The following is a 57,671-nucleotide window of genomic DNA, read 5'->3' on the forward strand; positions in this document are numbered from 1 at the left end:
GTGGTCGACGTCGAGGAGCTGTCGTCTCGTGGTGCTCAGGCCGAGTGCGGCAGGCCTCCGACCATGCCGGCGGCGACGGTCTTGTTGGTGGACTCGTCGACCAGGATGAACGAACCCGTCTCGCGGTTCTGCCGGTAGGGGTCGACGAACAGCGGCTGCGTGACACGGAGCTGGATGCGGCCGATCTCGTTGAGGCCGATCTCGGTCGCCTGCTCGTCGCGGTGCAGCGTGTTCACGTCGACGCGGTAGTTGATGTCCTTGACCATCGCGCGCGCCCAGCGGGTGGTGTGCTTGATGGCGTACTTCTTGCCCTTGACCAGCGGGGCGGTCTCGTCCATCCAGCAGATCTGGGCGTCGATGTCCTGCAGCGCGGCCGGGGTGTTGTTGGGCCGGCAGATCATGTCGCCGCGCGAGATGTCGATCTCGTCGGCCAGGCGCACCGTCACCGACATCGGCGGGTACGCCTCGTTGACCGGGCCGTCGGCGGTGTCGATGCTCTCGATCGTCGTCTCGAGCCCCGACGGCAGCACCCGCACGGTGTCGCCCGGCTTCATGACGCCGCTCGCGACCGTGCCTGCGTAGCCGCGGTAGTCGCGCGCGTCGTGGGACTGCGGGCGGATCACGTACTGAACCGGGAACCGCACGTCCGTGAGGTTACGGTCGGAGGCGACGTGCAGCCGCTCCAGGTGGTCGAGCAGCGGCGCACCCTGGAACCATGGCGTGTTCTCGCTGCGGTTCACCACGTTGTCGCCGACGAGCGCGGACACCGGGATGAACGTCAGGTCGGGCACGCGCAACCGGGAGGCGAACTCCGTGAACTCCCGGCGGATGTTCTCGAAGACCGCCTCCGAGTAGTCCACGAGGTCCATCTTGTTGACGCAGACCACGATGTGCGGGACGCCCAGCAGGGTGGCCAGGAAGGTGTGGCGGCGGCTCTGCTCGATGACGCCCTTGCGCGCGTCCACGAGGATGAGCGCGACGTCCGCCGTCGACGCCCCGGTGACCATGTTCCGCGTGTACTGGATGTGGCCCGGGGTGTCCGCGATGATGAACTTGCGCTTCGGCGTCGCGAAGTAGCGGTACGCCACGTCGATCGTGATGCCCTGCTCACGCTCGGCGCGCAGGCCGTCGGTGAGCAGCGCGAGGTCGGTGTAGTCGTTGCCGCGCTCGGTGCTGACCTTCTCCACCGACTCGAGCTGGTCCTCGAAGATCGTCTTGGAGTCGAACAGCAGGCGCCCGATGAGCGTGCTCTTGCCGTCGTCCACCGAGCCCGCCGTGGCGAAGCGCAGGAGGTCCGTGGAGCCGCTGGTCAGAGCCTCGGCCGTGGTCTCGATCGTGGTGGTCATGGCTTAGAAGTAGCCCTCTCGCTTGCGGTCCTCCATGGCGGCCTCGCTCACCTTGTCGTCGCCCCGGGTGGCGCCGCGCTCGGTGAGCCGGACGGCGGCCACCTCCTCGACGATCTCGTGGAGCGTGGAAGCGGTCGACTCGACCGCCGCAGTGAGGTTGGCGTCGCCCACCGTGCGGTAGCGCACCGACCGCACCTCGGACGTCTCGCCCTCCTTGAGCGGAGTGAACTCGTTGACGGCGAACAGCATGCCGCCACGGTCGACGACCTCCCGCTCCTCGGCGAGGTAGAGGTCCGGGATGTCGATCTCCTCGGCCGCGATGTAGGCCCAGATGTCGAGCTCGGTCCAGTTGGACAGCGGGAAGACACGGATCGACTCGCCCTGGTGGACCCGGCCGTTGTACAGGCTCCAGATCTCGGGGCGCTGGTTCTTGGGGTCCCACTGGCCGAAGTCGTCGCGGAAGGAGAAGACGCGCTCCTTGGCGCGGGCCTTCTCCTCGTCGCGGCGGCCGCCGCCGAAGAGGGCGTCGAAGCCGTTCTTCTCCGCGGCCTCCAGCAGCACGGGCGTCTGGATGCGGTTGCGGGAGCCGTTCGGCTCCTCCTGCACGAGCCCGCGGTCGATCGCGTCCTGCACTGAGGCGACGACCAGCTGGACCCCGGTGCGCTCCACCCAGCGGTCCCGGGTGTCGAGCACCGTCTGGAAGTTCAGCCCGGTGTCCACGTGCATGATCGGGAACGGGATCCGCGCGGGGGCGAACGCCTTCGCCGCGAGGTGCAGCATGACGATCGAGTCCTTGCCGCCGGAGAACAGCAGGCAGGGCCGCTGCATCTCGGCGACGACCTCGCGGATGATGTGAATGCTCTCCGCCTCGAGGCTGCGGAGCTGGCTCAGGACGTGAGACGTCACGGCTGGGCACCTTCCTTGATGTCGACCCCGACCTCCGTCAGCGCCGCACGCAGGTGCGACGCCAGGGCCGGGTGGCACACGAAGAGATCGGGGAGCCAGGGATCCTGGCGGTTGTACTCGAGCGGCGTGCCGTCCAGGCGCGTGCAGTCCAGGCCGGCGGCAACGGCGACGGCGACGGGCGCCGCCGAGTCCCACTCGTACTGGCCGCCGCCGTGCACGTAGGCGTCGACGGTGCCGTCGACCACGGAGACGACCTTCACGCCGGCGGACCCCATGGGGACCAGCTCGACGTCGCCGCGGGCGGCGAGGTCCGAGACGAACGCCGGCGGGCGGCTCCGGCTCGCGGCGATGCGCAGCGGGCGACGGCCGGCGAGGACGTCGCCGACGTCGCCGGGCGTCCCGCCGTCGCGGGTGCTGGGGACCGCGCCACGGGCGGGCAGGCCGACCGCGCCCGCGGTCAGCCCCTGACCCCGCTGCCACAGCGCGACGTGCACCGCGAAGTCGTCGCGCCAGTCGCCGGCACGCTCGCCGTCGGCCTGACGCTCGGCGAACTCGCGCGTGCCGTCCAGGGGATCGATGATCCACACGCGGTCGGCGTCCAGGCGGGACGCGTCGTCCTTCGCCTCCTCGGACAGCACCGCGTCGTCGGGACGCGCGTGGGCCAGGGCGGCGGCCAGCCACTCCTGGCTCGCCGCGTCACCGGCGTCCTTGAACGCGCGGGCCTCGAAGTCGCCACCGGCGGCATCGACGTCGGCGCGCAGGCCCCGCAGGACCGCCCCCGCGCCGTCGGCGAGCGCCACCGCGAGGTCGGCGTCGCTGAGCGTCCGGTCCGGGTAGGTCGGACTCGGCTCGGACATGCATCTCCTCGGTCTGGGGTGCGGTCGGAGGCCCGTGCAGGCCGCCGCCGAGGCTACCATTCCCCCCAGGCGTGCCACTGTGAGCTGACCAGCACGCGGTCGGCCCTGCAACGCTCCCGACCGAATTCCCGACAGAACTGGTGGTCATGGACTTCAACCTGCCCCTGATCCTCGGCGGGCTGATCGTCGGCTTCATCGTGGGCCTGACCGGCATGGGCGGCGGGGCCCTGATGACGCCGATGCTCATCTTCGTCTTCAAGGTCGACCCGCTCACCGCCGTCTCGAGCGACGTCGTGGCCAGCCTCTTCATGAAGCCCGCCGGCGCGATCGTGCACCTGCGACGCAAGACGGTGAACCTCCAGCTCGTGCTCTGGCTGTGCATCGGGTCCGTGCCGGCCGCGTTCTCGGGCGCGCTGCTCATCAAGTGGCTGCCGCTGGGCGACTCCTTCGACGAGACGCTCAAGCTGATCCTCGGGGTCGCGCTGCTCATCGCCGCCGGCGGGCTCGTGGTGCGCGCGGTGCTCGGCATGCTCCAGCGGCGCACCGCCCTCGGCGAGGGGCCGGCCGCGCCCACCAACGCCGACGTCGTCGTCCGCAAGGTCCCCACCGTGATCCTCGGCGCCGTCGCCGGGCTCATGGTCGGGCTCACCTCGGTCGGGGCCGGCTCGATCATCATCGTGGTGCTGCTCATGCTGTACCCCGCGCTGAAGGCGTCCCAGCTGGTCGGCACCGACCTGGTGCAGGCGGTGCCGCTCGTCGCGGCGGCGTCCCTGGGCCACATCCTCTACGGCGACTTCGAGCTCGGCCTCACCGTGCCCCTGCTCATCGGGGCGATCCCCGGCGCCTGGTTCGGCGCGCAGGTCTCCAGCCGTGCGCCCGGCGGCATCATCCGCCGCGCCCTGGCGATCCTGCTGCTCGCCTCCGGCCTCAAGCTGCTCGGTGCGCCCCTGGGCGTCGTCGTCGGCGCCGCCGCCGGCGCTCTCGTCGTGGGGAACATCCTGTGGGTGGTCGTGCGGGAGCGGATCAAGGCGCTGCCCCCCAAGGCGAAGCCGCTCGGCACCGTCGCCGCCCCCGCCGGCCCACCGCCCGGGGATCAGGTCGCACCACCCGACCCGACCGACGCCATCGAGACCAAGGACGGTTCCCCCCGGCCATGAGCCTGCCCGACACCACCCGCGTCCTGACCGCCGACGAGCTGGACCTGCTCGAGCTCGCCCTGGCCGGAGGGGCCGACTGGCTCCCTGCCGGCCCGCCGGCGACGCTGACCGACGCCGAGAACACCCCGTTGGCGGTCTCGGACGGCGACGGGCTGCGCCCCGTCAAGCCGTTCGCGCGCGCCGCCGGCCCGCACTGGGACCCCGCGCTGCGGCGTGGCGCCGACGACGTCCGCGCCGCGGTGGGCGACACCCCTGCCGTGGCGGTCGTCGTCGCGGAGCCCCCGACGCGCAGCGAGGTCGCGGCCCTGCCCGGCCTGACGGACGGCGCCCAGCACGTGCTGCTCCTCGTGCCCGCCGCCCGCCGCGCCCCCGCCGCCGGGGCCGTCGGCGCCCCGGGCCTCGTGCGGGTCGCGACCGGCCTCGCCGAAGGCCTCCGCGCGGAGGACGCGCGGCGTGTCGACGTCGTCGTCGTGCCGTGGCCCGCCGACGCCCCGGAGTCCCTGCGGTGGCCCGACGTCGGCGCTCGCTACGGCGCGGGGAGCACCGTCGTGCTGGCCACCCGTCGCGCCGACGACGACGCCGCGCGCGTCGCCGGCCTGGGCTCGCTGTGGTCGGACGAGGTCGCCGCCCTGTACCCCGACGCCTCCGCGCGCGAGCTGGCGCGCGCCGCCCGCACCGCCCGCCGCACCGGCGCCGTCGTCTTCTTCACCGGCCTGTCCGGGTCGGGCAAGTCGACCGTCGCCCGCGCGCTGGCGGCGGAGCTCGACGACGAGGGCCTGCACACGACCCTGCTCGACGGCGACGAGGTGCGCCACCACCTGTCCAAGGGGCTCGGCTTCGACAAGGAGTCGCGCGAGCTGAACGTGGAGCGCATCGGCTACGTCGCGTCGCTCGTCGCCTCGCACGGCGGCGTCGCCGTCGCGGCGCCCATCGCGCCCTTCGCGTCCGGCCGCGCCCGGGTGCGCGAGCACGCCGAGGCCGCGGGCACCTTCCTCCTCGTGCACGTGAGCACGCCGCTCGAGGTGTGCGAGGCGCGCGACCGCAAGGGCCTGTACGCCAAGGCGCGGCGCGGCGAGATCCCCGAGTTCACCGGCATCTCCTCGCCCTACGAGACCCCGACCGACGCCGACCTGACGATCGACACGTCGCAGGTGAGCGTCGCCGACGCGGTGGCCCAGGTGCGCCAGGCGCTCGTGGCGCGGCTCGACTCCTGAGCCGGGACTGAGCCGGGACGGACCGGCCCGCCGGGACAGGCCTCCCGAGAACGCAGCGACGCCCTGGACGGTCGGACCGTCCAGGGCGTCGTCGTACCGAGGGCCGACCTTCGCTACGAGGAAGCGGCGGTCTGCTTGTCGTCGCCCTTGCCGCTGCCGTTGCCGCGGCGGCGACGGCGCGGTCCCACGCCCCCGGCGCGGGCGGAGGTGTTCGCCTTGCGGTGCTCGTGCACGAACGCCTTGTACGCCTCGGCGACCTCCATGGTGGGGCCGTCCATGACGAGCTCCCCCTGGTGCACCCACAGCACGCGCGTGCACAGGGCCTCGATGGTGCCGATCGAGTGGCTGACCAGGAAGACCGTGCCGGCGTTGTTCCGGACCTCCTCGATCCGGGCCCGGGAGCGCGCCTTGAACGCGGCGTCGCCTGTCGCGAGGGCCTCGTCGATCATGAGGATGTCCGGCGTCGCGGCCGAGGAGATCGCGAACCGCAGGCGCGCGCCCATGCCCGAGGAGTACGTCTTCATCGGCATGTAGACGAAATCGCCGATGTCGGCGAACTCGACCACCTCGTCGAAGCGCTCCTCGACCTCCTTGGGGGTCAGGCCGAGGGCGAGACCGCCGATCATGATGTTCCGCTCGCCCGTGAGCTGCGGCATCAGGGCGGCGTTCACGCCAAGCAGCGCGGGCTCCCCCGCCGTGTACACCGAGCCGGACGCCGGCGGGATCAGGCCGGTGATCGCGCGCAGCAGCGTGCTCTTGCCCGACCCGTTGATCCCGACGATGCCGATCGCCTCGCCGTGGTACGCCACGAACGAGATGCCACGCACCGCGTGCACCTCGCTCACCGCGCCCACGTGCTGCGAGCCCGAGCTGAGCACGCGCTTGAACAACGACGGCTTCTTGACCTCGGCGTCGCGCACGTGCGCGCCCGACCGGGCCGCGGCGTTCGCGTTGCCGCCGAAGACCCGGTACACGATGTGCAGGTCGTCGACGACGAGCACCGGGTCGCCGAGGGTCGCGACCGGCGACGCGCCGACGAGGTCCTCGGGCTCGAAGTCGGCGTCGAGGTCGACGTCGAGATGAAGGTCGGACTCAGTCACGGCCGTATCGCTCCTCACCGCGCCAGAAGATGATGAAACCGACCACGAACATCACGATCGCCCAGCCCACGGCCCAGAGCCACATCGTCGGGTCGGGCGGGATGTTGGGCTCCTGGAGCAGCGCGGACCGTCCCAGGTACAGGTACACCGAGATGGGCTGGTACTGGGCGATCGGGAGCAGGACGGCCTCGACGTCGTCGGGCAGGCGCTCGATGTAGTGGGCCACGGGGAAGATGACCCCCGAGGCGTACATCGCCAGCCGCATGACGAAGCTGATGATGTTGTCCAGGTCGGGCGTGATCGCCACGGCCCGCGCCACCACGAACGCCAGCCCGGTGTTGAAGATCCACAGCAGCGCGACGATCACGGGCAGCAGCAGCCACTCCCAGGTGACGGGCACCGGCTCGTACGCGGGCAGCAGCCCGCTGAGCAGCACGATCGCGCACATCACGACCAGCGCCGGCACGAGCGTGGCCAGCAGCGACACGACCTGCGAGATCGGCAGTACCGCCCGGGGGAAGTGCATCGCCCGGATGAGGTTCGTCTTCTGGGCGATGGAACGCGCACCGCCGTGCACGGACTGCTCGACGAAGCGGAAGAGGAACGTGCCGATCACGATGAACGCGATCGTGTTCTCCACGCCGCGGTTCGCCTGCAGCAGGATGCCGAAGACCAGGATGTAGACGATCGAGTTCAGGACCGGGTTGAGGATCGCCCAGAGCTGGCCGAGGTAGTTGTTCTGGTTCTTCGCGTAGGCGCTCGCCGTGCCCAGGACCCGGATGAAGGCCCACCGCGCCAGCACGTCGCGGACGTAGGTCCCCAGGGGCGGGCGCACCCCCATCTTGCGGAGCTGGAACTGGTCGGCGAGCGCCTGGCGCTCGGACGACGTCAGGGCAGGCGTGATCGGCTCGGGCGGCGTGGGGGTGGCGCGGTGTCCGCGGTTGTCGCCGCCACCGCCCGGCGTGCGATTCGCCTCGCTGGTCTCGGTGGTCACAGTGGTGGTGATACCCGTCGTTCGGGAATGTTCGACCGCACGATCCTACAAGAGCAGGCACCCCCGCCCCGCCGCCCACCGCGCGCCGGCCCGCGTTCACCGAGCCGTCAGACTCCCGTCGTCCGCCGGACGCCACGGTGCCATCCGCCTGCCACCCGTCGGTGTGACGCTCGACGGTGTGACCGCGCTCGTCGAGTCTCCGCTGCAGCTGCTGGGCGCCATCGAGGCGCACGCCGCCGGGCACGCCGGCACCCGCACCCGGGTCCGGGCCCGCGCCGACGTCCCCACCCTGGCGGCGAGCGTCGGCGCCGTGCACACCCTCGGGCTGCCCGCCGGGTTGGACGTCGACGTGGCTCCCGCACCGCGACACCTCCCGGACGGCGTCGTGGTGGTCGGGGACCCGTTCTCCGGCGCCTTCCAGACCGCCCTCGTGCGCACGCCCCGGCCCCCGCAGCGGCTCGTGGTCGTCGACGACGGGCTCGCGACCCTCGACCTGGCCCGGCGGATGGCGACGGGCTCCGCGCTCGTGCGGATCGGCGCGCCGGCCGGACCCCTGCGGTACGGGCTGGGCAGCCTCGCCGCCCGCCGGCTGCGGCGGATCGCCGACGCCGGCCGGCTCACCCTGTGCACCACGCTGCCGCTCGACCCCGCGCTGCGCGCCCGCCTGCACGACCTCGGCGTCGAGGTGCTGGAGCACCGCTTCGAGTGGCTCCGCTCCCGGCCGCAAGCCGACGCGCCCCCCGAGCCGACCGTCGTCGTGGGCTCCGCGCTCGTCGCCGACGGGCTCCTGCACGCCGACCGCTACGCCGCGTGGGTGCGCGGCGTCGCCGCCGACGGGCCCGTGCGGTACGTTCCGCACCGCCGGCACGACCCTCTGGTGTCGGCGCTCCTCGAGCGGCTGCCCGGGATCGTCGTGGACGCGCCGGGTGCGCCCGTCGAGATCCGGCTGCGCGGCCTGCGGCCCGGCCAGCGGGTCGTCATGCTGCCGTCGACCTCCGCGATCACGCTGTCGCGCCTCCTCGCAGGCGGCGGGGTGACGGTCACCCCGCACGCCGTGCCCGACGCCTGGTGGACCGACCGCGCCACCCCCGAGCTCCGCCGGCACCTGGGCGCCACCCACGAGCTCGCCGCGCGCGCCGTGGCCGGTGCTCGCGGGCCGTCGCCGCTCGGGTTGCCGGCGCGCGGCGTCGTGCCGACCGCCGTATGACCGCCGGCACCACCGTCCTCGGCACCGGGACCCTCCGCGCCACGGCGGCGCCGCGCGTGCTCGCCGTCGCCGACTCCGACTCCTACCTCAAGTGGGCCGCGTGGACGCTCGCGCGCCTGCGGGACGACGGCGGTCAGGACGGCGGCGGCCAGGACGACCGCGGCCAGGACGACGGCGGTCAGGACGGCGGCGCCGCGCCGCGCGTGTCGGCGGTCCTCGTCCGCTCGCCCATCGCGCCCACGCCCGGGCAGGCGTCCGCCGCGGTCGCGGGCACGGGCCTGGCACCGCCGCCGGTGCTCGGCACGGCGGCGCAGCGCCGCCTGCTGCGGCGCACACGGCCCGACGTCGTGCTGGTCGCGGCGACCGGACCGGTCGCGGAGCTGGTCGCCCGGCAGGCGGCCGGCGTGCGCGCGGGCAGGCGTCCCGCGCTGGTCACCGGGCTGCCCGGCATGGCGCTGCCCGCGACGACGCACGGTACGGGCTGGCGGCGGTGGTGCGACGCGTTCGTCGTCCACGCCGCCGTCGAGGCCGGGCCGTACGCGGAGGCGTTCGCCGCCCACGGCGCGGCCCCCGAGCTGGTGCTCACACGCCTGCCCTTCCTCGACCCGGCGCCGCCCGTTCCTTCCGCCGAACACGGGGTGGGGATCGTTATCGACCCCGATAACGATCCCCACCCCGTGTTCGGCGGAAAGGCGCGGGTAGGGCGGGTGGTGCTCGCCGCCCAGGCGAAGGTGCCGGCGTCGCGCGACGACCGGGTGGCCCTGCTCGACGGTCTCGCCAAGCTGTCGCGCGGCGGGCTGGAGGTCGTGGTCAAGCTCCGCGCCCGCGCCGGGGAGCGGCAGACGCACAACGAGGAGCACCCGCTCGACGCGCTGTGGGCAGCCGAGCGCGCGCGGCTGGGGCACCCGGAGGGCGCGGTGCGCTTCGCGACGGGCCCGATGTCCGACCACCTGGTCCCCGGCACCGCGCTGCTCACGGTGAGCTCGACGGCGGCGCTCGAGTCCCTGGCGCGCGGGCTGCCGACGATCTTCCTCACCGACTTCGGGGTGGGCCCCGGGTTGCTCAACGAGCCGTTCGCCGGCTCCGGCTGCCTTCGCCGCCTGGACGAGGTCGCGGCGACGCTCCGCGCCGGCGGGCCGACGCCGGACCCCGCGTGGTGCGCGGAGCACTACCTGCAGAGCGCGCCGTCGCAGCTGCCGGCCGCCGTCGCGGCCCTGGCGGCTCGTGCCCGGGCCGGAGAGCTGCCCGGCCGGGCGGTGACGCCGTGGTCGTGGCCGCGCCACACGTACACCGTCGTCCGCTCGGCCCTGCCGGTCCGCGTGGCGCGCGCCCTCCGCCGCTGACCGCACCCCGCTCTCCTCGCCACCCTGCGCCGAACACGGGGTCGGGATCGCTTTGGAGGTCCAAAGCGATCCCCACCCCGTGTTCGGCGAGGGGCGGGGCGCGGTCAGGCGCGGTGGTCGGCGACCGCGCGGTCGGTGAGACCCCGCACGAAACCGGCGCCCCAGGCGAGGTGCATCGTGGCGATCACGACCGGCAGCACCAGCGTCTCGCGCAGCCCGAGCCGCGGACGGCGCGCCGCCGCGTGCGCGGTGGCGGCCAGGACCCCCGCCACGTAGGCCGCGGGGATCACGCCGCCGAGGACGGCGACGGCGGGCAGGGCGGCGACCGCGCCGACCACCCCGAGCACCGCCGACCCCGCGAGGCCCGCGACCAGCACCGGCGGAGCGAGGTAGCGCACGCTCGCCGTCGTCGGGTCGCGGCGGATGACCTCACGGCGCCACATGCCCGTGCGCCAGAACTGCTTCGCGACGGCGCGCAGCGTGCGCCGGGGCCGGTAGGTGACCTGCAGGGCGGGGTCGAACCAGAGCAGCCCGCCCACCCGGCGCAGCCGCAGGCAGAGCTCCCAGTCCTCGGCGCGCACCAGGGACGGGTCGTAGCCGCCGACCGCCTCGACCGCGGACCGGCGGAACGCGCCGAGGTACACGGTCTCCGCGGGCCCGGCCTCGCCGCCCACGTGGAACGTCGCCGCGCCGATCCCCGCCGGGTGGCTCATCGCCCGGGCCGCGGCGCGCTGCACCGTGGTCGAGCCGACCGGGTGCATCAGCCCGCCCACCGCGACGGCGCCGGTGCGCTCGAGCGTCGCCACGCACCGCCGCACGTAGGCCGGCGGAAGCACGGTGTGCCCGTCGACACGCAGGAGGACCTGCGCGCCGTCGGGCTCCTCCCCCGGCGGCCGCTCGCCCGACGGCGCCTCCCCCTGCCGCGGCGGCTCGCCCGACGCTGCCGCCGCGTCCGACGTCGCGCGCTCGATCGCGAGGTTGAGCCCGATCGAGCGCGACCCCGTCGGGTTGTCGACCAGCACGACGCGCGCGTCGGACGCGGCGAGCCGGGCCGCCACCTCGGCCGTGCGGTCGTCCGACGGCCCGACGGCCAGCACGAGCCGCAGCGGCCCGGCGTAGTCCTGCGCGAGCACGGAGGCCACCGCCTCCGCCAGGTACGCCTCCTCGTCGCGCACGCACGCGACGACGGCGACGCCGGGGTTCGCGCCGGGCACGGGCTCCGTCGTCGTCGTCGTCTCAGCCACCGTCTCAGCCACGTCGCGCCTCCACCGCGCCCATGCCGGCGCGCACGTCGTCTCCGGCCCGCGTGTACCGCTCCCGGGCGAGGCGTCGCAGCGCCCCGCCCGTGCGGCGGTCGAGCGCGTCGGCGACCGCGAGCAGGCGCACGGAGCGCCAGGGCGACAGCCGCGACCCGCCCGGCAGCCCGAGGGCGGTGAGCCGCTTCCGGTCGAACCAGAGCGCCAGGTCGGCCTCGTCCAGGCCGGCCAGCAGGTCCGCCGTCCCGGCGCGGAACCGCTCCAGGTGGCGTGGCTGCTGGCAGTACGCGACGGCCCGCACCAGCTGCTCGAGCCGCCGCGGGTCGCGCCACGCGCCGTCGGGGCGGCCGAGCGCGTCGACCGCCACGGCCGGCACGCGGTCGCCGTTCGCGAACGGCTCGAGCCGCTCGAGCAGCATCGCCGTCCCGACGCTCGCCGTCGGGAGGCCGAAGACCGCCGACGCGGTGGCGAGCGCCGTCGAGAAGCACGACACCACCAGCCCCGGGGGTGCGGCGTCGAACAGCTGCTCGGCGAGCACCCCGGGCGGCGCCGTGCGCAGCGTCACGCCGAGCGTGCGCGCGTGCCGGGCCAGCTCGCCCGCCCCGTGGCGATGGGCCGACGGGTGCGGCTTGAGCACCACCTCGGTGAACCCCCGCTCGGCCGCCGTGCGCACCATCGACCGGTGCAGCGCCGCCTCCTGGTCGGGCGTCACGAGGCCGGCGGGCGCGAGGTTCTGGCCGACGACCAGGCCGTAGCCGCCGGCCTGCGGCAGCCCCTCGGCGAGCACCTCGCCGTCGGCAGGGTCGGCCAGCCCCGCGACGACCTTGCGGAACGACTCGGACGGCACGACCGTCGTCGGCACGTCCCACTCCTCGAGCGACGCCGGGCGGACGCCGGGCAGCAGGTCGAGGTGCAGCAGCGCCGAGACCCGGCCCCCGACGTCGTGCGGCAGCGCGTTCCGGGCGGGCCCGTAGGCCCTCAGCCCGTCGCCGCACCCCGTGACCGCGGCGCCGGAGAAGATGGCGACGAGCGCCGACGTCGGGGCCGTCGCGACCGACTCCCCGACGATCTCCACCGGCTCGTCGCCGAGCCCCCAGCGCCCGCGCAGCAGCCGCTGCCACAGGGGCACGTCGTCGGCGCGCGGCGTCCACCTCGTCGGGTGGTGGGGCTCGACGACCTCGTTCCAGCCGACGACCCGGTCGAAGCGGTCGGCCAGCGAGGCGAACCCCGGCCCCTGCGGGAACGCCGGGTGCGCCTCCGGGACCGGCACGTCGTGCTGCACCACGAGCAGCGTGCGCTCGCGCCGCCGGAGCGCCCCCGCGTCCCACGCGGCGGCCACGGTCGCGACGCCGAAGAGCGTCGAGGCGGTGATGATCTGGACCGTCACAGGTGCACTCCCTGTCGTCGGAGGGCGTGCACGCGGTCGGGGCCGAGCGCGGCCACCTGCGCGGCCACCACGTCGTCGTCGAACCGGTCGAGCAGCGCACCGGCGCCGGCGACCATGGCCCGCCAGACGTCGTCCGGGTAGGTCGCGCGCCGCTGGACGTGGTGGTGGAGCACGACGAGCGCGTCCCGCAGCGCCTTCGGCTCGAGCTCGGCGCGACCCGCCGCGCGCAGGCCGTCGAGCACCGCGCCGTACGCGTCGAGGAACCCGAGCTGGCGGGCGTCGCCGATGTCGGTGAGGGAGCCCGCGACCTGCCGCCGGTACACGTAGCCCGGTGCGTCGACGACGGCGTACGAGCGGGCTCCGAGCAGCAGCCGCCACGCCCACTCGCGGTCCTCCGCCGTCGGCAGGGACTCGTCGAAGCGTGCGAGACCCGCGTCGACGGCCGCGCGGGACACGAACCGGCTGGAGACCTGGACGTAGTTGACCATCGTGGTGCGCGACGTCGGCAGGATCCCGGTGCGAGGGTCGAGCGGCATGTGCCGGCGGGGCTCCGGGGCGCGGACCATCGTGCGTTCCGTCCCCCGCGACTGCACCTGGTCGCACACGAGGAAGTCGACCCCGGCACCGCCGGCGCCGTCCTCGCCGTTGGCGCCGCGGGCGCCGTCCTCGCCGTTGGCGCGGTCGGCGCGGTCCTCGCCGTCGGCCGGAAGCGGGCCGGCGAGCCTCCCGGCCGCCCGCAGCATCGCCGCCAGGTGGCCCGGGAAGAACCAGTCGTCGGGGTCGAGGAACGTCACCCAGGCGCCCGAGGACCGGCGCACCCCGTGGTTGCGGGCCGCCGACACGCCGCGCGGCACCGAGTGCCGCACGACGCTCAGCCGCCGCAGGTGCGCCCCGGCCTCGGCGAGCACGTCGTCCGTGTCGTCCACGGAGCCGTCGTCGACGACCACGACCTCCAGGTCGTCGCCGAGGTCGCTCCCGCCCGGGCCTTGCCGGCCCAGGCTCCCGAGCGCGTCCGGCAGGTGCTCGGCCGCGTCCCGCGCGGGGATCACGACCGAGACCGCCGGACGCTCGTCGAGCATCGTCACGAACGCCCGCGCCGGTTCAGGCGTCGACGCGGCGCAGGCGCGACATCGGCGACAGCTCGCCGGGCATCACGCGCTTCTCGCCGTCGCCGAGCGCATCCTGCAGGATGCGGATGTCGCGCACCAGGTTGGTGAGCCCCTTCGGCTCCAGCGACGCGGCGTGGTCGGAGCCCCACATCGCCCGGTCGAGGGTGATGTGCCGCTCGACGGCGACCGCGCCGAGCGCGACGGCGGCGAGCGAGATCTGCAGGCCCGTCTCATGGCCCGAGTACCCGACCGGCACGCCGTAGCGCTCCTGCAGCGTCGCGATGGTGCGCAGGTTCGCCTCCTCGGGCGGCAGCGGGTACGTCGAGGTGGCGTGCAGGATCACGAGGCCGTCCGTGCCGAGGATCTCGACGGCGGCGTCGATCTGCTCCAGCGTGGACATGCCCGTCGACAGGATCAGCGGCTTGCCCGTGGCCGCGAGCGCCCGCAGCAGCTCGTGGTCGGTGACCGACGCCGAGGCGATCTTGTGCGTCGGCACGCCGAACTCCTCGAGGAACGCGACCGAGGGGGCGTCCCACGGCGAGGCGAACCACTGGATGCCGTTCGCCTTCGCGTACTGGTCGATCTCCGTGTACTGGTCGTGCTCGAACTCGACCCGGTACTTGTACTCGAGGTACGTCATCTCGCCCCAGGGCGTCTGCCGGATCTTGTCCCGCTGGTCCTTCGGGGTGCTGATCTCGGGCGTGCGCTTCTGGAACTTCACGGCCTGGCAGCCGGCCGCGACGGCGACGTCGACGAGCTGCTTGGCGATCTCGACGTCGCCGTTGTGGTTGATGCCGATCTCGCCGATGACGTACACGGGCTTGCCCGTGCCGACCTCGTGGTCGCCGATCTGGACGGCGCGCTCGGCGGGGAGGCCGGCGCCGGTCGTGGCGGTGGCGGTGGCGGACGTGCTGGTCATCGGGATGTCCTTTCGGGGTGCGGGACGTGCTGTCGTGGCCGTGCGCGCGCGTGCACCGAGCACGCGGTCGCAGACCTCCCGGACGGCGCCGTGGCCGCCGGGTCGGGTGAGGACGACGCGCGCGGCGGCCCTCACCTCGGGACGGGCGTCGGCGACGGCCACCGGCCAGCCGACGACGTCCAGGGCGGGAAGGTCGTTGAGGTCGTTGCCCACGTAGGCGACGCGGGCCGGGTCGAGGCGGTTCACCGCGCACCAGTCGCGCAGGGCCGCGGCCTTGTCGTCGACGCCGTGCAGGACGTCGACGCCGAGCTTGCGGGCGCGCGCCGCGACCACGGGGTTGGTCTCGGTCGACAGGATCAGCAGCGGGACGCCGGCGCGGCGCAGGCGCGCGACGCCCAGCCCGTCGCCGCGGTGCACCCGCACAGACTCGGTACCGTCCTGGGAGACGTACGCCGCGTCGTCGGTGTGCACGCCGTCGAAGTCGGTGACGACGGCGTCGACGTCGATGGCGTCGTCGACGTCGACGGCGTCGGTCGAGCTTGTCGAGGCCACGGACCGGGAATCGACGAGCTGGACCGAAGGGGAGGCCGCGACCAGCTGCTCCAGCAGCGTGCGGGCGAGCCACAGGTCGCGCGGCTCGTCGATCTCGAGCGACCACTCGGCCGCCACGGGCTGCAGGCCGACCGAGCCGAAGAACCGGGAGCCCGCCTCGCGCAGCCCGGCGGTGCGCATCGCGTAGAAGGCGCCGGTCTCGCGGAAGTGGGGCGCGCGGTCCTGGCGCCGCGGGCGGTGGTCGGTGCCGTGGCCGACGGGGATCGGTGCGTCGCCGTCGAGCCGCCACTGGAAGTCGTGCGTCGGCGCGACCGCCACGACCACGTCGTGCTCGCCGCACGCGACCCGGCGCACGGCGGCGTCCAGGTCGGCCGGGTCGACGAAGGGCGAGGTCGCCTGCAGGAGCACGGTCACGGCCGGGTCGGCGCCGTGCTCGGCACCGCCCGTCCCGTCGGTGTCGCGCAGCGCGTCCAGGACGTGCAGCACGGCGGACTCGGAGCTCGCGGTGGCGCCGGCGATGTCGGCGGGCCGCCCGACGACCCGCGCGCCGTGCGCGGCCGCCTCCCGGGCGATCTCGTCGTGGTCCGTGGAGACGACGACGGCGGTGACCGACGGCGCGGCCAGTGCGGAGCGCACCGCTCGGGCGACGAGCGTCGTTCCTCCCACCCGCTGCAGGTTCTTCAGCGGGATCCCCGCGGAACCGCCGCGGGCGGGAATCACGACGAGGGCGCCACCATCAGGGTGGATGTCGTTCATGGGGCTGACACTAAGAGCCCGACAAGTCGACCTCGGCCACCCCGCGACAACTCTGGGCGAACATCGAACTTCATGTAGGTGAACATTCTTCGACATCGGCCGCGAACGGCCCCAGGGCCATTGTCATTGCCCTTTCATGGTGGACGTCGACATTCACGGGGCGCGTCGTACCGCCGCCGACGGCCAGGCCTGATGGACCAAGCCGAGGCCGCGCCGAGCACGGTCGGCACCGCACGGAGGTTCGACGACTGTCGACGAGGAGAACGATGCGAGATATGGCGTCCGCGATATCGGGGTCGGCGCGGCGGCAGATTGCATCACAGGCGCACGGGAAAGTCGACGACACAAGGACGACAGGCGGATGACGGATGAATGACATGGTGATGAATACGCGGCAAACCTCCCGCACGGCGAGAGTCCTGCCCCTGGTCAACCCCGTGCGCGACTACGACTGGGGCTCGCCCACGCTCATCCCGGAGCTGCTCGGCCGGGTGCCCGACGGCCGCCCGGCCGCCGAGCTGTGGCTGGGGGCCCACCCGGCCGCGCCGTCGAGCATCCGCTCGGACGGGAGCAGCGCCGTCGGGAGGGCCGGCCGGTCGCTGGCCGACCTCCTGCAGGCCGAGCCGGTCGCCGTGCTCGGCCGCCGCGTGTCCGACCGGTTCGGTCCGCGCCTGCCGTTCCTGCTCAAGGTGCTCGCGGCGGAGCGCGCCCTGTCGCTGCAGGTGCACCCGCGCCCGCACCTCGCCCGGGCCGGGTACCACCGCGAGGTCCGCGCGGGCCTGCTCTCCGGGGACCCCCGGCGGTCGTTCCACGACGAGCAGCACAAGCCCGAGCTGATCGTCGCGCTCAGCACGTTCGAGGCCCTCGCCGGGTTCCGCAGCCCGCGATCCGTGCGCGCCTTGCTCGACGGCCTCGCCGGCCGGCTGGTCGACGGCGTCCGCGCGGCGCTCGACGCCAGCCCGTCGACGGCGGGCGTGCGGGCCGCCACCCGGGCGCTCGTCGCCGCGCGCACGTCACCCACCTGCGCCGACGACGTCGCCGAGGCCGTCGCGTCCGTCGCCGCGCGACACGCGGCGACGTCACCGACCGCCCGCGCCGACGCGACCGTGCTCGCGCTGGCGGCGCAGCACCCCGGCGACCCGGGGGCGCTCGTCTCGCTCCTGCTCAACCGGGTGACGCTCGAGCCGGGCGAGGCGATGTTCGTGCCCGCCGGCGAGGTGCACGCGTACCTGTCGGGCCTCGGCGTCGAGGTGATGGCGGCGTCCGACAACGTGCTGCGCGCGGGCCTGACCACCAAGCACGTCGACGCGGGCGCGCTCCTGGAGTGCGCGTCGTTCGCACCCCGCCCGCCCGGCCGGCCGGACACGACGGTCTCTGGCGACCAGAGCGTCGTGACGACCTACCGCGCCCCGGTCGCCGAGTTCGCGCTCACGTTCGCCGACGTCGTCAGCGGCGAGCCCGTGGCGCTCGCCGGCGACGGCCCGCGGATCGTGCTCGCCCTCGACGGCGAGGCACGGCTGCTCACCGGCGGCGGCGAGCTGACGCTGCGGCGCGGCGAGTCGTGCCTCGTGCCCGACGCCGCGGGGTCGCTCACGGTCGACGGCACCGCCCACCTGGTCTGCGCCTGGGTCCCGTAACCTCCGCGCCGAACACGGGGTTGGGATCGTATTGAGGCCTCAATACGATCCCAACCCCGTGTTCGACCCCGAGCCCGTGTTCACGCGGGATCGGGCTGCCCCGAGGAACGCGCGGACCTGCGTGCCGACCGTCCTCGCCCGGACGTGCCGCGCGTCGAACCGCAACAGGTCGATGCGCGGGTCGGCCGCGAAGTCGTTGTCCCGGTCCCGGTCGCGGTGGTCGGCCCGCTCGTCGCCCTCGTGCCAAGCCCGACCGTCCATCTCCGCGACCAGCAGCCGGCTGCCGGGCAGGTGCCAGACCATGTCCGCCACGCCGAGCAACCTCCCGGACGGCGCGTGGACCGGCAGCTGGAGGTCGTCCGGCGGCACACCTTCCTCGATGCAGCCCCAACGTCCGAACGACTCGAGCGCCGACTCGGCCCGAGGGTCGGCCAGGTCCCACAGCTCGTGCCGCAGCGCGACTCCTCGCCGCCCGCGCGCATGGTCGTGAGCGAGCGCCAGGCCCGCGCGGTCCAGGACCTCCAGGCGCAGGGCCGAGTCGAGCACGGCCAGCCCGTGCGCCATCGGCAGCTCCGGGACCGCCTGGGCGATCGCCCAGTCGACGCTGGCGATCTGCCGCTCGCCCGTCCGCCGGTCGCCGAACGGGACTGTCGTCATCCCGTCGTCGAACTGCCGCAGGAGCGCCCCCGGGCGGTCCACGCGGTCGGAGGCGTGCGGGAGAGCCGCCTCGGACCGCAGGTCGACGGGCAGACCTTCCACCCCGTGCAGCGCGAGAGCGTTGGTCCCGACCGCCGTCGCCGCCGGTCCGAACGCGAGCATCCCGACCCATGCCTTGCGGCGGCGGCGATGCTCGAGGACGACGTCCGCGCTCGAGAGCGCACGGTGCGCGGTGCGCAGGGCACGGACGGAGCGCGATGCCTCGGCGTCGTCGGACCGCGAGAGGGGCGGCAGGGCACCCACCGGGACGTCGGCCACGGTCCGTTCGCGGAGCGGGACGACGATGGTGTCGACGACGCCCCTCGTGACCGCCATCCAACGACCCGCCCGGACGAGCCGACTCCGTCTGGCGCTGCCGACCCCGTGCCGGTCGCACTGCTCGGCGGACAGCAGCCCTTCCTGTGCCGCGGCGACGGCGAGCAGGAGCGCGGGGATATCGGCGAAGGTGCGCATCGCACCATCGCAGCGCGGCACCGGCGCCCGCGGGTCGGCCGCGACCGGGTCTGTGGACGCCACCCCCCTGTGGAGGGGGTCCCGCCATGCCGAGCACGGGGTTGGGATCGTATTGAGGCCTCAATACGATCCCAACCCCGTGCTCGGCGCGGAGGCGCTACAGCTTGTTGTCCGCCATGGAGAGGGCGGCGCCGATGGCCATGTGCATGTCGAGGTACTGGTATGTGCCCAGCCGCCCGCCGAAGTGCACGTCGGCCTCGCCGCCCATGAGGTCGCGGTAACGCTTGAGACGCTCGCGGTCGTCGGCGGTGTTCACCGGGTAGTACGGCTCGTCGGCACGCTCGGCGAACCGCGAGTACTCGCGCACCACGACGGTCTTGTCCGTCGGGTAGTCGCGCTCCGGGTGGAAGTGCCGGAACTCGTGGATGCGCGTGTACGGCACGTCGGGGTCCGCGTAGTTCATCACCGGGGTGCCCTGGAAGTCGCCGATCGGCAGGACCTCCTGCTCGAAGTCGAGCGTGCGCCAGCTCAGCTCGCCCTCGGCGTAGTCGAAGTACCGGTCGACGGGTCCCGTGTACACGACGGGCACCTGCCCGACGACGGACTTCTTGCTCACGGGCTGCGTCTCGTCGAAGAAGTCCGTGCCGAGCCGCACCTCGATGTTCGGGTGGTCGGCCATCCGCTCGAGCCAGGCCGTGTAGCCGTCGGTCGGCAGGCCCTCGTGCGTGTCGTTGAAGTACCGGTTGTCGTACGTGTACCGCACGGGCAGCCGGGAGATGATCGACGCCGGCAGCTCGCGCGGGTCGGTCTGCCACTGCTTGGCGGTGTAGCCCTGGATGAACGCCTCGTACAGCGGTCGCCCGATGAGGGAGACGCCCTGCTCGTCGAGGTTCTCCGGCCGCTTGCCCCCGAGCTCGGCCGCCTGCTCGCGCACCAGCGCCCGGGCGGCGTCCGGCCCGTGCGCCGAGCGGAAGAACTGGTTGATCGTGCCGAGGTTGATCGGCATCGGGAAGACCTCGCCCCGGTGCGTGGTGTACACGCGGTGGACGTAGGACGTGAACGTCGTGAACCGGTTCGCGTACTCCCACACCCGCTCGTTGGAGGTGTGGAACAGGTGCGCGCCGTAGCGGTGCACCTCGATGCCGGTGGACGGCTCGTCCTCGCTGTACGCGTTGCCGCCGAGGTGGTCGCGCCGGTCGATCATGAGCACCTTGCGGCCACGGCCGGCCATCTGCTCGGCGACGGTCAGGCCGAAGAATCCGGTGCCGACGACGACGAGGTCGGTCATGGGAGAAGCCTCCAGGTTTCGGAGTGGGTCGAGGCCGACGGGGTCAGGTCAGTCGGGGATGTAGCCGCCGCGCAGCCGGGTGTACGCACGGTAGCCGACCTTGCGCACCCGCTCGGGCACCACCCGGTACCCGGCCCGCACCACGACGTTGCGCACCAGCTGCGGGGCGGTGAGGAACCCCTCGGAGTGCAGGGTGCGCTGCAGCGCGAGCTCGGAGGCCAGCAGCCGGCGCCCGCCGCGGCGTGCGTAGGCGCCCGCGCCGACCCGGTACAGCACGAGCGGCTCGGTGACGTTCTGCGCGCTCGCGCCCGCGGCGAGCATGCGGGCGAAGAGCAGGTAGTCCTCCATGAGGTCCAGGTGCTCGTACCCGCCCGCGGCGGCGACGGCGGAGCGCCGGTACACGACCGACGGGTGGTTGAACGGGTCGCGGAACCGGGCGGCCGCCGCGATCTCGTCCCCCGTCGGCGGCACGCGCACCATGCCCGGCTCGGCCTCGTCGTCCTCGAACTCCTGGATCGCGGAGCCCACGATGTCGTGGCCGCCGGCGACCAGCGGGACCTGCACGGCGAAGCGCTCGGGCCGGGAGACGTCGTCCGCGTCGGCCCGCGCGACGATCTCGTGCTTGCAGGCCTCGAGGCCCGCCTCGAGCGCGCGCGCCAGCCCGACGTTGCGCTCGAGCGGCACCAGCGTGACCGGCACCTGCGTGAGCTCGTGCAGCCGGGACAGCACGGCCGCGACGTCGGCGCCCACGGGGCCGTCCCGGACGACGACCACCTCGTCGGGACGCAGCGTCTGGTCGCGCGTGACCGACAGGAGGCCGCGCTCCAGGTGCGCGGCGTCGTCGCCCGCGTACACCGGCAGCAGCACGGAGAAGCGGTGGTCGTCGAGGACGCCGCCCGCGACGCCCGACGGCGCCGCCGCGGCGGCCCGGCTGACGGGCGGCGGGGTGGGCGCGCTCGTGCCGGCCTCGAGCCGCGCGACGCTCAGCGCGGCCGGCCCGACGCCGGCGAGCACCTCGGTGTCGGCCCGCGGGCGGTGCACCAGGCCGTGCCAGAGACCGCGCGAGCCCGCCTTCGCGAGCGTGCCGCGGTCGGACGAGCGCGCGACCGTCCGCGCCCACCGGCGCAGCGTCGACCCGCCGTAGAGCAGCCGCTCGGACGCGCTCAGCGCCGACGAGCGGGTGAACGTCCAGACCTTGTTGCGCACCTCGTAGTAGAAGCGCGGCCCCGGGTCGGAGTCGGTGCCCACGAGGCGCGCGGTGCGGTGCTCGACGACGCTGCCCGGCACGTACAGGCCGACGCCGCGGCGCAGCAGCCGCGTCGAGTACTCGAAGTCGTCGTTCCAGATGAAGTAGTCCGCCACCGGCAGCCCGAGCCGGCGCACGACCACCGCGTCGACCAGCATCGAGACGAACGACATGGACCGCACCGGCATCGCGCCGGCGGCCTTCGCGCGCCGCAGCGCGTCGGGCGACGCGCCCGGGCGGCTGCGGGGCGTGTTCATCGGATGGTCGGTGCCGTCGGTCCACACGACGCGGCTCGCCATCGCCGCGACGTCGCCGTCGTAGGCGTCGCGCGCCCCGAGGAGGTTGCCGAGGGCGGTGGGCGTGGGCACGGTGTCGTCGTCCATGAGCCAGACCAGGTCGGCGCCCAGGTCGGCGACGGCGGCCGCCAGGCCGACCGTGAACCCGCCGGCCCCGCCGGTGTTCCGCTTGAGCGCCACCACCTCTGGCGCGCTGGGGTGCTCGCGCGCCACAGTGAGCGCGTCGTCCGTCGAGGCGTTGTCGACCACCACGACGCGGTCGACCGGCCGCGTCTGGGCCGCGAGCGCGTCGAGCGCCGCACCGAGCAGCGCGGCCCGGTTGTACGACACGACGACGGCGACGACGGTGGGAGTGGACATCCCGCACATCTTAGTGGTGCGCGAGGCGTGCCCCCCGCACGCGTCGTGCCACCCCTCCCCCGACCCTGCGGACGTCGGACACGAGCGCCAGGCCCCGGGCGCGCACGCTCGCGCGCAGCACCTCCCGCGCGCTCGGCCTCGCCGCCTCGAGCGCGGAGACCTGCCGGCGCAGCTGGGCCGCCTCCTCGCGCGCACGACGGTCCCGCTCGACGACGGCCCGGTCCGCGGCCGCCGCGCGCCGCGCGGCGGTCTCGGCGTCGGTCGCGGTGGACGCCGCGCCGACCGCCGCCCGGACGTTCCGGTCCGCGAGGTGTGCCAGGCGCTCGCCGACGCCCGCGGACGCGCGCACCACCCGGGGGTCGAGCGCCCGGCGCACCGCGTCGTCGAGGGTGTCCGCCGTCGTGCCGTAGGGCATGTGCGGGTCCCAGGTCCGGGCGTAGGTGTCGAGCTTGCGCTTCGCGAAGCTCACGCGCGGCACGTCGTAGGCGGCGGCGACGATCCGGCCGTGCAGCGATCCGCCCACCCACAGCCGGGCCCGGCGGATCTCGTCGACGAGCTCCCAGGGCCGGCGGGAGGTGTCGAGCACCGCGATGTCCCGCTGCGGGTCGTGGGCACGCACCAGCTCGACGATGCGCGCGTAGTCGGCGAGCGAGTCGTGGTTGGGCGCGAGCCCGGCCGCGAAGAGCCGGACCGGGAAGGGCGCGAGCGCCTCGGAGGCCGCGAGGGCGTCGGCGAACCGTTCGACGCCCTCCTTCGCGAGCATGCGCGTCGCGGCCTGGACGAGCGCGAACCCGCTGCCCTCCTCGCCGTCGGGCCGGGGGTGGGTCAGGCGGACGGTGTGCACCACGTCGGGCACCAGCGTGTGCGCGATGCCGTGCCGGGCGAGGAGGTCGCTGGAGAGCCGGTCGCGCACCGAGACGGACGTCGCCTCGCGCACGATCCGCAGGATCTTCTCCCGGTCGCCGGCGTCCCGGCCGGAGATCCCCGCGAGCCCGATCGAGTTGAGCACGGCGGGCGTCGTGGCGTTCCGCGGAAAGGCCGACATCCGCGGGAGGTACGGGGACTCGATCTCGGTACCGCCGATCAGCTCGCGCCGCAGCCGCGCCTGCTCCTGGGCGTCCGCGGCCCGGTACCGACGCCAGGTCGCCGACGGGGCCGACATCCAGAGCGCCGTGTCGACGCGGGTGCCGCCGACCTCGCCCCCGACGGTCCAGACCTGGTCGAACCGCTCCGCCTCCAGGCGCGGCACGAAGCCGTCGACGCGGCGGTCGAGCAGGTCCGTCATGTCCGCCGCGACGGGGGCGGTCGCCACGACGTCGAGGCCGGCGTCGGCGAGGTACTTCTCGGTGACCAGCAGGAACAGCAGGTCACCGAAGTTGTCGCGCTCGTAGGCGCCGACGACGAGCGCGCGCCCGGCGCGGGAGGCGGTCACAGGATCTCCGATCGACATAACCGATGACTTTAGTCGGAAATAGCCGCGCGCGAGAACCCGTCCGACCAGCGGGACCCGTCAGCCCTCGAACGTCCGGCGCCAGGTCTCCGGAGCGGACAGGCCGGGGGCGGCACGGCGCCAGGCCGCCGACAGCGACCGCCACCGCACGGCCACCCGCAGGTGCGCCACGAGCGTGGCCGCCGCCAGGCGCCAGAACGTGGCCGGCTCGCGCCGCAGCCAGGTGCCCGACGTCTCGTCGCCGGCCAGCACCAGCACGGAGCCGTGCCGCGGCACCTCCCACCAGGTGGCCTGACCCCGCTCGAGCGCGACGGAGGGCCGGCGCCGGTCCGCAGCCGGGACCGGGCGCAGGGTACGCAGGACGCTGCGCGCCGCAAACGCCGCCTGGGCGGCCTTCCCCTCGGGCTTGGGGCTCGCCGCGCCGGGCCGGCGGCGCGCGAGCGCGGCGTCGAAGGCCGCGTCGCCGGGCGCGTGCTTCACCGTCTCGGGGTGGGCGGCACCCACCGCCCGCGCGTCGGCGACCGTGCTCCCGAGCTCGGCGTGCAGCCGGCCGGGGCCTGCCAGCACCTCGCGCAGCGCGCGCACGTGCAGGTCCACCGGGTAGTAGCGCATGCCCAGCAGCAGCTTGAGGTCGGTGGCGAGCAGGTCGCGCAGCAGCGCCCCGCCCCGCGGGCGCCGGGCGTGCAGCAGCGCCGAGACCACCCGGTTGCGGGTGTGCAGCAGCGCCTGCCACTCCACGGTGTCGTCCTTGTCGACCCAGGCGACGTGCCACAGCGCGGCGCCCGGCAGCGAGACCGTCGGGAAGCCGGCCTCGCCCGCGCGCAGGCAGAACTCGGCGTCGTCCCACTTGAGGAAGAGCGGCATCGACAGCCCGACGGCGCGCAGCGCGGCGACCGGGACCAGGCACATCCACCAGCCGTTGAACTGCCCGTCGGCGCGGGCGTGCAGCCACGGGGTGTCCCGCAGCGGGCCGGTCGCCAGGTCGTGCCGCTCGTGCTCGCGCTCGGGCGAGCCCCACATGAAGTGCCGCTGGTCCACGACCTCGCTGAACGCGTGCAGCACCGAGGGCTCGTTGTAGTCGAGCATGTGGCCGCCCACGACGACGGGGTCGGTCACGGTGCGGTGGAACCGCACGGCGCGGAGCAGCGCCTCGGGGTCGACGGCGACGTCGTCGTCCATGAGCAGCACGGCGTCGCAGCCCGGGCGGTCCAGGGTCTCCAGCATCCCGCGCGAGAAGCCGCCGGAACCGCCGAGGTTCCCCTGGTCGATGACCGTCAGCTGGGGCCCGAGCTCGGCCGCCACCCGGTCGAAGCCCGGCCGGTCGGCCACCTTGTCGCTGCCCTGGTCGACGACGAAGACCGTCTCGACGACCTCGCGCAGCGCGGGGGCGGCCGCGATCGCCTCCAGCGTCGCGAGGCAGTAGTCGGGCTTGTTCACGGTGGTGATCGCCAGGCACACCCGGCCGTCGCGGCGCGGGGCGGCGTCGACGAGCCAGCGGGCGCCGTGCACGACGACGTCGTCCTGCGCGTCGACCTCGAACCACAGCCAGCCGCCGTCGGCCCCGCCCGTGACGTCGACCTCGATCGCCGTCCGGGCTGCGGCGTCCGCCCGCCCCACCTCGCGGGCCGCGCCCGCCGCGTCGCTGCGCAGCACCCGGACGGTGCCGGCGCCGGCGAGCTCGAGCTCGAGCCGGACGGCCGTCGCGCCGGTCCACCGCACCCAGTAGGACGCCGGGAACGCCGCGAAGTAGGTCGCGAAGCCCTGCGACGAGTCCGCGGGGACGAGCAGCGAGCCGTCCGGGCGGACGACCGCGCGGTCGTCCTTGCCGTCGCGTCCTTCGAGGTAGAGCGGGCGGCGGTCCGGGGCGCTGGGCAGGGACAGCACGTGGGCGACGTGCATGGGGGCCTTCCGTCGGCTGGTCATCGAGAGCGTGCCTACCCTAACGTTCAGGGCGCCGCCTCCCCGGCCCGCGGCCGCCAGGTCCCGGCCGCGGCGGCCGCGTGGCCGCCGATCGCGGTCCCGTAGACTCCGACCTGCTCCCGCCACCGACGAAGGGCCGTTCCTGCGATGAGCTCCGTGACCGCCTCCCGTCTGGGACTGCGTGTCCGCGTCCCCGCCGAGCAGCCCGCGGAGACGGTCGACGTGCTCTTCGACGGGCACCGCGTGTGGTCCACGAAGCTGCCCGGGCACACCCGGTCGCCGTTCGGCCGCCGCCTCTGGTGGCCCGAGGCCCTGCGCCCGTACCTCCGCGGCCGCACGACGCTCACCGTCCGCCGCTCCGCCGACGACGAGGTGCTGGCCAGTGGCGACGTCCGGTTCGGGGGCGCGGACGGCGACGCCCGGGTCAGCGTGACCGACACCCAGGGCCGGTGGCTGGCCATGAACAAGTGGAACCGGCTCGGCCCGGTCCTGGACGGCTCCGAGAACGGCGTCCGCGACCGCCTGCTCACCAACGGCCGCAAGCTCGCCGACCTCATGGAGTCGTGGGGCTACCCCATCTACATGGTGGGCGGCAGCCTGCTCGGCGCGATGCGCAACGGCGGGATGCTCCCGCACGACGACGACATCGACTTCGCGTTCCTCTCGGACGCCCGCACCGACCTCGAGGCGGGCCAGGTCAGCTACGAGCTCCAGCGGAAGCTGGCGGCCGAGGGTTACACCGCCATCTGCCTGAGCCTGGCGCAGCTGCAGGTGACGTTCTTCACCGACGACGGCGAGACCGACCACTACATCGACATCTTCACCGGCTACCACACCGAGGACGGGCTCTACAACCAGCCGTTCGCCCTCCGCGGCGAGCTCCCGCGCGAGACCCTGGTACCGGTGTCGACCATGCGCATCGACGGCGTGGACCTGCCCGCCCCGGCGCAGCCGGAGGCCTGGCTCGAGTTCGCCTACGGCCCGTCGTGGCGCATCCCCGACCCGTCGTTCGTCTTCGTCTCGCCCCGCTCGACGCGGCGGCGTTTCGACAACCACTTCGGCGTCTTCAACCGGCAGCGCGTCTACTGGGAGAAGCACTACGAGAAGTACTCGACGCGGCCGGACGGCCCCGCGGGCGGCGAGCGGCAGGTGGACCAGTTCCTGTCCCTCCTGCCGGAGGGCGCGTTCGTCGTCGACCTCGGGAGCGGCGACGGGCGCCTCACCGAGCGCATCGCCGCCGGGGGGCACGAGGTCCTGGGGCTCGACTACAGCTACGAAGCGCTGCGGCTCGCGAACCAGACGCGACCGGACGGCGTCGAGTACCGGTACTGCAACTTCAACGACCGGCACGCGCTGCTCCGGCTGACCCTGGACCTCGTCGCCCAGGGCCGTCAGCCGTACTTCTTCGCCCACCACCTGCTGCACGAGATGCCGGAGCTCGGCCGCGCGGACCTGTTCCAGACCCTGCTGTACGGGGGTCTCGACGAGCAGACCTTCTGCTTCGCCACGGTGTGCACCGACCGGCCGCTGCGCGACCCGCAGGACCCGGAGACGTGGGCCCTCTCCGCGGCCAAGCTCCGGTCCGAGTCGCGCCGTTTCAAGCTCGGCCTGCACACCATCGAGTCCAGCGACCAGCCGACGTCGGTCGGCGACCGACGGGCCCTCACGACGCTGATCTGGCGCTGACCCAGGCGCCGACCCCACCCCCACAGGAGCCGTTGCACCATGAAGTCCTACGTCGCCCGCATCGCCCGCCGCGTCGCACCCCGCACGGTGCGCAACCTCGAGGCGCTGAGCGACCTCACGGCCGACCACGGCGAGGGCCCGCTGCGCTTCGTCGCCTACGAGCGTGAGCTGCAGGACCTGCGCCGCGAGGTGGACGCGCTGCGCCGCGACCACCGCCGGGTCGCGGAGCTCTACGACGTCGTCTTCGAGCGGGCCCGCCAGGACGCCGCCGCCGCCGGGGTGGCCCCCGTCCCCGACCGTTCCGTGACCGACCGCGCCGTCGCCGACCTCGAGGAGCGCCTGGCCGCGGAACGGGAGCAGGGGAAGGCCTCCGGCGCGTGACCGAGCCGCAGGGCGCCTCCGCCGACGCGCCCGCGCGCCCGTCGGCAGCCGCGGGTCTGAAGGTCTCCGTCGTCGTCCCGGCCTACCAGCCCGGCGACGGCATCCGTCGGGTCGTCGACTCGCTCGCTGCCCAGACCATGCCGCAGGACGAGTTCGAGGTCGTCATCGTCGACGACGGCTCCCCCGACGACACGTGGGACCGGCTGCAGCGCATCCGCGACGAGCGGCCCAACGTCCGGATCGAGCGGATCGAGAACTCGGGCTGGCCGAGCCGGCCCCGTAACGTCGGCCTCGGGCTGGCGCGTGGCGAGTACGTGCTGTTCATGGATCACGACGACGAGATCTTCCCGGACGGCCTGCGCGCGTCGTACGAGTACGCGACGGCGCACCACGCGGACGTGCTCAGCCCCAAGGAGCTCAAGACCTCCGACCCGCACTGGGGGCTCGGCAACTTTACGGCGAACATCCCCAACGCCCTGCCGCGCCGCGGCATCAACGCGCTGCTGCCGATGATGCCGCACAAGCTCTACCGGCGGGACTTCCTCCTCGAGCACGGCATCCGCTTCCCCGAGGGCCGCCGGATGTACTGGGAGGACGTCTACTTCAACGTCGCGTGCTTCAAGCACGCGGAGGTCGTGTCGATCCTGTCCGACACCCCTGTCTACCTCTGGCACGCCACGGACCAGAACAACTCCGCCACGTACGGTCCGTGGGAGGACGAGTTCTGGGACAAGCTCGGCGCCCTCTTCGACTTCATCGACCGGACCCTCGACACCGACGACGTCGCCGAGGCCCGCAGGACCCAGCTGCTGCACCAGTACCGGCTGCGCGTCATCTCCCGGATCGACGGCTGGCTGCGGTCGGGGACGCACCCGGACCGGGTCGACCACGTCGTGGACCGCGCGCTGGCGATCGTCGAGAAGTACGTCCCCGAGGAGTGGGACGCCGACCTTCCCGCCCAGGTGCGGCCCCAGGCGTGGCTGCTGCGCCGCCGCCGCGTCGACCTGTTGCGCGAGCTCCAGCAGATCGACGCGTCCGTGACCGGCACCTCCACGGTGGACGCGATCTGGTGGGAGAAGGGCGCGCTGCGCATCCGCGCGACCGCGCGATGGACCGGCGCGGACGGCAGGCCGGTGCGGTTCAAGGTGGCGCGCGGCGGGCGCCTGCACCGGGTGCTCCCCGCGTCGCTCGACATCCTGCCCCGCCCGCTGCGCGACGTCACCGACGACGTCCGCCGCGCGTCGTCCCACCTGACGCTTCGGGACGACGACTCGAAGACCACCTGGAACCTCAGGTCCCGCTCGGAGCTCCGCCTCGAACGGCTGGGCCGGCCCGAGTCCGACCAGGAACCGCCGGACGGGTCCGTCGTGAGCGTCGCCGTCTCGACGGTCACCCAGTTCTCCCCCGCCTCCGCCGCGCAGGGCGAGCCCGTGGCCGACGCCGTGTGGGTCGTCCACGCCAAGAACCGCCTGCTCGGCGAGCTCTCCCACGTCCCGGTCCGGTCGACGGCGGCCGCCAGGCCGGCCGTGGTGGGTGGGCGCGCCGTCGTGGCGTCCCGCTCCGAGGACGACGCGCTGACGATCGACGTCGGACAGGCGCGCCACGCCCTTCTCGACCACCTCCGGCCCGACTGGTCGCGCGGCACCGTCACCGCGTCGGGGCCCGCGCCCTGGCGCCACCACGCCGTCCACGTGCCCGTGCACGACCTCTACGTCGACGCGCCCGCCCGGCTCGAGGGCGTCGCGGCCGTCGCGCCGCACTCGGCGGCCGAGCGCGTCCCGGCGGTCGGGCGCCTCGCCCGCCCGCTGGGCGGGGCGCTTCCCGAGCGCGGGGTGGCGACGCTCGACGCCGCGCCGTCCGGCAGCTGGCTGACCGCGACGTTCCGCGCCCCGGGGGCGCGCTGGCAGCTCCGCCCGCGCCTGGCCGGCGGTCCGCGGACCACGAGCGGGTGGGACGTCCCCGCGGCGCGCCCGGCCGACGTCACCGTGGTGATCCCGGCGTACAACGTGTCGCGCTACGTCGAGGAGTCCGTGCGCTCGGTCTTCGCGCAGACCCTCACCGCGGAGCGCATCGAGATCGTCGTCGTCGACGACGGGTCGACCGACGACACCCTCGAGGTCCTGGGAGGGCTGGCGACCCAGCACCCCCGCATGCAGGTGATCACGCAGGAGAACTCCGGCTCGGCGTCGCGGCCCCGCAACGTCGCGCTGGACCACGCCACCGGGACGTACGTCTTCTGCCTCGACGCGGACGACCTGCTGACCCCGCACGCCCTCGAACGGCTCGTCGGCGCCGCCGAGTCCACGGGGAGCGACGTCGTGCTCGGCAGGATGCGGGGCCTGGGCGGCCGGGGCGCGCCGACGATCACGTTCCGTCGGACGGTGCTGGACGCCGACCTGGTCGAGGACCACCTCTTCCACGCCATGACCCCGCACAAGCTGTTCCGCCGCACCCACCTCGAGCAGCACGGCCTGCGGTTCCCCGAGGACATCAGCATCGGCGAGGACGTGCTCTTCGTCGCCGCCGCGGAGCTCACCGCCCGCAGGATCGCGATCCTCGCGGACGACGACTACTACGTCTGGCGGCTGCGCGACGACGCCGACCAGCACCTGTCCAGGTCCGGAGCCGGGTTCGAGATCATCTTCGAGAAGGCCTCCCGCCTCGTGGACCTCATCGAGGAGCACGTCGAGGCGGGCCCCCGCCGGGACGCCCTCATGCGCCGGGCGATCCGGTACGTCTACCACGGGCTGCTCCGCAACCTGTACTTCGAGGAGGACACCGCGGTCCGGGCCGAGCAGACCGACCGCATCCGGGACCGGTTCACGCACCTCTGGAACGACGGGCTGCGCTCCCACCTGGCGGCGCACCTGCAGCTCCCGCTGTGGCTGCTCTTCGCGGGCGGCCGGGACGACGACCTGATGGCGGTCGTGCGGCACTCCCGCGGCGACGTCCGGCGCTTGCGCTACGTCGCGAAGCGCGGCGAGGTCGTGGTGGCGCTCCCCCGCGCCCTCGCCTCCCGGATCCCGCTGGAGTGGCGCCGCGCGACGGAGGCGCCGACGCCGGCGAGCACCCTCGTCGACGTCCGGAAGGGCCCGTCAGGGCTCACGCTCCGCGTGGAGGTGGCCGGAACCGTGGCCGGCAACGCCGTGGTCACGCCGCCGGAGACCATCGTCGCCGAGCTGGAGCCGCACGCGGCGGACGGCCCCCGCATCCCGCTCGCGGCCGAGCTCGTCGAGCGTCCCGTTCGCGGGCCCGCGACCTTCTCGATCGCCCTCGATCCCGCGGCCGTCCCGGGCCGGGGGGCGTGGAACCTCGCCGTCACGCCGGTGTGGGGCACGACGCGCGGCGCGTCCGACGTGGTCGGGCGGCAGATCGGGGAGGAGCTCGCCGTCCACGACCTCGCCGTCGACCTCGGCCCCGCGACCCGGGTGAGCCGCGACCCGGGCGGGGTGCTCGTCGTCCGCAGGTCGCGCTGACGCGCTGCGGCGGGGCCCTGCGACGACCGCCGGCCCCGCCCGCGGCGGACGTCAGCCCCGGCGGAACACCCGTCCGGCCCGCTGGGCCGCCCGGCGGCCGACCTCGGCCGCGAGCTCGGTGGCGCGGAACTTCTCGAGGATCCGCTCGTCGTTGCGCCCCGCCTTCCGGTTGCCGCGGAGCACGGCCCGGGCCTCGGCGAGCGCAGCGGAGGTCTTGGCGAGCTTCTGGTCCTTGAGGAGCCCCGCCTCGATCGCCCCCATGACCGCTTCCTTGGCGACGTCGAGCGGCACCTCGTCGACGGCGAAGACCGGGTCCTCGCTGCTCGGGGCCGGCGCTCGCAGCGCGTCGAGGTCGCCGACCACCCGGATGCCGCTGTCCTCGATCTGGTCGACGTAGCGGTTCCCGCGCTCGGTCGCCTTCGCCGCCGCCCACGTGGGGAGCTCGAACGACGTGTCGTGCTCGCCCGGCAGGCGCGCGGCCATCAGGTGGCCGGCGATGCCGCGGCGCATCCAGTGCTCGTACGTGGGCCAGGGCAGCTCGCGGCGCCGGAACTCGGCGTTGACGGCGCGCAGCAGCTCCGCCTCCTCGACGGACATCCCGCGGTTCGACGAGTAGCCGTCCTGCTCCGCGGTGGCCAGGAAGCCCTGCGGGAGACCGAGGAGGTCCTCGAACGCGTCCGTCAGGAGGTTCGGCGTCGCCTTGTCGATGACGATGGCCGTCACGTTCTCGGGCCCGACGGCGTCCGCCCAGCGGGAGATCACGAGGCCCTGGTCGTTGCGGGTGTGGAAGGTCTTCGTCACCTTGCGGTTCGGCGGGTCGGCCAGCACCGCCTCGAGCCACCGGTCGTAGCCGACGGTGTCGCCCATCTTCATGTACTGCTGCCAGGAGGAGGCCAGGATGGACCCGTAGTGGCGCAGCGTCACGACCACGTGGACCCGGTCGCCGAGGGCCTCGCGGAACCGGTCGGCCGTCTCGACGGAGCTCTCGGACGCGAACTCGTGCCCGAGCCAGATCCGGTTCTCGGTGTCGGCGTCCACCTCGGCCATGAGGCGTTCCCAGTTCTCGAGGGTGGGCTTGTCCCCCCAGCCCCAGCCCCGGCCCATGAACGAGGAGACCTCGCGGCGGTGGTTGAAGGTGGTGCCGGGATAGTGCACGCCGTGCTCGAGCAGCTGGGGCCGCAGCGCCGCGGCCGCGTTCTGCAGGTGCGTGGTCCCCGTCTTCGGCAGACCGATGTGGAAGAGGCGTGCGCGCTCAGGCAGCAGCAACGGTGTCTGGCGCGGTTCGTTCGGAGTCATCGATCATCCAGGAGTCACGTCGAGGGCGGGTGCCGGCACACTCTACCGCCGGGCCCGAACGCCCCTTCCCGCGCGGCGTGGGTGTCGCCCGGCGAATTCGCCGTGTGGGACCATGTCCCGGCTCGTCAACCGTCAACGCAGGGAGGACCTGTGGCGAACCGCCTCACGACCCGGGGTGGCTGGGCGCTGCTCACCAGCCGGATCCAGGCCCTGCGCGCGCCCGCGCGCGGCGCGGTCCTGCGCGCGCCCGCGCGCGACGTCTCCGAGCACCCGGCGGAGCCGCTCGCCGTCGAGTCGGTGCTCACGGGCGTCGCCGTCGACGGCGACGTCGCCGAGCTGGCGGGCCGGGTGAGCACACGGGCGGGCACCGACACGCTGCACGGCGTCCGCGCCTGGCTGCGCCTGCGCGACACCCAGCAGGCGGTCGAGGTCCCGGTGCGGCTGCGAGGCACGCGCTCGACCGACGCCGGCCGGTCCCTCGCCTTCACGGTGGCCGTCGACCCCCGGTCGCTCCCCGCCCGCGGCAGCTGGGACCTCGAGATCGCGCCGGTGTGGGAGCACGGATCGGCACCCGCCACGGGGTTCGGGGCCGCTCGCCCCGGGCGCGTCGACGCCGACGGCCAGGTCCTCGCGTCGGGCGACGTCCTGGACTTCACCGCCCCCGGCGGGCACGCCTCGCTCGCCCGCGGCGTGCGGGAGGTCCCGCGCGTCACCGCCGAGCGGCTCCAGGAGGACGACGACGGCCGGCCCGAGGTGGTGCTGTGCGTGCCCGCCGACGACGACCTGCGGGTGTACGCCGACGTGACGCCCGCCGGCAGCAGGGACGCACGCCAGCGCCTGCCGTGGCGGCGGCTGGACGACGGCACCGTCGCGGTCCGCCTCCCGGTCCCCCACCGCGCCGGCGCGCTGCGGTCACGGCTGGTGGTGGTCGCCGACGGGATCCGCGTGCGTCCGCGCCTCGACGGCCTCGACGGCCTCGACGGGACCGAAGGCCTCGAAGGCCAGGGCGACGACGACGCGACCGTGCGGCTCGAGGGCGACACCCTGACCGTGACCAGGTACGCCGACGCCGCGCGCGGGGTGCCCGCATGAAGCCGATACGCCTGTGGTGGTGGCGGTGGCAGTACCCGAAGGAGCTGAACTTCGGGGACGAGGTGACCGCGCCGCTCCTCGAGCGCATCACGGGGCGGCCCGTGCAGCACAGCGAACCGGGCCGGGCCGACCTCGTCGGGGCGGGCTCCGTGCTGGTCGGCCTGCTGAAGGGGAACCCTCCCTCGTTCCCGGCCGTCTGGGGTTCGGGCTTCATGCGCCCCTACCCCGGCGAGCTCCGCGACGACCTGCGCGTGCACGCGGTCCGCGGGCGGCTCAGCGCCGGGCACTTCCCCGACGAGTCCCGGGAGCGGATCGCGCTCGGCGACCCGGGCCTCCTCGCCCACCTGCTCGTCGACGGTCCCGTGCGCAAGCGGTACGCCGTCGGCGTCGTGCCGCACTACAAGGACAAGGCCGACCCCGCCGTCCGCGCGATGCGCGGGCTGTCGGACCGCGTCCGGTTCATCGACGTGGCGTGGACCCCCGAGGAGGTCGCGCGGGAGATCGCCGCGTGCGAGGTCGTCGTCTCGTCGTCCCTGCACGGGATGATCTTCGCCGACGCGCTCGGCGTGCCCAACGCCCACCTGCGGCTCAGCGAGAGCGTCGGGGGCGCCAAGCACGGGCTGTACAAGTACCAGGACTACTTCTCCGCCTTCGACGACCGCCGGCACGACCCGTGGTCCGCCGACGACGTCGCCGGGCTCTCCGCCGACGGGCTCGTCGCCCGCGTCCAGGAGCGTTTCCAGCCCCCCGGCGGGCTGGACGCGCTGCAGCAGGGGCTGCTGCGCAGCATCCCGGTCTGACGGATCGACGACGTCCGGGGATACTCGACGGGCGCGATGCCTGCGGCCCGAAGGATGAGGAAGCATGACCATGAACGCTGAGCGCAGGGACGAGCCCGGCCGGCGCGACCAGGCACGGACCGACCTCGACGGCCTGGTCTGGGTCGACGGCGTGCTGCACCTGCGTGCCACGACCCGCCGGCTCGACGAGCACGGCGCCGAACGCACGGTCCTGCGGTCCGACGTCGACGACGACGCCGAGGGCACGACGTGCCGCCTCCTGGTGCGCGAGCGCACGGCGGGCACGATGCGCCGCCTGGACACCAGCAGCACCGCCGAGCTCGTCCCGCTGCCCGGCGACGACCGTCGCGTCACCGTGCGCGTGCGGTCCGAGGCGCGGTTCGACCCGCGGGCGGACGCCCCCGGGACCGGGCCCACGACCGGACCGGGCACCTGGGACGTCCTCGCCGAGCCCCTCGGGCCGGGGAGCGAGCACCCGATCGAGGTCCGCGGCGACCAGCCCGCGCGGCCCGCGCTCGTCGACGGCGTGCCGTACGTCGCCTCCCGCGACGAGGACGGCACCCTGAGGCTCGAGGTCGCGCAGGTGCGCCCCCTCGTCGACGCCGCGCGCCCGCGCGCGGCGGCGGCCCGGGTCGGCACCGCGGCGGACGACGCCGGGCGACGGACCGTCCGGATCTCCGTGCCGCTGGACGGGATCCGGGTCTTCCCCACGGACGCCGGTCACGCCGTCGCGGACGGCGGCGCCGAGCTGGTCGCGCCGGACGGCTCCCGCGCCCGCCGGGCGCTGCGCACCCTGCGCCGCCGTGACAGGGCGTCGACCGCTCCCGGGGCGTTCGAGGTCGTGACGGAGGGCGAGGCCGTCACGCTGCAGGCCACGGTGGCGGCGACGCCCGGCCTGTGGCAGGTGGTGCTGGCACCGGGCGGGACCCGCACCCCGGTCCCGCTGCTGGTGCGGGTCGGCCGTGGCGGGGCCGCGAGGGTCGTCGCCCCGCCTCGCGCCGCGCGCCAGGCCGCCGCCGCCGACCTGGCGGCAGCACCCCGGGTCTCCGTCGTCGTGCCCGTGTACAACGGCGCGAACACCGTCGAGGAGGCGGTCCGGTCGGTGTTCGACCAGACGCTGCCGGCCGAGCAGGTCGAGATCGTCACGGTGGACGACGGCTCGACCGACGACTCGCTGGCCGTCCTCCGCCGGCTGGAGAAGCAGCACCCGCGGATGCGGGTCGTCACCCAGGCGCGCAGCGGGACGGCCGCCGCACCCCGGAACGCCGGCATCGAGGCGTCGACCGGCAGGCACCTCTTCTTCCTCGACGCCGACGACGTGCTCGCCCCGGCCGCGCTCGAGAAGATGGCCGACGCCGCGGACGCGCTCGAGGCCGACGTGGTGCTCGGGAAGATGGAGGGCTTCGCCGGTCGCACCAACGTGCCACGACGGGTGTTCAAGAAGACCTCCGTGGACGCGGACCTGGTCGCGAACCACATGATGGGCGCGCTCGGCCCCACGAAGCTGTTCCGCGCGGCGCACGTGTCGGGTCAGGGGCTCCGGTTCCCGGCGGGCCTGCTCCACGGCGAGGACCAGCCCTTCGTGGCCGAGGCGGAGCTCTCCGCCCGCCGCGTCGTCATCCTCACCGACGCCGTGTACTACCGGGTGCGGGGCCACGAGGCACGGCGCGGGCGACGGAGCGGCTCGGTGATCGACGTCAGGCTGCGCAAGACCCGCCTCCTGACGGGGGTGGTCGAGCGCTACACCGAGCCCGGAGACCGCCGCGACGAGCTGCTGCGGCGGTCGTTCGGCGACCGCGCGCTCGAAGGCGCGTTCCGGCGGGCCTACCTCGCGCTGGACGCCGAGGCGCGGGCGGACCTGGTCGACCGCGTGGCCGACGAGTTCGGGCACCTGTGGACGCCCGGTCTGCGCGCCCGGGTGGAGCCGCACACCCGCCCGGTCTACGACCTCGTGTTCCGCCGGGACCCCGTGACCCTCGCGGCGCTCGTCGAGCACGCGGGGGGCGACCCGCGTCACCTGCTCGTCGTCGCGCGTCGCGACGGGTTCTTCGTCGACGCTCCCGCGAGCGTCGAGGACGCCCTCGGCCGCGAGGCGCTCCGCGCGGACCCGCCGGAGGTCGCGCACCTGCTCACCGGGCTCACCGTGTCCGGCGACCGCGTCACCGCGCGCGGCCAGGTGCACCCGCTGACCGCCGCCCCGCTCCCCACGGGCGTCCACGCCGAGTGGCGCCTGCGCCGGGCCTCCCCGCCGACCGGCACGGAGTCGGTCGAGGCGCGCACGGCCGTGCGGGGCACCACCCCCGTGGACGCGCGCCAGGACGCCGTGACCTTCGAGATCGGCACCGACGTCGACGAGCTCCCCGGCAGCGGCGTCTGGGACCTGTGGATCACCCCGCTCTGGGACGACCGCCCGGGCACGCCCGTGCGCTTCGGGGCCGTCCGCGACCGGTCCGTGGACAAGGACGCCGTCGCTCTCGAGGCCTCGGGGGCCGTCCTGTTCGGAGCCGCCAGGTCCGGCAACCTCTCGATCGACCGCGACGGCTCGGGCCATCCGGCACCGGACGCGCGGATGACCGCCCTGCGGCTCGACCCGGACGGCCGGCCGGAGGCCGTCCTGCACGTCGCGTCGGACGCGCCGCCGCGGGTGTACGCCTACGTCGCGACCGCCGAGGGCCGCGACGCCCGCCACCGGCTCCCCTGGAGCCGCGTCGACGACGAGCACGTCGCCGCGCGGCTGCCGGTGCCGTTCACGGCGAGCACGCTCCCCCTGACCCTCGCCGTCTCGCAACACGGGGTCCTGGCCGCCGTCGTGGGCGAGGGCCCGGCGCGTGCAGGCTCCGACGAGCTCCGTGCCGAGGCAGTCCCGGGCGAGCCCGCGCGACCCGGCGCGCGGGCGGCCGCGGTCGTCCGCGTCACGCGGACGTCGAGCGCCCGCGCCCCTGAGGTCCCGGCCGCCGGGCCGACACCCGGGGGCGCCACCCACGAGCCCGTCCGGCTGTGGTGGTGGCGCTGGCGGCACCCGACCGAGCTGAACTTCGGCGACGAGGTGACGGCGCCGCTGGTCGAGCGCCTCACGGGCCGACGGGTCGTCTGGACGCCGCTGGACCGGGCCGAGATCGTGGGCGCGGGGTCGGTGCTCCAGATGGCGCTGCGCGAGCGCGGCGAGGACATGCCGGCCGTCTGGGGTGCCGGCATGATCCGGCCCTTCAAGGGCGAGGCCCCGGCCGGCTTCGTGCCGCGCGCCGTGCGCGGCCGCCTGAGCCTGGAGGGCCTGTCACCCGAGGCGCAGGCGGGCGCCGCGCTCGGCGACCCGGGTCTCCTCGCGGACCGCCTGGTCGACGGGCCCGTGGGCAAGCGCTACGCCCTCGGCGTGATCCCGCACTACCGGGACGTCGAGGATCCCACGATGCGCGCGATCGCCGCCCTTCCGGGGGTGCGACGCATCGACGTCGCCTGGACCCCGGAGGAGGTCGCCCGCGAGATCGCCGCCTGCGAGGTCGTCGTGTCCTCCTCCATGCACGGCCTGATCTTCGCCGACGCGCTGGGCGTGCCCAACGCCCGGCTCAAGGTCAGCGACAAGCTCGTCGGCGGCGACCACAAGTTCCGCGACTACTGCTCCGCCTTCGGCCCCGACCGGTACCAGCCCCCGCTGACTCCGGACGACGTGCGCGACCTCGACCTGCCGCGGCTCGTCGAGCTCGTCACCGGGCGGTTCCGTCCCCCGACCGGGATCGACGACCTTAAGCGCGGCCTCGTCGCGTCGTTGCCGGTGTGAGTCGACGACGATGCTGGATCTGCGACGAGGCCCCCGGCGACATGCCTGCTGACGTAGAGTTTTCCGGGTTCTCGACCTGCCCACACCGGGCCGGGCCGATGAGGAGGAGGCACCCACGATGACGGACCCGACGCGCGCGGCCGGTCCCGCCGAAGGCGGCACGCAGGACTGGGACCAGTTCGGGCCCGAGTACGACCAGCCGCCGTTCGACGGCACCCCGCGCACCTACGTGATCGCGTCGCTGCAGCGGTCCGGCAGCCACATGCTGGGTCACCTGCTGCACGGCACCGACCAGCTCGGGAGCCCGCTGGAGTACCTCCACCCGCGCCACCTCGCCAAGTGGCAGCACCTGCTCGGCGAGCCCGACCCGGCCGCGACCCTGCGCGCCGTGATGGCCCGCCGGACCTCGCCCAGCGGCTGGTTCGGCGTGAAGGTGCACTGGCGGCACCTCGCCGGGGTGCACGAGGACGCCGCGATCATGGACGCCCTGGACCCGAAGGACTGGGTCCGGATCACGCGCGACGACAAGGTCGCGCAGGCGGTGTCGTTCGTGATCGCCAGGCAGACGAAGTCGTGGATCAGCTTCCAGGAGGTGAGGCACGAACCCATGTACGACTTCGAGGGGATCGCGAAGGGCGTGCGCACCTTCGAGAAGCAGGAGGCCGCCTGGGACGCCTGGTTCGCCGAGCGCGGCATCACGCCGCACGTCGTGGTGTACGAGGAGATGCTCGCCGACCCGGCACGGACCGTCACCGACGTCTGCGCGCGCCTCGGCGTGCCCGCGCCCGCGACCCTGCCCGACCCGGGCACCACCCGCCAGGCCACCGCGACCAACGCCGAGTGGCGCGCGCGCTACCTCGAGGAGTCCGGTGGGTACTGAGCGCAGGGCCCGAGCCGGCCGCCGCTACCGGGCGCGGGCGCACGTGGACGGCCTGGTCTGGGTCGACGGCGTGCTGCACGTGCGTGCCACGACCCGCTGGCTCGACGAGCAGGGCGGGGAGCGCACGTTCCGCCGGGTGGGCGACGACCTGCGGGGGGTGCTCCCCGGGGGCTTCCCCGACGTGCCGCAGAGCGTGGTGGACCTGACGCGCGAGCTCGAGCGCGCCACGTCCACCCTGACGGTGCGCAGGCGCGGGTCGCGCAGGTTCCGGAAGCTGCCCACCTCCACCACGGCCGGGCTCGTCCCGGTCCCCGGCAGCGACGACCTCGTGACCGCACGGCTGCACGTCGAGGGCACGCTCGACCCGAGCGGCGGGAACCAGGGCGTGCCGCTCGGCCGCGGCGTGTGGGACGTGCGCGCCAAGACCGACGCCCTGGGCGTCACCCACCACCTCCCCGTCGGCACCGACGCCGCGGCTCGGCCCGCGATCGCCGGGCGCCGGCACCTCGTCGCGTACCGCAACCGGAGCGGGACGCTGAGCGTCGACTCCAGCAGCACGCTGCGGACCGTGGTGAACGACTCGCGCCCGCGCACGTCCGCCGCCACGACGCGCACCAGCGCCGACGACCGCGGACGCAGCCGGGTCACCCTCTCGATCCCCCTGGACGGCATCCGCGTCTCGCCGGTCGCCGACGGCCGGCGCGCGCCCTTCCTGGGCACCGCCGAGCTCGTCGCCCCCGTCGGGTCCGTGGCCCGGCGCGCCCTGCTCAAGGTCCGCCGGAGGCTCGGCGCCTCGAGCGCACCGGGCGAGGCGCGCCTCACCGTCACGGGACAGGACGTGCTGCTCACTGCCACGGCGTCGGCCACCCCCGGGCTCTGGCAGCTCGTCCTCTCCCTCGGGGGCGGGCGGGTCGCCGCCCCGTTCCTGGTCCGGATCGCCCGGGACGGCGCCGCGACGCTGATCCCCGTCGCCGACCGCGACGATGCGCAGGACGCGGCCGCCCCGCCCCGGGTCTCGGTCGTCGTCCCCGTCTACAACGCGGCCCGGTTCGTCGAGGAAGCGGTGCGGTCGGTCTTCGACCAGACCCTGCCCGCCGAGCAGGTCGAGATCATCGCGGTCGACGACGGCTCGACGGACGACTCGCCGGGCGTCCTGCGCCGCCTGGCCCAGGAGCACCCGCGGATGCAGGTCCTGACCCAGCCGAACTCCGGCTCGGCCGCGGCCCCCCGCAACGCGGGCATCAGGGCCGCGACCGGGACGTACCTGTTCTTCCTCGACGCCGACGACCTGCTCACGCCCCACGCCCTCGAGAACCTCGTCGACGCGGCGGACGCGGTCGACGCCGACGTCGCGCTCGGCCGGATGAAGGGGGTCGGCGGTCGCGGGGTGGCGAAGTCGATGTTCGCGCGCTCGACGCTCGACGCGGGGATGGTCCGTACGAACCTCATCCGCGCCCTCGGGCCGACCAAGCTCTTCCGTCGCGAGCACGTGCTCGGTCTGGACGAATGGTTCCGCACCGGGCTCCGCAACGGCGAGGACATCGCGTTCGTCGCGGAGGCGGAGCTCGCCGCGCGCCGCATCGTCGTCCTGGCCGACGCGGACTACTACGTCGTGCGAGGCCACGACGGCGTCCACATGTCGCGGACGACCGAGACCTTCGACGAGAAGTTCGCCAAGGCGTGGAGCGTCGCCGAGGTCGTCGAGCGGTACACCGAACCCGGCGCCGACCGCGACTCCCTGCTCGTCCGGCCGTTCGGCGGCCCCGCCGTCGAGGGGCTCTTCCGGGCGCGGTTCCTCGCCCTGTCCGACACGGATCGCCGCGCGCTCGTCGACCGGGTCGCGGACCGCTTCGGGCACCTGTGGACCCCGGGGCTGCGGGCGAACGTCCCGGCGCAGGCGGCCCCGCTCCTCGAGCTGGTCTTCCGACGGCAGGCGGACCTGGTGTCCGAGCTCGTCGAGCACGCCGGCGGCAACGTCCGCGACCTGGGCCACGTCCTGGGGGCCGAGGGCTTCGTCCTGGACGTCCCTCCGGCGGTCGCGGCGGCCCTCGGCCACGAGCTGCTCGACGCGGCACCCGAGCGGACCGAGACGTTCCTGACGAGCCTCCGGCCCGACGGCGGCAGCGCGGTCGCCGCGGGCTGGCTGCGGGCCGTCGGAGAGTTCCCCGTCCCGGACGGCGTGCGCGTCCGTTGGAGCCTGCGCGACGGGGAGCGGTCGGTCGAGGTCCACCTCCACGAGACGACGGCCCGCCCGTCGCCCCATGGGCCCGCCGCGGGGTTCCAGCTCGTCATCGACCCGCGTACGCTGCCCGCCGCCGGCGTGTGGGACCTCAGCGTCGCCCCGGTCTGGGGCGACGTCGTCGGCCCCTGGGCCCGCTTCGGCGGGGCCCGCCCCGCCGGCGTCTCCCCGGACGCGCTCCGGCTCGGCCCCACCGACCTCCTCTACGGGACGACGGCGCACGGCAACCTCTCGCTCGACCACGGCCGCTCCACCGAGGTCCCGCAGTCCCGCGTCGTCGGCGTGCGCCTGGACCCGGACGGACGTCCGGAGGTCCTGCTGTCGGTGCCCGACGAGGACCCGTCGCTGCGTGTCTACGCCGAGGTCACCCCGGCCGGGAGCCGCGCGGCACGGCACCTCCTGCCCCACACTGCGATCGACGCGACCACCGTCGCGGCCCGCCTGCCGGTGCCCGCCGAGGTCGGGGAGGTCCTGCTCGCCCTCACCGTCGCGCACCGTGGCGTGCTGTCCGCGCCGCGGCTCGACACCACACCGCCCGACACCACACCGCTCGCCGCCTCGCCCGAGCTGGCGGTCGACCGCGTCGACGCCCGCGTCCGCGTGGCCCGCACGACCCCCGTCCGGGAGGCCTCGGAATGACCCCGATCCGGCTGTGGTGGTGGCGCTGGCGCTTCCCCGCCGACCTCAACTTCGGCGACGAGCTGACCGCGCCGCTCCTCGAGCGGCTGTCCGGCCGGCCGGTCGCCTGGACCCCGCTCGAGTCCGCCGAGGTGGTCGGGGCCGGCTCCGTGCTCCAGAAGTTCCTGCGCGCCCGCCCCACGGACATGCCCCAGGTCTGGGGCGCCGGCGTCATCGCCCCGCACCGGGACCCGGTCCCGGCGGACTTCGTCCCGCGGGCGGTGCGCGGGCGGCTGACCCTCGAGCACCTGGACCCGTCGGTGCGCGACGGCGTCGCGCTGGGAGACCCCGGCATCCTCGCGGACCGCCTGGTCGACGGGCCCGTGGCCAAGCGCTACGCCCTCGGCGTCGTCCCGCACTACAAGGACGCCGACGACCCCACGATGCGCGCGATCGCCGCCCTTCCGGGGGTGCGACGCATCAACATCGCCTGGTCCCCGGAGGAGGTCGCCCGCGAGATCGCCGCCTGCGAGGTCGTCGTGTCCTCCTCCATGCACGGCCTGATCTTCGCCGACGCGCTCGGCGTGCCCAACGCCCGGCTCAAGGTCAGCGACAAGCTCGTCGGCGGCGACTTCAAGTTCCGCGACTACTGCTCCGCCTTCGGCCCCGACCGCTACCAGCCGCCGCTGACCCCGGACGACGTGCGCGACCTCGACGTCCCGCAGCTCGTCGACCTCGTCACCGGACGGTTCCGTCCCCCGACCGGGATCGACGACCTCAAGCGCGGTCTCGTCGGGGCCCTGCCGGTGTGACATAGTCTCGGCTGTCCCCGGTGACCGTCCACCCGACGGGCGACCCCGCAGGCATCGAGATGGAGAGATTCATGAGTGTCCCGCACGAGTCCGACCGCCCTGGAGACGTGCGCGTCAGCATCGTGATCCCGACCTACTGCTCGGGCCCGCGGCTCGACGAGACGCTGGCGTCCGTCGACGCCCAGACCCTCCCGGCCGAGCAGATCGAGGTCGTCCTCGTCGACGACGGGTCGCCCGACGGCACCCCGGGGCGGCTCGAGGAGCTCGCCAGGACCCGGCCGCGGACGCGGGCGCTGCACCTCGAGCACTCCGGCTGGCCGAGCCGCCCGCGCAACGTCGGGCTCGAGGCGGCCCGCGGCGACTACGTCGTCTTCATGGACCACGACGACGAGCTGTACCCGCGCGGCCTCGAGGCGGCCGTGGCGATGGCGGACCGCACGGGCGCCGACGTCGTCACCGGCAAGGAGACGCGCACCGACCAGGCGAAGTGGGCTCTCGAGGTCTTCACCGCCAACGTCGACGACGCCGGGCTCCGCGACGACGACGTGCATGCCCTCCGGCCGACCAACCCCCACAAGCTCTTCCGCCGCAGCTTCCTGCTCGAGCACGACGTCCGGTTCCCGGAGGGCCGGCGGGTGATGTGGGAGGACGTCTTCTTCTCGATCGACCTCGCGGCCGCGGGCCCCCGCACGGCCATCCTGGCCGACGTGCCGTTCTACCACTGGGTGCGGCACGGCCAGACCGCCTCGTCCACCTACCAGGACGACTTCTCGGAGTGGTGGCGCTGGCTCGACGCCATCTTCGAGGCCGTCGACGAGCGGCTGGAGCGCGGTAGCCGGGACCACGACCTGATGCAGTGGCACCAGTACCGCAACCGCATGCTGCCCGGGCTGGGCGCCCGGCTGCTCGACCTGCCGGACGCCGAGCGGGCTCCGATCCTCGAGCGCGCCGCGGGGATGTTCCGTCGGGTCGACCCGGCCGTCGACGCCCGGCTGCCCCGGCACCTCGCCGCGCGCGCCGCGCTGGCTCGTGCCGGCGAGTGGGACCTGCTGCGCGACCTCCTCGCCGTCGACGCGGGAATCGTGGGCAAGGCCGCGGCCTCGGACGTGCGCTGGGACGCCGAGGGACGGCTCGTCGTCGCCTTCACGACCACCTGGACGGCCGAGGGCGACACCCTGGCGCTCCGGCGCGACGGCGACCGGATCCTGCGGGTGCTGCCCGACCACCTGGCCGACCGGCTCGACGCAGACCTGCTCGACGTGACCGACGACGTCGCGGCCGCCACGACGACCGTGGCCGTGCGGTCGCGCGACGACGGCGTCACCTGGGAGGTGCCCACCGAGCAGCGGGTCGAGGTGTCCGGCGACGACGACGTGGTCGTCCGGCTGCACGGGACGGCGCGGATCGACCGCGCCACGGCGGCCCTGGGCCACCCGCTGGACGGGCAGGTCTGGGACCTGTCGGCCCGGGCGGAGCTCTTCGGGGTGCTCAACCACCGGGCGCTGCACAGCGCGGCACCGGCCCGGGTCGCGCTCGTCGACGGGGAGGCACGGGTCGCGTACAAGAACGACTCCCGGGCGCTGTCGCTGGACCTCGGGCAGACCAAGCGGACGGTCCTCGGCTCGGCGAAGGTCCGGCCCGCGGCGGCCACGACCCAGCACAACCGGCGTGGCCCCGACGCCTACCGGCTCCCGCTCCACCACGTCGCCGTCGCCGGGAGCACCCGGATCACCGGCGGGGTCACCCTGCAGCCGGTCGAGCAGCAGCCGGCCACGATCGTGGCCGACGGCGACGGGGCACGCATCGAGGGCACGCTCGACGCGCAGCCCGGGGACTACCGGATCATCGGCAGCTTCGGCGGCCGGGACGTCGCGCTCGACGCGATCGTCACGGTCGAGCGCGGCGGGCGCCTGACGTTCCGCGCGCCCTGACCCGCTCCCGAGACCACGGCGGCGCCGTCGCGGGCCCGGGGCCCGCGGCGGCCCCGCTCGGTCGTCCCTCCCTGCGGGAGGAGCGCGTCACTCCCAGTCGGCCTGGGCCATGATCTGGTCGGCGATGACCAGGTCGGTGCGCGTGGTGATCTTGATGTTGTAGTCCTCGCCCTTGACGATCTTCACGCGGTGACCGGTGAACTCGGCCACCAGGTCGGCGTCGTCGGAGATGCGGTGGTAGCTCGACGCGATGGCCTTCTCGTACGCGACCTCGAGCAGGTCGCGGCGGAAGACCTGCGGCGTCTGGCCGAGCCAGCTGTGCGAGCGGTCGAGCGAGCCGGTGACGAACTCGTCGTCGTCGACCGTCTTGAGCTGGACCACGGTGGGCATGCCGAGCATCGCCGCCCCGTGCTCCACGCCGGCGGCGAGCGCCCGGTCGATGAGCTCGGAGTTGACGAACGGGCGCACGCCGTCGTGCACCATCACGATGTCGCCGTTGGTCGCCGCCAGACCCAGCTGGGCGGAGATGAACCGCTCCTCGCCGCCGTCGACGAGGGTGACGGGCAGGCCCGCCTTCTCGACCAGGATCTCGTGGTAGACGTCGCGGTTCTCGGGGCTGATCGTCACGATGATCTCGTCGATCGACGGGTGCACGAACTCGCGGACCGTCTTCTCGAGGATCGTGACGCCGTTGATCTTGACCAGCAGCTTGTTGCCGCCGAACCGGACGCCACGACCGGCGCACGTCACGATGGCCGAGACCTTGTGGGACTGATACATCGGGTGGATCTCCTTGCAGGGTGAGGTGGAGAGGCGGCCGGGCGCGGCCGGTCAGGCGACGGCGCCGGACCGGACGTCGGTGACGAAGGAACGCACGGCGTCGAGCTCCTCGTCCGCGGTCATCAGGTAGCCGTCCGGACCGCCGTAGAGGGACGCGTGCTCGGTGCGCATGTCCCGCGTGTACATGCGGGACATCGGGTTCTCCGGGACGTCCTTCAGCTGGCCGCGGATGTCGCGGCCGAAGACCTCGCGGGCGATCGCCTCGCTCGTGAGCGCGGGCGTGGACACGTTGAGCGCCCCGAGCCCGTGGTCGAGGGCCACCTGCGCGTCGGCCCACAGCCGCCGCAGGTCGTAGTACTGGAACCGGCCCTCGGGTCGGATGTGCTCGACCCGGTAGTCGTTCATCAGGTCGTACACGATGCCCTTCTTGATGCCCCGGCCGTAGAGCTGGGGCAGCCGGAGGGGCAGCAGGTCGAACAGGTCGCCGAGCCGGCGCTCGAGGTGCAGCCGGTTGGCGCCGTAGGGCGTGAGCCCGTCCTCCGACAGCGGCGTGGACTCGTCCGGCGACGTGTCGCCGGGGTAGACGCACACCGTGGACACGAGGACCAGCTTGCCCGCGCGGACGGTCGACAGCCGGTCGACGTACGCGTCGATCTCGGCACGGTCGGCCGCCCCGTCGGAGTTGATCCGGTGCGAGTCGGCGCGCGCCGCGGCGCTCACCACCAGGTCGTACTCCTGGCCGGAGATCTGCTCGATGTTCGACGTGTTGTACAGGTCGTCGAACAGGTGCGAGGCCGCCAGGTTCGACCCGACGAATCCGGTGTGCCCGATCAGCGCAGTCCTCACGCCGCTCCTTCCGTGCGTCGCTCGCCCGGTGCGAGGTCCGGACCATCGTAGGGGACGTCGCGGCGGCGGCCGAAGCGCCGGCGGAGGGCGTCGTGGGCGCGCGCCGTCGGGCACCGGGAGGTGGCGCCAGGCGTCGGCGCCGGGCGTCGGCGCCGGGCGTCACCGCCGGGCGAGCGCGATCGCGCTGATCCGGACCTCCTTGCCGTCCAGGGTGCGCAGCCGCACCTCGCCGTCCACCCCCCGGGGAAGCGTGACCGCGAAGGTCTTCCTGGGCTGGAACGTCCGCGACGCCAGGTCGAACGACCCGACCGCACGGTCGTTGACCCGGACCTGCACCCGGCCGAAGCCGGGCCCGGTGGACGCGACGACCCGCACGGACCGGACCTCCTTCGCCCCGCTGAGCCGGATCGCGGCGTGCTTGCTCCTCGTCCAGTAGGCGACGCCGCCGTAGTACCGGTCGCTCGAGTGCTTCTTCCAGCTGTTGGAGCGCGCCCACTGGCTCGCGGGGACGGGCCTCGACGACCGGGAGATCCGCTCGATCGGCCCCCGCAGCTCGCTCCCGGAGATCGCCCGCACCGCCACCTGGCGGGTCCAGCCGATGCTCGTCGGGATCGTGATCGAGCGCCTCGTCGTCGAGGTGTGCACCCGCCAGTAGCGGCTGTCGGGCATGTCCTGCTTCCAGCCCGCGTACCGGGTGAGCACCTGGTACCGGCTCGCGCCGGTGACCTTGCTCCAGGTGTAGGTCACCGACTTCTTCCACTGCGCCGGGACCTGCCCCGCCGGGCTGGACCCGTTCGGTCGGCCGACCGCCGGCCGGACCGTGCCGTAATGGTCCTTGGCCCGCGCGACCTTCGCCTGGACCGCGTCGCGCAGCGCCGGCAGGTAGGCGGCGAGATGCCGACCGGGACACGTCGTGTGGTTCGTCGTGCGATGCATCGTGATCGTCGGGACGCGGACGTTCGTCCCCGGCCTCGCCCGCGTCGTCGACCCGGCGCTGTCACCGGTCGGGAGCGTGACGTGCCCCTGGGGCGCGAGGCCGTACTGGTACGCCTTCCACGCGATCACGCGCATGAGGCTGTGCTTCAGCGCCGACGTCGGGCGGGCGGACTCGAAGTCGCCCATCGCCGACACCCCGATGGTGCCGGTGTTGTACCCGCCGGCGTGCGCGCCGATCGGGTTGTCGTGCACCGCGCCCGAGCGCCCCTGGAAGACGCGTCCGAAGCGGTCGACGAGGAACTGGTAGCCGATGTCGGGCCAGCCGCGCGACTTCGTGTGGTACGCGTAGATGCCGCGCACGATCGCCGCCGACTGCGACCTGGAGTACGCGTTCGTGCCCGCCGTGTGGTGCACGTAGATCGCGTCGAGCTCCCCGGAGACCGTCGGCCACGAGCCGAGCAGGGACTCGTCGGCGCCCCACTCGGACCGGGTCACGATGCTCGGCCGGATCTCCCGGCCCGTCGCCGCGCTCGCGGACGAGGCGGGGGCGGGGTCGGCGCCCACCCGGGCGTCGGCGGCGGAGGTTCCCGGGTCCACGACGTCGACCTTCAGCCCCGAGGGTGGGGCGCCGTCGGCGGTGCGGACGCGTACCTGGACGCCGTCGGCACCGGTGGAGGTGACCGGCTCCGTGCCGGTCCGACCGTCCTCGGTGACCATGCCGTCGAGGCCGAGCGCGCGCCAGTCCCCCCACCCGCCCTCCTCGCGGAGCCGCACGGCGACCTCGGTGACCTCCGAACCCCTGTCGGCCGCCCACGTCACTCCCGCGACGAGGAAGTCCTGGGTCGCGGTCTGCGGGCTGAGCGCCGCGAGGCTGCCCGCGCCGTCGTCGTCCCCCGCGCCCGACCCGCGGCCCTGCACCGCGGCGTGCTCGGGACGCTCGGCGCCCTCCGCCGCCGCGAGCGCGCCGGACTGGGCCCTCGCGGCCCGGTCCACCCCCCGCACCGGCACCGACTCGACGTCGGGCGGCACCGCGTGCGCCTCCGCCACGGGCAGCGTCACCGTCGGCAGGATCACCCCGCCGAGCGCGAGCGCGACGACCACGATCCCGGCCCCACCGATCCGTCCCCAGCGACTCATGGTTACCGACCGTAGGGCGCCCCGGGGCCCCCGGCACCTCGGGAAGAGGCCGGAGCAACCATCATGCGGACGAGCCGCGGCCCGTGCCCTCGGCCCCGCCCGGCCCGAGATCACCCCCGCTACCCCATGGCGCTCGGCGGCCTCGGGGCGCACAGTGGTCGAAGGGGACGGTACGGGGAGGATCCACCATGCACGCGACCTGGGCCCGTCGGCTGCTGGCCGGCGCCACGAGCACGCTCCTCGTCGCGGCGGGGCTGACGGCCGGCGCCGGGGCGGCGCAGGGGTCCGCGCCGGACCGCTCTTCCACCGCCACGCCTTCCACCGCCACGGCCCTGGCCGCCGTCCCCGACTCCTTCCGGATCGCGGGCAGCGGGTTCGGGCACGGGGTCGGGATGCCGCAGTACGGCGCCTACGAGCTGTCCCGGCGCGGCGCGAACGGGAGCGACGTCCTGCGGTACTACTACACGGGCGCGCAGGTGCTCCGGATGACGACGCCCGCGACGGTCTCGGTGCAGCTCTACGGCCCGGACCCGTACGCGTTCGCCGGCTACGGCGACTCGAGCGACACGACCTACGTGCACGTGACCGGCGGTTCGTGGCGGCTGCGCACGGAGCAGGGCGACACGGTCGCGAGCGGTTCGGGCAACACGCGGTTCAAGGTGACGACGGCCGGCGAGACCGCCGACGGCCGCGTGCGGGTGCGCGTCGACGGCAAGCTCTTCGAGCGTGACCTGCTCCGGCTGCACTGGTCGGGCACCCGGTACTACGACGCGGGCGGACCCGACGCCCTGGTCGACATCGACGGCTCCCACGGGACGTACCGGCACGGGCGCCTCACCCTGACGGAGCGCGAGGACATCCCGAACGTCGTCAACGACCTGCTGCTCAACACCGAGTACCTGTACGGGCTGGCCGAGATGCCGTCGTCCTGGGGGTTGAACGGCGGCGCCGGGGCCCTTCGGGCGCAGGCGATGGCGGCGCGCTCGTACGCGCTGCTCAAGACGCAGGCGCGGAACCCCGCCTGCGACTGCCACCTCGTCGACGACGTGCGGGACCAGCACTTCACCGGCTGGGACAAGGAGAACGAGGGCACCGGCGGCCGCTACGGGGCGGTGTGGAAGGCGGCGGTGAACAGGACTGTCGACTCCTCCACCAGCGCCCTGGGCCTGGCCTACGACGGCGAGCCCGTCGCGGCGCACTACTACTCCTCGAGCGGCGGCCGCACCGCGGACTCCGAGGACGTGTGGGCGTCGGTCGTCCCGTACGAGCGGTCGGTCTCGGACCCCTACAGCAAGGTCGCGCCGGGCAACTCCTACGCCTCGTGGACCCGCACGATCACGCAGGCACAGGCCGCCGACCTCTTCGACCTGCCGGTCGTCGTGTCGATCGCGGTGACGTCCCGCTGGACGAGCGGCCAGGCGCGCACCCTGGTGGCGACGAACCGCCGCGGCACGACGTCGACGATCACCGGCAAGGCGGACCAGATCCGCGCGGTGCTCGGGGCCCGCACGACGGCCGGGTCGCTGCCGGCGTCGTGGATCACGTCGATCCGCCCGTCCTGACGCGCCTGCCGCACCTGCCGCCAGGCGCCGCCGCTCAGCGGGCGGCGGCGTCGAGCGCCAGCGCGTCCTCGAGGTAGGGCTGCAGCGAGCGGGCGTACGTGTCGGTGACGTGGTTGTCGTCCCGGTAGACCATGACGTTCCCGACGACCGCCGGGCAGCTCCGCGCGCCGCAGTAGCGGTCCTCGAGATCGACCACGTCGACGCCGCCCGCCAGGGCGGCCGCCTCGGCGAGCAGCCCGTGCCGGGCGAGCGCGTCCCGGCGCGGGACGGCGCACTCGGCGGGGTCGTCCGGGTGGTCGGCCACGCACTCGACGACGTCCTTGCGGGGGCGGGGCGCGTCCTCGACGGCGACGACGCGGACGCCCGCGCCGACGAGCGGGCGCCAGGCGTCGGCGAAGCCCTCGGCCGCTCCGTCGGGGTCCTCGAAGTGCGAGCCGGTGTAGTACGACGTCACGACGACGTCGGGCGCCTCGGCGAGCAGGGCGTCGAGCGTCGCGCGGTTGGCCGCCACGCAGCTGTCCCCGGACGGGATGTCGCGCGGCTCGAGCGAGAACGGGCAGGAGTTGTGCAGGTAGGTCACGACGCGCCAGCCTCGCTCCTTCGCGATGGCGGTGAGCGGGGTGCCGAGCATCCGCACGTGCGAGTCGCCCACCAGCGCCAGGGTCCGGTCGGCGTCCGGGTCCCCGAACTCGCAGGACGGCGTGCCAGGCACCTCGGGCCCGACGGAGCACCGCGTGAAGACCGGCGAGAGCTCGGTGCGCAGCGAGGCGAGGCTGGGCACGATCACGGGGTCCTCGGTGACGAAGGCGGGTGCCGTCCCGTCCCGCACGGCGTCCGCCCCGAAGCCCGACCCCGGCTCCACCTGCACGGCGGCCGCGGCGGCCCGCCACGCCCGGTCGTAGGCGTCGGACCGCAGCGCGGGCACCAGGGCGACGACGCCGGTGACGGCCATGGCCACCGCGGCGGCCGTCAGCACCTTCCACGGCGCCGCACGCGCCCAGCGCGCGGCGCGGAGGGGCTGCTCCACCCAGCGGTAGCTCGCGGCGGCGGCGAGGAGCATCATCGCGACGAGCCCGACCGCCTCGAGCGCCGACGGCGGGCGGCCCTTCCAGGCGAGGAAGCAGACCACCACCGGGAAGTGCCACAGGTACAGGGAGTAGGAGGAGTTGCCGAGCCACTGGACCCAGCGCCGGTCGACCAGCCAGGTGAGCGAGCCCGGCCCGGCGGTGCGCCCGGCCGCGATGACGGCGGCGGTGCCGAGGACCGGCGCGAGAGCCGCCGTGCCGGGGAAGGCGGTCTCGTCGGTGAGGAGCCAGGCGCTCCCCACGACGGCGGCCAGGCCGCCGAGCGCCAGCACGCTGCGCGCTCCCACGAAGCGGCTGCGGTCCCGGTGGACGACCGCGAGGACCCCGCCGAGGCCCAGCTCCCACAGCCGCGTCGTGGTCGTGAAGTAGGCGGCGGGGTCGCGCGCGCTGGCGAACGCGCTCCAGACGAACGACGCGAGCACGACCGCGCAGAACACGACCAGGACGAGGGTCACCGGGGTTCCGGCGCTCCTCGCGTGCACGGGGGCGCGCCACCGCACGCGCATCGCCCCGACGAGCAGCAGCGGCCACACCAGGTAGAACTGCTCCTCGACCGCGAGCGACCAGAAGTGCTGGAACGGCGTGGCCACGTTCTCCGCCGCCAGGTAGTCGACCGAGTCTGCGGCCAGCACCCAGTTCTGCACGTAGAACACGGACGCCACGCCCTGCCGGGTCAGCTCGCGCCACCCGGTCACGGGGACGAGGGCCGTGGCGGTGACCGCGGTGACGGCGATCACGAGCAGCGCCGCGGGAAGGATCCGCCGCGCCCGGTTCGCCCAGAACCGGGCCAGCGCCAGCCGGCCCGTCGAGCGGGCCTCGCGGAGCATGTGGCCCGTGATGAGGAACCCGGAGATCACGAAGAAGACGTCGACGCCGACGTACCCGCCCGGCAGCAGGTCGGGGCGCAGGTGGTAGGCCACGACCAGGCTGACGGCCAGCGCGCGCAGCGCCTGCACCTCGGGGAGGAAGGTCCGGCCGCCCCGCGCCTCGCGGGGCGCCGGGGCCGTCGGGGAGGTCGGGGTCGGGGTGGTCGTCGGCAGCGTGCCGATGGCGGTGCTCATCGCGGGTGCCCTGTCGTCACGGGAGGCGGGACGCCAGGCAGCGTAGCCACGCCAAGGCCCCGTTCCCGGGCCCGGGAACCGAATTCCGACTACTTCAGGTGAGATTGCACCGAGAGTTCATGCCGGGGCCACCGCGCGGGCGGCGGGCGTTCACCGGCCGGGCCGGCGCGGGCGGGGGAACGAGCAGGTCAGAGGGGGCGGGCGTCGTCGGCCAGCAGCACGGGCACGCCGTCGCGCACGGGGTAGGCCAGCGGCTTGTCGGGGTCGGTCGAGTGCAGCTCGGGCTCGCCGCGGGGCCCGACGCCGTCGACCAGCTCCGCTCCCGTGACCGGGCAGCGCAGGATGCCGCGCACCCAGGAGTCGATGCCGGGGGCCGGGACGTCGCCCGTGCCGTCGCCGTCGCTCATACCGTCTCCCCCCGCCGCACGAGCGACAGGACGTCGTCGCGCACCTTCACCATGATGTCCTCGTCGGCCGCCTCGACGTTGAGCCGCAGCAGCGGCTCCGTGTTCGACGCACGCAGGTTGAACCACCACTGCGGGTGCGCGTCGTCCCAGTGCGCGACCGTCAGGCCGTCGAGCTCGTCGACGACGGCGTCGGGGTACGCCGCGGCATATGCCTCGCGCACGCGGGCGGTCGCCGCCGCGGCGTCGGGGACGGTCGAGTTGAGCTCGCCCGACGCGACGTACGGCTCGTACATCTCCGCCAGCACGGACAGCGGGTGCGGCTGGCCGCCGAGCGCGGCCAGCACGTGCAGCGCGGCCAGCATCCCGGTGTCGGCGAAGAAGAAGTCGCGGAAGTAGTAGTGGGCGCTGTGCTCGCCGCCGAACACGGCGTCGTGCTGCGCCATCTGTGCCTTGATGAACGAGTGCCCCACGCGCGTGCGCACCGTCGTCGCACCGGCCGCCGTCAGCAGGTCCGGCACCGCGCGGGAGGTGATGAGGTTGTGGATCACCGTGGGCGCACGGCCCGCCTCGAGCTCCTTGGCCACCTCGCGCAGCCCGACGAGGGCCGTGACCGCCGACGGCGAGACCGGGTCGCCGTGCTCGTCGACGACGAAGCAGCGGTCGGCGTCGCCGTCGAACGCGAGCCCCAGGTCGGCGTCGTGCTCCACGACGGCGGCCCGCAGGTCCTCGAGGTTCTTCGGCTCCAGCGGGTTGGCCTCGTGGTTCGGGAACGTGCCGTCGAGCTCGAAGTACAGCGGCACGACGTCCAGCGGCAGGGCCGGCAGCCCGGCGCCCGTGCCCAGCACGGCGGGGACCGTGTGCCCTGCCATGCCGTTGCCGGCGTCGACGACCACCTTGAGCGGGCGGATGCCCGCCAGGTCGACGAGCCCCCGCAGGAACGCCGCGTACTCGGCGAGCATGTCCACATCGCTGGTTGAGCCCGTCGAAACCGTGGTCTCGTCAGGCTCGACCGGCGTGGTGGGCTCGACCGGCGTGGTGGGCTCGACCGGCGTGGTGGGCTCGACCGGCGGCCCGTCGAGGATGCGCTGGGCGAGGTCGCGCACCTCGGCCAGGCCGGTGTCCTGGCCGACCGGGCGGGCCCCGGCCCGGCAGAGCTTGATGCCGTTGTACGCGGCGGGGTTGTGCGAGGCGGTGAACATCGCCCCGGGAGCGTCGAGCACCCCCGACGCGTGGTACAGGCCGTCCGTCGAGCACAGGCCGATCTCCACGACGTCGACCCCCGCGGCCGTGACCCCGGCCGTGAACGCCTCGACGAGCTCCGGCCCGGAGTCGCGCATGTCGTGCCCGACCACCACGCGGCGCGCTCCCTCGGGCAGCGCGACGACCCGGGCGAACGCCGCCCCGATCGCCCGCGCGACGTCGCCCGAGAGCTGATCGGGCACGGTGCCGCGCACGTCGTAGGCCTTGATGATGGTCGTCAGGTCGATCGTCACGGCCCGAGCCTACGTGCCCGGGCGGCTCCCGGACGGGGGCGCGGCCGGATCACCCGGGCGATACGCCGGGCCGTCCGCCTCGGCGGCCCGCGCCCGTGAAAGGATCGTGGCGTGGCCGAGCTGTACGCGCTGGAGAACACGGTCCAGCACTACGACTGGGGTTCGACGACGCGGTTGCACGAGCTCCTCGGCACCCTCCCCGACGGCGTCCCCGCCGCGGAGCTGTGGCTGGGCGCCCACCCGAGCGCGCCCAGCAGGGTGGCCCGGACGTCGAACGGCGCGCCGCCCGGCACCACGACGACCTCGACCACTCTGCTCGAGCTGGTCCGCCGCGACCCCCACGCCATGCTGGGGCGCCGGGTCGCGGACGAGTACGGGCCTCGTCTGCCCTACCTGCTCAAGGTGCTCGCGGCGGACCGGGCCCTGTCGCTGCAGGTGCATCCGCGCCCGCACGCGGCCCGCGCCGGGTTCAACCGGGAGAACCGCCTCGGCCTGCCGCCCGGCGACCCGCGCCGCTCGTTCCACGACGACCAGCACAAGCCCGAGATGGTCGTCGCGCTCACCGAGTTCGACGGCCTGGCCGGGTTCCGCACCCCCCGCACGGTGCTCGACCTCCTCGACGGGCTGGACGGCGCGCTCGTCGGCGTCGTCCGGGACGCGCTGCGGGCCGACCGGTCCGCCCGGGGTGTGCGCGAGGCCTTCACCCGCCTCGTGGCCGCGCGGCACGACCCGGCGGGCCACGCCGCGATCGAGGCCGCCGTCGCCTCGGTGCGGTCGCGGCTCGAGGCCGGCTCGCCGTCGGCCCGGGCCGACGCCACCGTCGTGCGCCTCGCCCGAGAGCACCCCGGCGACCCCGGCGCGATCGCGTCCCTGATGCTCAACCGCGTCACGCTCGACCCTGGGCAGGCGCTGTTCCTGCCGGCGGGCGAGGTGCACGCCTACCTGTCGGGGCTGGGCGTCGAGGTCATGGCGTCGTCGGACAACGTGCTGCGGGCCGGCCTGACCACCAAGCGGGTCGACGAGGACGCACTCATCGAGTGCGCGTCGTTCGCGCCCCGGCCACCCGGGGTGCCCGACGTGCGGACCTCCGGCGGGCGCGGCCAGGTGAGCACCTACCGCGTCCCCGTGGGCGAGTTCGCCCTCACCACGGCCGACGTCGACCCGAGCGAGGACCTCGACCTACCGGCGTCGGGGCCGCGCACAGTGCTGTGCCTCGGCGGCGACGTCGCGCTCTCGGCGACGGGCCGCGACGAGCCCGCGCCCCTGGCGCGCGGCGCGTCGGTCTTCGTCCCGCACGACGCCGGAGCGCTGCGGGTCTCGGGCGCCGGGCACGTGGTGTGCGCCTGGGTGCCCTGACAGCCCGGCGGACGAGGCGGCGCCGTCCTGAGCTCGTCGAAGGGCCGAGGCCTCAGTCGCCCTCGGCCCGCAGCACGCGCAGGTGCCCGCGACGCGCGGTCTCCGTGACCGACGACGGCTCCCCGGCGGGCGCCTGCCGGGCCCGCCCCGCCTCCCGGACCGCCTCCGCGAGCGCGGACAGGTCGTCGGGCGTGGGGCCGGCCTCCTCGAACGCGGGCATGAGCCGGACGACCTCCCAGCCCCGCGGGGCGGTGAGGCGCTCGGCGTGGTCGGCGCACAGGTCGTAGCTGTGCGGCTCGGCGTGCTGCGCGAGCGGACCCAGCACGGCCGTGGAGTCCGCGTACACGTAGGTGAGGGTCGCGACCGCGGCATGCGTGCATGCCGTCCGCGAGCACTGCCTGACCGATCTCACGCAGGGAGGATACGCCGAGCGGGACCTCGCCCGCGGAGGCTCGCCGGGCCTAGTCTCGTGCAGTGGAGAAACACAGCGCACCCGCCGTCCGACGCCGTGACCGGCGCGGCCGCGGCATCCGCGGCCCCCTGCTGCCGCCCGGGGCGCCCGCGCACCGCACTCGCGCGCAGGTCTTCGACGACCTCGTGCTCGACGTCGTCGAGCTGCTCGAGCGGCGGTGGTCGGCCCAGCTGTCCGGCACCGAGTTCGCGGTCGAGGAGGTGCCGCCGTCCGACCCCGCGCCGTGGGAGTCCGACGGGGTGCCGCTCGGGCGGTGTTTCCCGGCCGAGTCCGGCCAGCCCGCACGCGTCGTGGTCTACCGGCGCCCGGTCGAGCTGCGCGCCGCCGACGACGCCGACCGCGCCGACCTGGTGCGCGACGTCGTCGTCGAGCAGGTGGCGCACCTGCTGGCCCGCGCCCCCGAGGAGATCGACCCGCAGTACGACGGCGGGTAGCACCCGCGCGCCGGTCAGCCGGCCGCGTCCACCGACCGCACGGCCACGTCCCCGGCCGCGGTGAGCGCCGGCGTCGGGGCGAGCACGGCGACGAGGGTGCCGGTCGTCGCCGTCCCGTCGTCTGCGGAGAGGACCGCCGACCAGACGACGCCGACCCCACCGGCGCCTTCCGTGGAGCCCTCCGTGTCGGCCCGGTCGACGCGCACGGCGACGGGCGCCGACCCGTCTCCCGTGAGCTCCGAGGCGGGGACGGTCACCGTGCTCCCGGCGGGCACCGTCAGGTCCGTGGCGCCCACCTCGGCGCCCGCGGCGTCGTAGGAGCGCACGGTCACGGCGGCCTCGCCGGCCGGGTCGACCTCGGGGTCCCGGGTGCCGGGCACGCCCGCGAGCGTCACCTGCGCCTGCACCTCCGGCGGCAGGGCGAGCGTCCCGAGCGGCGCGCCGGGGGCGCCGCCGGACCCCGCGGACTGGGCGCGGGACCACGCCACGTCGTACGGCGTGCCGCCCACCACCGAGTCGTCGGGCTGCCGGCCCGCGCGGTCGAAGCGCGCGCCGCCCACGACCGGGGCGTCGGCGTCGACCACCACGGTGTAGGCGCCCGCCGGCAGACCGCCCAGCGGCAGGTCCGTCACGACCCCCGCGTCGAGCTCGACCTCGTCCGCGCCGCGCAGCGCGACCTCGCCGGACGGCCCGTACACGCTGACCCGCGCCGTCGTCGTGCCGGACTCGTCGGTGCCGGGCGCGAGCAGCCGCAGCCGCGGCGCGTGCGGGTCGTCGAGCGTCTCGCCGTGGCTCACCACGCCGCCGACGGCGAGCGACGCGCGCGGCGACGCGCCCGCCGTCACGAGGTCGGTCCCCGCGGGCACCAGCCCGTCGATCGCCTGCCGCTGCAGCGACGCGGCGACCCGCGCGCCCGTGGAGCCGACGTGCACCACGAGCCGGTCCTGCTCCGGCGCGACCGACTCCAGGCGCGTGGCGACCTGCTCGTGCGCCGCCACGGTGAACGTCCCGCCGCCACCGAGGGCGACCGGGCCGCTCGGCCCGTACACGTCGAGCGTCACCGTCGCGGGCCGCTCGGTCGGGTTCTGCACCGTGAGCGTCGTCGTCGTGCCGACGGTGGTGCGCCCGCCGACGAGCCAGAGCGACGTGCCCGGCGACGCGCACGAGCCCGCGGCCAGCCCGCGCAGGTCGCCCTGCGTGGTGACGGAGGCGAGCGACCCGGCCGCGCGGAACTCTTCCTCGGGCACGGGGGTCGCGCGCAGCACGCGGACGCCGTCGACGGCGCCCTGCTGCGCGACGGCGCCCGGGTCGCCGGCCAGCGGAGCCGCGTCGCCCGCGCCGAGGTCCGTCGTCCGGGGAGCGAGGTCGCCCTCCGAACCGACGCCGTCCGAGCCGGTGCCGCCCGCCGCCCCGCCCAGCACGACGGCGCCGAGGCCGCTGCGGGTCGGCACGGGCGTGGCGGAGAACTGCGAGTCGCCGACGTCGGCCCCGTCCGGTAGCTTCACGGGCGCGGGGCACACGAGCGCCTCCTCGGCCGGCTGCACCGCCACCGAGCGGGTCCCCGCGGCGACCGCGCGCTCCTCGGCGCCCGTCCATGCCTGCGCCCACTGGTCGCCCAGCGTCGCGACGAGCCCGAGCGCGGCGAC

General features: G+C 74.7%; 41 protein-coding genes and 1 pseudogene (1 of these 42 running past the window's edge). 18 read left to right on the plus strand and 24 right to left on the minus strand.

Features of this window, described 5'->3' with window-relative positions; all coding sequences use genetic code 11:
- Positions 1-35: 35 nt before the first annotated feature.
- From cysN to ABD254_RS01590, 3 genes are read right to left on the minus strand one after another with little or no spacing between them, the layout of a single operon-like run.
- Complete coding sequence (gene cysN, locus ABD254_RS01580; protein ID WP_344244962.1) at positions 36-1,346, minus strand: sulfate adenylyltransferase subunit CysN; 1,311 nt, start codon at positions 1,344-1,346, stop codon at positions 36-38.
- Between the two features lie 3 nt (positions 1,347-1,349).
- On the minus strand, positions 1,350-2,252 hold the full coding sequence (gene cysD / locus ABD254_RS01585) for a sulfate adenylyltransferase subunit CysD (RefSeq protein WP_344244963.1): 903 nt from the start codon (positions 2,250-2,252) through the stop codon (positions 1,350-1,352).
- Positions 2,249-3,109 carry a 3'(2'),5'-bisphosphate nucleotidase CysQ gene (locus ABD254_RS01590; RefSeq protein WP_344244965.1) on the minus strand — a complete coding sequence of 287 codons (861 nt, stop codon included), beginning with the start codon at positions 3,107-3,109 and terminating at the stop codon, positions 2,249-2,251. The genes cysD and ABD254_RS01590 overlap by 4 nt, the downstream gene beginning before the upstream one ends.
- Positions 3,110-3,255: 146 nt before the next feature.
- Here ABD254_RS01590 and ABD254_RS01595 point away from each other — a divergent pair, with 146 nt between their 5' ends.
- Positions 3,256-4,266, plus strand: a complete 1,011-nt coding sequence (locus ABD254_RS01595) for a sulfite exporter TauE/SafE family protein (RefSeq protein WP_344244967.1) — start codon at positions 3,256-3,258, stop codon at positions 4,264-4,266.
- Positions 4,263-5,480: an adenylyl-sulfate kinase gene (gene cysC, locus ABD254_RS01600; RefSeq protein WP_344244969.1), complete on the plus strand. Its 1,218-nt coding sequence runs from the start codon at positions 4,263-4,265 to the stop codon at positions 5,478-5,480. The genes ABD254_RS01595 and cysC overlap by 4 nt, the downstream gene beginning before the upstream one ends.
- A 113-nt stretch (positions 5,481-5,593) precedes the next feature.
- Here the strand turns inward: cysC and ABD254_RS01605 are convergent, their stop codons facing one another.
- Together ABD254_RS01605 and ABD254_RS01610 are read right to left on the minus strand one after the other, a co-directional pair.
- A complete protein-coding gene (locus ABD254_RS01605) occupies positions 5,594-6,580 on the minus strand; it encodes an ABC transporter ATP-binding protein (RefSeq protein WP_344244971.1) in 987 nt (328 codons plus the stop codon).
- Positions 6,573-7,574 (minus strand): ABC transporter permease, encoded by a 1,002-nt coding sequence (locus ABD254_RS01610; RefSeq protein WP_344244973.1) that lies wholly within the window; start codon positions 7,572-7,574, stop codon positions 6,573-6,575. The genes ABD254_RS01605 and ABD254_RS01610 overlap by 8 nt, the downstream gene beginning before the upstream one ends.
- A 178-nt stretch (positions 7,575-7,752) precedes the next feature.
- Between ABD254_RS01610 and ABD254_RS01615 the strand changes: the two genes are divergently transcribed.
- Together ABD254_RS01615 and ABD254_RS01620 are read left to right on the plus strand one after the other, a co-directional pair.
- A complete protein-coding gene (locus ABD254_RS01615) occupies positions 7,753-8,781 on the plus strand; it encodes a hypothetical protein (protein ID WP_344244975.1) in 1,029 nt (342 codons plus the stop codon).
- The gene (locus tag ABD254_RS01620) at positions 8,778-10,124 is read left to right on the plus strand and encodes a DUF6716 putative glycosyltransferase (RefSeq protein ID WP_344244977.1); all 1,347 of its coding nucleotides are present in this window, start codon (positions 8,778-8,780) and stop codon (positions 10,122-10,124) included. Before ABD254_RS01615 ends, ABD254_RS01620 begins: the two co-directional genes overlap by 4 nt.
- Positions 10,125-10,228: 104 nt before the next feature.
- On the opposite strand, the gene ABD254_RS01625 is transcribed toward ABD254_RS01620, so the two are convergent.
- The 5 genes and pseudogenes from ABD254_RS01625 to ABD254_RS01645 form a co-directional block, all read right to left on the minus strand.
- Positions 10,229-11,380, minus strand: coding sequence for a glycosyltransferase family 2 protein (locus ABD254_RS01625; protein ID WP_344244979.1), 1,152 nt, complete (start codon positions 11,378-11,380; stop codon positions 10,229-10,231).
- Positions 11,373-12,767, minus strand: coding sequence for a polysialyltransferase family glycosyltransferase (locus tag ABD254_RS01630; protein WP_344244981.1), 1,395 nt, complete (start codon positions 12,765-12,767; stop codon positions 11,373-11,375). The genes ABD254_RS01625 and ABD254_RS01630 overlap by 8 nt, the downstream gene beginning before the upstream one ends.
- Positions 12,764-13,846: a glycosyltransferase family 2 protein gene (locus ABD254_RS01635; protein WP_344245244.1), complete on the minus strand. Its 1,083-nt coding sequence runs from the start codon at positions 13,844-13,846 to the stop codon at positions 12,764-12,766. Before ABD254_RS01635 ends, ABD254_RS01630 begins: the two co-directional genes overlap by 4 nt.
- Before the next feature lie 22 nt (positions 13,847-13,868).
- Positions 13,869-14,795, minus strand: a complete 927-nt coding sequence (locus ABD254_RS01640) for an N-acetylneuraminate synthase family protein (RefSeq protein ID WP_344245246.1) — start codon at positions 14,793-14,795, stop codon at positions 13,869-13,871.
- A gap of 48 nt (positions 14,796-14,843) precedes the next feature.
- Positions 14,844-16,103 (minus strand): annotated as a pseudogene (locus tag ABD254_RS01645) (cytidylyltransferase domain-containing protein); the annotation flags it as partial.
- Positions 16,104-16,486: 383 nt separating this feature from the next.
- Between ABD254_RS01645 and manA (ABD254_RS01650) the strand changes: the two are divergent.
- Complete coding sequence (gene manA, locus ABD254_RS01650) at positions 16,487-17,740, plus strand: mannose-6-phosphate isomerase, class I (protein ID WP_344244983.1); 1,254 nt, start codon at positions 16,487-16,489, stop codon at positions 17,738-17,740.
- Between the two features lie 39 nt (positions 17,741-17,779).
- Here the strand turns inward: manA (ABD254_RS01650) and ABD254_RS01655 are convergent, their stop codons facing one another.
- The 5 genes from ABD254_RS01655 to ABD254_RS01675 form a co-directional block, all read right to left on the minus strand.
- Complete coding sequence (locus ABD254_RS01655; protein ID WP_344244985.1) at positions 17,780-18,910, minus strand: hypothetical protein; 1,131 nt, start codon at positions 18,908-18,910, stop codon at positions 17,780-17,782.
- Positions 18,911-19,067: 157 nt separating this feature from the next.
- Positions 19,068-20,198 carry a UDP-galactopyranose mutase gene (gene glf / locus ABD254_RS01660; RefSeq protein WP_344244987.1) on the minus strand — a complete coding sequence of 377 codons (1,131 nt, stop codon included), beginning with the start codon at positions 20,196-20,198 and terminating at the stop codon, positions 19,068-19,070.
- A gap of 48 nt (positions 20,199-20,246) precedes the next feature.
- A complete protein-coding gene (locus ABD254_RS01665; protein WP_344244989.1) occupies positions 20,247-22,100 on the minus strand; it encodes a glycosyltransferase in 1,854 nt (617 codons plus the stop codon).
- Positions 22,101-22,110: 10 nt separating this feature from the next.
- Positions 22,111-23,532, minus strand: coding sequence for a polysaccharide pyruvyl transferase family protein (locus ABD254_RS01670; protein ID WP_344244991.1), 1,422 nt, complete (start codon positions 23,530-23,532; stop codon positions 22,111-22,113).
- Between the two features lie 78 nt (positions 23,533-23,610).
- Positions 23,611-25,473, minus strand: coding sequence for a glycosyltransferase (locus ABD254_RS01675; protein WP_344244993.1), 1,863 nt, complete (start codon positions 25,471-25,473; stop codon positions 23,611-23,613).
- Positions 25,474-25,626: 153 nt separating this feature from the next.
- Here ABD254_RS01675 and ABD254_RS01680 point away from each other — a divergent pair, with 153 nt between their 5' ends.
- The 3 genes from ABD254_RS01680 to ABD254_RS01690 are packed head-to-tail and all read left to right on the plus strand — an operon-like array spanning position 25,627 to position 31,013.
- Positions 25,627-27,156 carry a LicD family protein gene (locus ABD254_RS01680; protein ID WP_344244995.1) on the plus strand — a complete coding sequence of 510 codons (1,530 nt, stop codon included), beginning with the start codon at positions 25,627-25,629 and terminating at the stop codon, positions 27,154-27,156.
- A 39-nt stretch (positions 27,157-27,195) separates the two neighbouring features.
- Complete coding sequence (locus ABD254_RS01685) at positions 27,196-27,537, plus strand: hypothetical protein (protein WP_344244997.1); 342 nt, start codon at positions 27,196-27,198, stop codon at positions 27,535-27,537.
- Positions 27,534-31,013, plus strand: coding sequence for a glycosyltransferase (locus tag ABD254_RS01690; protein ID WP_344244999.1), 3,480 nt, complete (start codon positions 27,534-27,536; stop codon positions 31,011-31,013). The genes ABD254_RS01685 and ABD254_RS01690 overlap by 4 nt, the downstream gene beginning before the upstream one ends.
- A 51-nt stretch (positions 31,014-31,064) precedes the next feature.
- Here ABD254_RS01690 and ABD254_RS01695 read toward each other — a convergent pair whose 3' ends face one another.
- A complete protein-coding gene (locus ABD254_RS01695) occupies positions 31,065-32,309 on the minus strand; it encodes a sulfotransferase family protein (protein WP_344245001.1) in 1,245 nt (414 codons plus the stop codon).
- A gap of 150 nt (positions 32,310-32,459) precedes the next feature.
- On the opposite strand from ABD254_RS01695, the gene ABD254_RS01700 reads away from it, so the two are divergent.
- The 7 genes from ABD254_RS01700 (at position 32,460) to ABD254_RS01730 (ending at position 44,456) form a co-directional block, all read left to right on the plus strand.
- The gene (locus ABD254_RS01700; protein WP_344245003.1) at positions 32,460-33,401 is read left to right on the plus strand and encodes a hypothetical protein; all 942 of its coding nucleotides are present in this window, start codon (positions 32,460-32,462) and stop codon (positions 33,399-33,401) included.
- Positions 33,398-34,201, plus strand: coding sequence for a polysaccharide pyruvyl transferase family protein (locus tag ABD254_RS01705; RefSeq protein WP_344245005.1), 804 nt, complete (start codon positions 33,398-33,400; stop codon positions 34,199-34,201). Before ABD254_RS01700 ends, ABD254_RS01705 begins: the two co-directional genes overlap by 4 nt.
- A 64-nt stretch (positions 34,202-34,265) precedes the next feature.
- Positions 34,266-37,976, plus strand: coding sequence for a glycosyltransferase (locus tag ABD254_RS01710; protein ID WP_344245007.1), 3,711 nt, complete (start codon positions 34,266-34,268; stop codon positions 37,974-37,976).
- Positions 37,977-38,094: 118 nt separating this feature from the next.
- Entirely contained in the window at positions 38,095-38,856 is a 762-nt protein-coding gene (locus tag ABD254_RS01715) for a Stf0 family sulfotransferase (RefSeq protein WP_344245009.1), read from the plus strand.
- A complete protein-coding gene (locus tag ABD254_RS01720) occupies positions 38,846-41,734 on the plus strand; it encodes a glycosyltransferase (RefSeq protein ID WP_344245011.1) in 2,889 nt (962 codons plus the stop codon). The genes ABD254_RS01715 and ABD254_RS01720 overlap by 11 nt, the downstream gene beginning before the upstream one ends.
- The gene (locus ABD254_RS01725; protein ID WP_344245012.1) at positions 41,731-42,525 is read left to right on the plus strand and encodes a polysaccharide pyruvyl transferase family protein; all 795 of its coding nucleotides are present in this window, start codon (positions 41,731-41,733) and stop codon (positions 42,523-42,525) included. The genes ABD254_RS01720 and ABD254_RS01725 overlap by 4 nt, the downstream gene beginning before the upstream one ends.
- Before the next feature lie 71 nt (positions 42,526-42,596).
- The gene (locus ABD254_RS01730) at positions 42,597-44,456 is read left to right on the plus strand and encodes a glycosyltransferase (RefSeq protein ID WP_344245014.1); all 1,860 of its coding nucleotides are present in this window, start codon (positions 42,597-42,599) and stop codon (positions 44,454-44,456) included.
- A gap of 87 nt (positions 44,457-44,543) precedes the next feature.
- Here the strand turns inward: ABD254_RS01730 and ABD254_RS01735 are convergent, their stop codons facing one another.
- The 3 genes from ABD254_RS01735 to ABD254_RS01745 all read right to left on the minus strand — a co-directional run bounded on the left by ABD254_RS01735 (position 44,544) and on the right by ABD254_RS01745 (position 48,155).
- Positions 44,544-45,236: an IspD/TarI family cytidylyltransferase gene (locus ABD254_RS01735; RefSeq protein ID WP_344245016.1), complete on the minus strand. Its 693-nt coding sequence runs from the start codon at positions 45,234-45,236 to the stop codon at positions 44,544-44,546.
- A gap of 51 nt (positions 45,237-45,287) precedes the next feature.
- Positions 45,288-46,082 carry an NAD-dependent epimerase/dehydratase family protein gene (locus ABD254_RS01740; protein ID WP_344245018.1) on the minus strand — a complete coding sequence of 265 codons (795 nt, stop codon included), beginning with the start codon at positions 46,080-46,082 and terminating at the stop codon, positions 45,288-45,290.
- 159 nt (positions 46,083-46,241) lie between these two features.
- Positions 46,242-48,155: a peptidoglycan recognition protein family protein gene (locus tag ABD254_RS01745; RefSeq protein ID WP_344245020.1), complete on the minus strand. Its 1,914-nt coding sequence runs from the start codon at positions 48,153-48,155 to the stop codon at positions 46,242-46,244.
- A 188-nt stretch (positions 48,156-48,343) separates the two neighbouring features.
- Between ABD254_RS01745 and ABD254_RS01750 the strand changes: the two genes are divergently transcribed.
- Positions 48,344-49,717: a SpoIID/LytB domain-containing protein gene (locus ABD254_RS01750; RefSeq protein WP_344245022.1), complete on the plus strand. Its 1,374-nt coding sequence runs from the start codon at positions 48,344-48,346 to the stop codon at positions 49,715-49,717.
- 34 nt (positions 49,718-49,751) lie between these two features.
- Here ABD254_RS01750 and ABD254_RS01755 read toward each other — a convergent pair whose 3' ends face one another.
- From ABD254_RS01755 to ABD254_RS01765, 3 genes are all read right to left on the minus strand, one after another.
- Positions 49,752-51,863, minus strand: coding sequence for an acyltransferase family protein (locus ABD254_RS01755; RefSeq protein ID WP_344245024.1), 2,112 nt, complete (start codon positions 51,861-51,863; stop codon positions 49,752-49,754).
- A gap of 188 nt (positions 51,864-52,051) precedes the next feature.
- The gene (locus tag ABD254_RS01760; RefSeq protein ID WP_344245026.1) at positions 52,052-52,270 is read right to left on the minus strand and encodes a Trm112 family protein; all 219 of its coding nucleotides are present in this window, start codon (positions 52,268-52,270) and stop codon (positions 52,052-52,054) included.
- Positions 52,267-53,763 (minus strand): phosphomannomutase/phosphoglucomutase, encoded by a 1,497-nt coding sequence (locus ABD254_RS01765; protein WP_344245028.1) that lies wholly within the window; start codon positions 53,761-53,763, stop codon positions 52,267-52,269. The genes ABD254_RS01760 and ABD254_RS01765 overlap by 4 nt, the downstream gene beginning before the upstream one ends.
- A 111-nt stretch (positions 53,764-53,874) precedes the next feature.
- Between ABD254_RS01765 and manA (ABD254_RS01770) the strand changes: the two genes are divergently transcribed.
- Complete coding sequence (gene manA / locus ABD254_RS01770) at positions 53,875-55,119, plus strand: mannose-6-phosphate isomerase, class I (RefSeq protein ID WP_344245030.1); 1,245 nt, start codon at positions 53,875-53,877, stop codon at positions 55,117-55,119.
- 52 nt (positions 55,120-55,171) lie between these two features.
- Here the strand turns inward: manA (ABD254_RS01770) and ABD254_RS01775 are convergent, their stop codons facing one another.
- Complete coding sequence (locus tag ABD254_RS01775) at positions 55,172-55,531, minus strand: DUF3499 domain-containing protein (protein ID WP_344245032.1); 360 nt, start codon at positions 55,529-55,531, stop codon at positions 55,172-55,174.
- 62 nt (positions 55,532-55,593) lie between these two features.
- Between ABD254_RS01775 and ABD254_RS01780 the strand changes: the two genes are divergently transcribed.
- Entirely contained in the window at positions 55,594-56,025 is a 432-nt protein-coding gene (locus tag ABD254_RS01780) for a metallopeptidase family protein (protein WP_344245034.1), read from the plus strand.
- Positions 56,026-56,039: 14 nt separating this feature from the next.
- Here ABD254_RS01780 and ABD254_RS01785 read toward each other — a convergent pair whose 3' ends face one another.
- Positions 56,040-57,671, minus strand: partial view of a DUF5719 family protein gene (locus tag ABD254_RS01785; protein WP_344245036.1) — the 3' portion only. Its footprint extends 84 nt past the window's final position; only the last 1,632 of its 1,716 coding nucleotides appear in the window; its start codon lies off the right edge, out of view; its stop codon occupies positions 56,040-56,042.

The organism is Isoptericola hypogeus (genome assembly GCF_039531145.1).
GTDB lineage: Bacteria > Actinomycetota > Actinomycetes > Actinomycetales > Cellulomonadaceae > Isoptericola > Isoptericola hypogeus.

Excerpts from the sequence above, each read along its gene's own strand:
- cysN (WP_344244962.1), bottom strand. The coding sequence starts at position 1,346 with ATGACCACCACGATCGAGACCACGGCCGAGGCTCTGACCAGCGGCTCC.
- ABD254_RS01590 (WP_344244965.1), bottom strand. The coding sequence starts at position 3,109 with ATGTCCGAGCCGAGTCCGACCTACCCGGACCGGACGCTCAGCGACGCC.
- ABD254_RS01595 (WP_344244967.1), top strand. The coding sequence starts at position 3,256 with ATGGACTTCAACCTGCCCCTGATCCTCGGCGGGCTGATCGTCGGCTTC.
- cysC (WP_344244969.1), top strand. The coding sequence starts at position 4,263 with ATGAGCCTGCCCGACACCACCCGCGTCCTGACCGCCGACGAGCTGGAC.
- ABD254_RS01620 (WP_344244977.1), top strand. The coding sequence starts at position 8,778 with ATGACCGCCGGCACCACCGTCCTCGGCACCGGGACCCTCCGCGCCACG.
- ABD254_RS01635 (WP_344245244.1), bottom strand. The coding sequence starts at position 13,846 with ATGCTCGACGAGCGTCCGGCGGTCTCGGTCGTGATCCCCGCGCGGGAC.
- ABD254_RS01640 (WP_344245246.1), bottom strand. The coding sequence starts at position 14,795 with ATGACCAGCACGTCCGCCACCGCCACCGCCACGACCGGCGCCGGCCTC.
- manA (WP_344244983.1), top strand. The coding sequence starts at position 16,487 with ATGAATACGCGGCAAACCTCCCGCACGGCGAGAGTCCTGCCCCTGGTC.
- ABD254_RS01655 (WP_344244985.1), bottom strand. The coding sequence starts at position 18,910 with ATGCGCACCTTCGCCGATATCCCCGCGCTCCTGCTCGCCGTCGCCGCG.
- glf (WP_344244987.1), bottom strand. The coding sequence starts at position 20,198 with ATGACCGACCTCGTCGTCGTCGGCACCGGATTCTTCGGCCTGACCGTC.
- ABD254_RS01665 (WP_344244989.1), bottom strand. The coding sequence starts at position 22,100 with ATGTCCACTCCCACCGTCGTCGCCGTCGTCGTGTCGTACAACCGGGCC.
- ABD254_RS01675 (WP_344244993.1), bottom strand. The coding sequence starts at position 25,473 with ATGACCAGCCGACGGAAGGCCCCCATGCACGTCGCCCACGTGCTGTCC.
- ABD254_RS01685 (WP_344244997.1), top strand. The coding sequence starts at position 27,196 with ATGAAGTCCTACGTCGCCCGCATCGCCCGCCGCGTCGCACCCCGCACG.
- ABD254_RS01695 (WP_344245001.1), bottom strand. The coding sequence starts at position 32,309 with ATGACTCCGAACGAACCGCGCCAGACACCGTTGCTGCTGCCTGAGCGC.
- ABD254_RS01705 (WP_344245005.1), top strand. The coding sequence starts at position 33,398 with ATGAAGCCGATACGCCTGTGGTGGTGGCGGTGGCAGTACCCGAAGGAG.
- ABD254_RS01710 (WP_344245007.1), top strand. The coding sequence starts at position 34,266 with ATGACCATGAACGCTGAGCGCAGGGACGAGCCCGGCCGGCGCGACCAG.
- ABD254_RS01715 (WP_344245009.1), top strand. The coding sequence starts at position 38,095 with ATGACGGACCCGACGCGCGCGGCCGGTCCCGCCGAAGGCGGCACGCAG.
- ABD254_RS01725 (WP_344245012.1), top strand. The coding sequence starts at position 41,731 with ATGACCCCGATCCGGCTGTGGTGGTGGCGCTGGCGCTTCCCCGCCGAC.
- ABD254_RS01730 (WP_344245014.1), top strand. The coding sequence starts at position 42,597 with ATGAGTGTCCCGCACGAGTCCGACCGCCCTGGAGACGTGCGCGTCAGC.
- ABD254_RS01735 (WP_344245016.1), bottom strand. The coding sequence starts at position 45,236 with ATGTATCAGTCCCACAAGGTCTCGGCCATCGTGACGTGCGCCGGTCGT.
- ABD254_RS01745 (WP_344245020.1), bottom strand. The coding sequence starts at position 48,155 with ATGAGTCGCTGGGGACGGATCGGTGGGGCCGGGATCGTGGTCGTCGCG.
- ABD254_RS01750 (WP_344245022.1), top strand. The coding sequence starts at position 48,344 with ATGCACGCGACCTGGGCCCGTCGGCTGCTGGCCGGCGCCACGAGCACG.
- ABD254_RS01755 (WP_344245024.1), bottom strand. The coding sequence starts at position 51,863 with ATGAGCACCGCCATCGGCACGCTGCCGACGACCACCCCGACCCCGACC.
- ABD254_RS01760 (WP_344245026.1), bottom strand. The coding sequence starts at position 52,270 with ATGAGCGACGGCGACGGCACGGGCGACGTCCCGGCCCCCGGCATCGAC.